Source organism: Acinetobacter sp. Root1280, assembly GCF_001425285.1.
Lineage (GTDB): Bacteria > Pseudomonadota > Gammaproteobacteria > Pseudomonadales > Moraxellaceae > Acinetobacter > Acinetobacter guillouiae.
On sequence record NZ_LMED01000013.1, the window covers coordinates 1 to 57,671 of the forward strand.

Genomic DNA, 57,671 nt, shown 5'->3' on the forward strand with positions numbered 1-57,671 from the left:
AAGACTTTCAAAATCCTTGCAGAGCGTTATCGAAATAGAGGGAAAAGACTTGGCTTAAGGTTCAATTTGATTGCAGGTATTTATAATTTAGAACTGAGTAAAAAGTGAGTTATGAAAGAAGTCTATTAATGTTAATCGAAAATATGCTGTTACATGAATATTTATATTTGTGGTACTTTAAATAGTTTTAAGCAATCACAAATATTTCAAAAACACATAAAAAAGATTATTTCGATCATCTTGATATACGCTCAAATATCGTCGCTACTTACTAAAAAATAAACGTTAATTTTAATGATGAAGTTAAAATATTTTGGATTGCAGAAGAATTTTTGGAAACTGATATAAGTAAACTAATAGAGGGATATATAGACAATAAGTTAAATAGATAGCTTTACAATGGGATTTTTTATAATTAAAAATATTAAATTTTATGTATAATAAGTGGTTTTATGTGATACTCATCAGGTTTTTAGAGGTGTTTTATGTGGGATTTCATCATAAGATTTAATTGTATAAATGTTTGGCTTATTATCTCGTTGATAGTGCTAGGACTTGTAATTGCTATTTATCTTTCTTAAAGGGAAATTTAGCTTTCGCTCTGATGCTGTTGAAAATTGTGCAAAAGTAGCCATGATTGAAAAATCTTTAATTTAGCAATAAAAATTGGTTGACAGATGTTGGGATTAGAAAAATTAATTTTAACCCAACATGGTCTTTGTGTTGTACATTAAATAAAAAACTATTAAATAAGGTAGTAATTCTATGCACTACTCTTTGAATATCCTGTTTTTCTTCATTGTATTTTTGGTGTTTACATTATTAATGTATCTATTTGGTGATATAAATTCAGACGTACTTTTTTTTAGATAGTATTGATAAATTAAATTCCACTTTTCAGTGGAATTTTTTAATGAATATTATTTTGTTGGAGGTTTTTTGGGTTCTATAGGTTTCGAATCAGATGAATCTGATTTATTTTCCCATGCTGATGGATGACTTTTTTTCTGTTTGTACTCAGTTTCTAGAAAATAATCTTTTATCTTTTGAATTAAACTTTTCATGATTTTGCCTAATTTATAATAAGTAAGTGTTTATATTATTCTTATTAATCACTTACATTAGGGGAGTTATGAGAGAGTTCTGTATGGTTACCTATTTTTTAGATATTGTCTAAAATTATTATTTTTATTAAGTTTGCATAAATGCTCTACTTTTTTTAATTTTGATGATTTAGATTGTAACTGCTAAGTAGAGTGGGCACACAAGATGATACAATTATCTATCTTTTAAGTATTGTATTGTATGTCTGAAATCTATAAATACCGTTACACACAAATTAGTACATTTGGGTCATTACCAACATATAAAGTTTTTACCAGAAGTGGAGATGCTAAGGCAAAATGGGTTTTTGCTGATAATACGTTTATATATGGAAATGTTTCAGATTGGGCTTTGAATCATTCAGGTCTTAATTCAGGACAAACAACATGGTCGAAAGAGCCAAAATTATTTTTAGAAATGGAAAAAAGAAAGTTGATTTTGTATAAAACTGCTCATCCGGATCTTATAACTGATTTATTTGTTGAAGAGAGTTTATTTTAAAATTACCAAAAAATGGATCTATTTCACATAAATTTTTAGCTTAATTTTTTATGGTTATTGGGCCATAATTTTTGAAATACTAGTGAAAATAAGAAAGTACATGAAAATTTGTTTTTGGGTATAAGTTTCTTATTCAATTATTTTGCAAGTATTTTATCCACTTTTACTATCGTGGGTATTTTTAACAGGAAACGAAATATTCAGATCTATTTGAGGATTTTAAATTTTACTGTATAATAAAAGAACAAAAAATAAAATAAGGGTGACAATACTATGTATGACTCAATAAACGTTGCACTTTTCTTCTTTATATTTGTTGTTCTTACATTGCTGATTTATCTCATAGGGAGTACTCCATCTGAGGTTTGGATTTATAAGTAATATGGAAATGTTTAAAAAAGCTCACTTTTTAGTGAGCTTTTTATATAAGCAAATCTGTAAGGGATAGATGTCAAAATCCTATAGAAGAATAGGAAAATATATGTATCGTTTTAGATCCTAATGGAAATGGACGATTTTACCATCCTAGTCAAGCTAATAAAAACAAATGCTAGAATGCTTTTAAAAAAGATGCTTTAAGGCGTCTTGGATGAGGTTGAAATTTAAAAGCTCGATAAGTGCGTACTAGTTCTTCTGTACATATAAAATGTAATTCTTATTGTTAAGTTGAAGTTAAAATGATACTAATAAGTTTAGTGTCACTAATAAAGAAAGGCATAAAAAATGCAATATAAAAATAAACTCTTTTTAGTTGATAAAGATGGCAATGAACACGAATTACTTAATTGTAATGTTGATAAGGAAGGAGAAATTTTAACCAATGATATAGATGTAATTATTGAGAAAGAACTTAAAATAATTTCGAAATAGAGAGGTGTTTACTTCCGAATATTCTTAGTTGAATATGTAAAAAAAATTTAAATAAATCAATTTTAATTAAAGTTCAAGAGTTCTAGTTGCATACATCATTAGGGGTAAGTGCATATCATAAATTTTAAGTTAGTTTAGTCAGAGTGTTGTTGAAAATTAAAAATTAAAGGTCATGAAACTTCTCTATCTAAGGATGATAAAAACATCATCAGCATACGTTGTCTATGGATGATAAGAGTAATTAAATCGAGAGAAAGCAGACAAAGCTAATTTTTAATGTAAAGATCTAAAGAAAGTTTTCGGTTTAAAATTTGATTTTTAATAACCTTGTTGGTCTTTTAATGAAATTTTCTAGTAATTGAACTCTATTTCAAAGCAAGTCTGTAGAGATATACTTTATCAAACAATTTTTATGAAAAAGTATGTTGGATTTAAAGTGAATATTATTAAGAATATCTAAACTATTATTTGAGGAAATACTTTCATCCTTTTTTGTATTTTTTTATTGATTCTAGTAAGCCTCTCTATTAGAGGTGGTTACTTCAGTTTGAACCTAATTGTTTAAAAAAGTAATACTAAAATTAATTTTTAGTTGTGGTATTTAAAATTAGAGCATATATTTTTTAAGCACAATATTGGTGTAGTTTATCTAATACATTAGTTTGATTTCCAAGCCTATATTTCTAATCATTTGTTTTTTATAGTTATAACTGCTGTTTTGAACTTGGGTTTTAAGGAATTTAAAAATATGTGATTATTTAGGCGTAATATCTTGATATTGTTGCTTGAGTCACATATAATTAGTGTAAAGAAGATAATTTAAAAAGTTTATATACCCACGTTTCCCCAAAGCGTGGGTATTTTTTGTGGATTTGATGAAACATTTTATTAAAAATAGATTGTATTTAATGAAAATTTTGTTAAGAATATCTAAATAGATATTTAATGAAATACTTAATCCGTGTTTAGTATTTTTTGATGGACCTAGATAAGCCCCTCTATCGAGAGGGTGATTTTTGACCTAAGACTTGTGACACATTCTAAAGATATGTTTACGTACTATAAAAATATCAAAGCGTTCTTACTATTAGTGTCTTTATTTGTTTGCGGGGCCTCAATTGCAAGTTCAAATCAAGACTTTTTAGAAAGAATACTGTGAATAATTTGAAGCACTTGATACAGCAATTTAGTATTTATTTTATTTTTAGGATAAAATTTTTATAATCGAGCATAAAAGTATTTTTGTCGAAACTGAAGATGGATCATAGTCTGGTGGCCACAGTGGTAAGTTAGCTAATAAACTTGGAGCATGGATCGAAATGATCATGCAAACGAGATGCGTTATAGCGTAATAAGAATAGAATCAGCCAATAGATATAAGATTGATGAATTTGATCCATTCCAAATTGGAACTACTCTTGATTCTCAGTGGCTTAAGAATCTAAAGAGACACACATTCAATTGCGGAAAAGATAATATTTAAAAGATATATATCAATTATGACTGTTTACAAAATTATAGAATGTTACGTATTTAATTAAGAGAGAAATTATTGAGCATTGCATATTTAGATATTTAATGGATAATTATGTTTTCTTCCATGGTTTTTATATGCCAATCATTAATGTTAAAAAGCTTGATAATATTCTTAGTAAATTGTTTGAAACTAAAAGAATTCCCAAAATAATTTTAATTGGTTATAAATCATATAGCGAGCTTATGAAAGACCGTGAATTTTTTGAAGATGTAGTCGGTTCATCAATGAAACCCAGCAAAAGAACTTATAAAAATATCAAAATAAAAGTCACCCAAGATGATAATCAACTTGAAGTTAGATGTTTTTCTTGAATTTTAAAACACTATTAACATGAAAATTAAAATTGGTTTGCTTCTTTTTCAAATTGAGAGCAATAATAGATTAAAATATTTTATTAGTGTTATACTCTAATGAATAAGAATAAATTGTTAGTAGTTCTGATTGCTGTATTAATCGTTAGTATCTTTTTACTAGGTTTTACTGTTTTTAAGATTTCTCAAGAAAAATAAAAATAACCTTTTAAAACTTGTTAGTGATGCTAAAAATTCTTTAGTCGATATTGTTAATTAGAATTACTATTTTTATATATATCAAAATAATGGAAAAACCATAAAAATGGTTTTTTTAAAATTATTAAGCTATTTAGTGATTAAATCTTTTTTTTCTTGATTTGTTTTTTGATCCTGTGGCTCTTTATTAGGAGCTTTTTCATCATCTTTAGCTGGATTTTGAGGCTGATCACTTAAGTTTGAATTAATTTTGCTTCCATTAGCAAAGGTAGAGTTGGACTGCGCCAGACTACACGACGATTTGTATACGACAAAAACATATTAATATTGCCATTTGCTATCAAAAAACCAGTGATGGACTTCACCTATTAGTTGACTCTACAGGTTTGAAATTTTTAGGTGAAGGAGAATGGAAACGTAAGAAACATTAGCCTGAATATCGACGACAATGGCGTAAATTACATATTGCAATAGACGCTAAAACCCTACAAATACGTGCAGTTCAGCTAACAACAAATAACGTAGGTGATTCACAAGTGCTTGGCGATTTATTGAATCAGATCCCACAAGATGAACACCTCGATTCAGTGTATACCGGTGGAACATATGACACGAAACGGTGTCGCCAGTTGGTAGCAGATCGAAATGCACATGCGATTATCCACCAAGGAAGAATGGCAAACCATGGAAAGATACTCGAATAAGTTCGATCGAACGTAATGCGCCACTCGATACAGTAAAGCGTTTAGGCTGGACGATATGGAAAAAATGGTCGGGCTACTACTGAAGAAGTTTAGTGGAAACTAAGATGCACTGCATCAAATTACTTGGCGACAAACTGAGTGCAAGAAACTTTGAAAGTCAGGTCAATGAAATTCATGCGCGAGTAGCGGTATTGAATAAATTTACCGAATTAGGCAGACCTCATACTCAAGTTATGCCTTAAATTTGATTTGAGTGACTTGAGTAAGTATTAACTTTTCAATCTTTGTGCAACAAAGCCAATTCAGAATATACAATACTACATGCTTGCCTATTTTTTAAATAGGCTAAATTTTCGACCTGTGTTTAATGGGAGTAAAGTTTAAACTTAAGCTATTCAATAGCACTTTTCGATGAACTTGAAAATAATGTTTATATGAATAATATTTTATTGTTATGGAATAATAGTTTAATAAATTTTTCATTTTTAAAATAATTAAAATTAATATTTTAGAGTTTATTGATATTTTTGTATAAGGGCTTTTTTATTTGGCTAAAGATTTAAATATTGCAAGGTTGTTGGTATATTTTTCTTGTAGCTACTTATATTAATATAATTGATTGTTAAAATATTAATTTCATATAAAACAATATTGTTGGAGTTTTTTAAAATTTAAATATATGCCGATACATATAAGTTGTATCTATTATTTAAATAAGGGTACATGCTGATCTTGTCATTAATGTTAATGACAAAAAAAGGATAATTATTATGTCTAATTCTACAAATCAACCAGGTTCAGATCAAAATAACCAAACATCTAAGCAACCTGATAGCGATAAAGGTAATCAATCTCAAAAACAGCAACAAGGTAATCAAGATCAGCAAAATGCTGGTGTTAAACCTAAACAAGATAATAATGCAAAAGAGCATCAACAAGCTCCCAACTCAAAATGATATTTTTAAAAGCATGATCTTGTAATCAAAGGGTTTTATACCCCTTTGATTCATAAGGAGTTATAAAATGAGCATGAAAAAAGTTACAGTACATAAAATGTTTGAAGAGTTTCATCAATATCCTATCGTCCAATACATAGGGGAATATGATGAGCGATCTAACTTGATTAATGTATATAATTCATTCAATCAAAAGTTGAGCCGAATCTTTGGTACTTATCAATGGGCTCAAATTGGAACAGATGACATTTTCTTCATTGAAGAAGATCCAATGTATAGAAGTTTTTTGGACTGAAGCTAAATTTTTTAAAGGAGATAATTATGAGAATTAGTGTATTCCCAAGATTAAGAAATCAATCGTTCAATGACTTTTTGTTGGCTGACATTAAACAAAATAAGAATGATTATTTACACCGAATTAGATATGAAAAGTTTGATTATCAATTTATGAATACTGATGAAATTAGAAAAGAGTATTGTAGAAATTATATAACCTTAAAGAATTAAGGATTACATATTTCAAAAATTGTTTTTAAGACTTGAATTGATAACACATGTAAGATTTTTATAATTATAAAACAGTTTATTACCGTTAATAAAGTATCAGAAAAATCATTATGAATTACATTGGTTGTCAGAATTGATATAAATAAGACCAAAATTAAAACATAGAAATTTCTATTAATATATTGATTTGTCATAAAGAACTCATTTTATAAATGTTATATTATAACATTCTTCTGCGTAAATTTATATCTAGGAATGTTATTAAATGAAATGAATTATTTTCCGAAAAAGAAAATAGATGTAAGATCAAGTTTATTAATGATTTTTTAGATTAATTTTTCTTGTAAATTAGAATTTAAAAGTGATTTTTATAAATAAAATAAATATATATATAAGAAAACTTGATTAATTTAATTTTAGGTATACAATGAACATAACTAGAAAAAATCATGTTTGGTAAATCTTCTCTAAGTCCCGCAGTATTAGTCATAATCCTTCGTTTTTTTAAGATTTTAAGCTCCATTCTTATTATTTCGATGTTACAGATAGTCAATAAACTGACTAAAATTTTTATAAAATAGGATTTATTATGTCTAATTCAAATATCATGAAAGGTACTGTTAAGTGGTTTAATGAAGCTAAAGGTTTCGGTTTTATTCAACCAGAATCAGGTCCAGATGTTTTTGCTCATTTTAGTGAAATCGCTAGCTCAGGTTTCAAAACGCTTGCTGAAGGGCAACCTGTTGAATTCAGTATTGCACAAGGTCAAAAGGGCCCAAATGCTATAAATATTGTTGCTGTATAAGTAATTATAGATAGTAATAAATAAGAGCACTAAATAGTGCTTTTTATTTTCTCTTAAAATTAATTTTAAGATTGTCGATAAGTTTAAAATTAGGATGTAAATTGTTAAAAATAAGTGATTTAATTGCAAAATCTAAAAATGGTACAGAAATTATTGTGTCTTTAATTCCTCTAAATAAAATACAAAGTACACGTGAAGGTTTCAAAACAGTTGAAGTTGGTAAAAGAGTTCTGCTTTCTTCTGGAATTGAAGTTGATTTAAATTTAGATGGACGTACTTTCTATGCATCGATAAATCAACTATTAAAATTAAATGATAGAGTTATTTAAATACGACTCAATTAGCTAATGGATACTTAGGTAGATCCATTATTTCTACCATAATTTTATTAGGATATCGTAATGCTTAAACAAAATATCAGTGTTAAAGACCAGTTTGGAATAAAATATCTCATCCAAGCAACAGTAGATAACTATTTCGCCAATACCCAATGTTTTTCAAATTTAAAATACATTACAGTTGAAGGCGAAGATATACGACCAAGCTTCGAAATGTTTTTTCAAAGTACATTGAGTGGTAAAATTTTTAAGATTGATAAAATCTCTTATTTATAGTGCTTTGAATGATGAGTTAAATAAAACCCTCAGTTAGAGGGCTTTAATTATAAAAAAATAGAATTAAAGATTTAAAGATTTATATACTTAAGACTTAATTATGATTAAATGATTAATTAAAAAATTTAGGACATTACGTGAATACCAGCAAATAGTTGATGCTTGGGACACTCTATTAGGTCCATATTTCAAAAATAACTTAGATACAAAATAGAATTATTTCTAGGTTAATCTCAAAGAACTACTGATTTGTACATTAGTCCTTTAATTAATGAGGGCTATTAAAATTTACTAATTTATAATTTCAAAATTATCAACCATAAAAATGACAAGATTTCTCGGCTGGGAATTACATATTTTGAGCACATTTATGGTCTCATTAATTGTTAAAATATGATTACTTGCAGATATCATCAAATAAAATACTCAAACAGATAAAAATTAATTTACGCCATTTATTGCACCAAGATTTATTTTAATTTTATTAAGTTTTTGATTTTAATTTTAAATTAATTTTAATTAAACCATTGCAGCATAATTACCAAGGAAGATGCAGAGGCCCAGCTGAATGATAAATAAGATAATGAATGAAGCCTTGATTGCTCACGACTTCAAAAAAGAGCATGAGAACAATCTAACGTATTTTTAGATCCGTGAGTCTTTTTTAGGAATAAGATTATCACAGGTGTAAGTAAGTCTATTTGCTTTGGTTTAAATATTTATAAATGCAATAAAATCAACAATGCATCTGCCTTTTAAGGTAGAAGCATTGGTTTATGTCACTTATTTTTACAAAATTTAGCCCAATCAGCCATTAATGCTTTACGTTTTTCGAGATAAGCTCCACGAAGGTAAGCAGCCTCTACCTCATCTGGTAGTTTATGAGCTAATACATGCTCACAGACCTCACGTGGGGAGTCAGTTTTGTCTGCTGACCAGTCACGGAACGTGGAGCGAAAGCCATGCGTGGTAATTACTCGGTTTTGTTTAGGATCAAGATAGCATAATCTATTTTCTTTAAGTTTTTGTTCATGCATACACTTAATTAATGCTGTTAGTGACATATCAGAAAGCATGCCACCACCACGCGGAGCTGGGAAGATAAAATTCTGAGGTTGGGTATACAGTTTAATGGATTCAAGCAATGTGATAGCTTCTTTGGATAATGGAACACGATGTTCCTTATCCGCTTTCATACGCTCTTTAGGGATGATCTAAACTTTAGATTCAAAATCAATTTCTTGCCATCTTGCACCAAAGATTTCACCAGAGCGACATGCTGTTAAAATAGCAAATTCAAGTGCTTTTGTAGAAATACCATCTTTCTCGCGAAGGTGTTGAACGAATGTAGTAACCTGATCATAAGGTAAAGAAGGGTGAGGGCGTGATACCTGTTTTAAATTACCTAGAATAGGTTTTAAGTTACCTTTTCATTATGCAGGATTATCCCCCCTTCAAAATATTCCATAGCCTTGGCATAATCAAAAATAGTTTCAATACGGCCACGAAGCCGTTTCATTTTTCTCAGCCCAGATAGGTTCTAAAACCTTAGCAATATCGACTTTATTAATAGAGCCAATCACACGGTCACCTAAAATAGGATAGATATAAGTTTCTAATGTAGTTGACCATTGAGTAATATGCTTCTGATTTTTTAACTCACGTGATTTATTAGCAATCACAATTTGAGCACATTCACGAAAAGTACGATCACGAAGTTTTTTGAATACGTAAAGCTTGAAGTTGATCTTGCTTTTTTTTGATTGGATCAATCCCATTTCGGATTTGAGCTTTCATTTCTTGCGCTTTTGTTCTTGCCTCTGCAAGTGACACCTCAGGGTATGAGCCTAAACCAATATCACGGCGATGGACTTGCTGTTTACCATTTTCATCAAAGCGCTGTCCTACAACAACACGTAAAATCCAAGCACGCGAATCATTCACAATACGTAGGTGCAAGCCATCTACACCACCTACGGCGTGCCTACCATTTTTTTGATTTTTGCTACACTGAGTGCAGATAGTTCTTTTGCTTTCTTAGGCATAAGGTTGTTCTTGTCCCACATAATAACCCCCATAGAATATTGGAAATAGTCGGATTAGGCAAGACGTGGTTGGAATGTTATTTTGTTAAGCTATTGAAAAATAAATTTATGTTGGATGGGGTTGGACTGTATAAAACAAGTGCTATACGGACACCGCTTCTATCGAACTGAAAATTTAAATACACAAATTGTGAATTTTTCTTAAGTGTACCTTTATGTATACCTTTTTGAATAAATTTTTAAAAAATTATTTAATATCAAATATAAAACACTGCTGCATCATAGGGGTGTGGGAGGATAAGTCAGCCATTGTTTCCATGCTATTCATGTATGTTAAATCTCTAAATTTAAATAATAAATAAGTTTATTTTGAAAGTTTGGCTATCTAACCAATTCTAACAACTTCTGTGCAAATCTGACCTAAGCAAAGGAAAAAGCATCGCTTTAGTGTACTTTTATTAGTGCCAAAATTGAGTCAACAATGTGTGAGGAAACAAATTGGTTTCTCTCGGTCGCCATCTTAACAAATTGAGGCTGATTCACAAAAAGGAATCCGAAGATGAGTGCGGAAATTAGCAACAAAAAGAAAATGGCATGATCTGCTCGTGCTATTGATAAGATGAAGATAGGGGATGTCGTAAAAGAGGTGGGTTATCTCTATTTAACTAAAGTGATTATTGTTTTACGCTCTGAAGTTAAGAAAAATATACAAGGTGTGCGAAATTTAAAAGGACAACTTGAAGCAAGACGAACTATATGCTTATGTAATTACAGATAAAATAACATCTGATAGCATCGTCTATACTGATTAATGGCGTAGTTACAATTCTCTAGATATAGCGGGTTCTGCCATCATAAAATTTATCATTCTACGCACTTTGCAAATGGTCAAAATCATTTTTATGGAATCGAAAATTATTGGAATTAAAATCAAAGGTTAGTATGAAAATAATAATATACCGAAAAAGATTATTTCCCTTATTTTTGAAGGAAAGGGGGGCAAGATTTACTACGGAAGTCCAAAACCACTATTGAGAATTTTGAGATCATGGACTGGAATTTAAAGCTCATCTAGTAGGACTCCGTTTTTATTATTAGATGATCAATATTTTTTAAAAACAATTAATTACGCTAAATTAAAGCATCTATATTTATTTATGTTTGGAAGTTAAACAATTGATTACTTAATTTGAAATGGTAGTATGATTAATGGTTTTAATGTAAGGTATTTATATTTATAGAATTTTTCTGATTATTTAGCATTTTTGTTTTATATGATAAACAAAATGTTTAAGATGTAAAGAAAATAATAATCAATAATTTTAAACTTTAACGTCCAGTTTTTTTAAGTAATTATTGTTTTGTCAAAATCAAGCACAAAGGTTAAACGAAAATATAATCGAACTTATCTAAGGAAAGGTGATCATGCATTTATTCTCATTTCTATCTTCTTAACGAGAGTTAAATATCAAGGTTGGAATGATGAACAAATTAAAAAAGTATTGAAAGAAGCGACAAGTAAAGATTATGAATATTTATATTTTACTTTAAAAATGAGTTTAGATAAGGAAAATATTTAAGGTATATTGGAAATTCAGTTCAAAGGAACTGAATTTCCCTTTTTAATTATTGAGATTTTAATGTTTTTATTTCATTTTCTAAGGCTTCAATTTTACGTTCTTTCTTTTTAATCTTATTTAAATTTCCAGATTTTTGCTCTAGTTGTATTTCTGATTTAAGTTTTTGTATTTTAATTTCTTTTTCTTTAATTTTAGTGTCTGTTTTTTGCTTTAATGTCACATTATTGCAATGTATCTGATTTTCTTTTAGTGCTTTTTTAAGACCATTTATTTCGTATGTATTATTATGTTGTATCGCAATTTTTAATTTACTTTCGATTTCTTGTTGTTTTGATTCGCATGATTGAAAATTTTGAGCATTTGAAGTGTTAATTGATACGAAGATTATTGAGGCTGTAGCAATACATTTATAAAAATTCATTCAGGTAATTTCCTTTTTAGCGTTTGATTGTTTTTATTTTAGTTTGAAAAATATTTTTTTTTCAAGTTATTTGATAAATAAATTTGAATAATAAACTTGATAAATATGATTGATTTCATTTTATTTCTTTAAGTCATTATTAAAATTCAATAATTTGTCTTGTATTGGGTATTTTATTATTTTTGTTAAACTTATCACTCTTTTTCTTGTGAGTTATGAGTAAATTTATCTAATTGAATTCAATAAATAATTTTTTAAAATAATAAATTTATATTTAAATTTTTAAGAAAATTTGTTTTAAATGTATAAGTAATTTGTGTGAAATGTAAAGAATTTTTTATCGCTTAAAGATTATTATCCTCATAGTTTCATTTGGTTTTATTTATCATTTAAAGGTGTATTTATGAAATTAGTAAATCGTTTTCTAGCAATAGCAACTATGAGCATTATGGTTACAGGCGTTGCAAATGCTGCGCCTACAGTAACATTTCAAGGGGAAGTTACAGATCAAACTTGCCAAGCTTCAATCAATGGTGGAACCAATGGCGTGGTTTTACTACCTACGGTATCAGCAAATACGCTAACTTCTTCTGGTGCCACAGCAGGTTTGACACCTTTTACGATTAATGTCACTGGATGTACTGCACCTAGCTCAGATCTTGATATTAAAACAAAATTTTTAGGTCACTCAGTAACTACGAGTGGCAATTTAGGCAATGTAGCAACAGTTAATCCTGCTACTAATGTTGCGATTCAGTTGACTAAAGAAGCTGCTGGAACAACTTCAGTTGTTCTAAATGGGCCAACAGCTGTTGAAGGTCTGAAATTACTCAATGGTGCAACAAGTGCCAGCCATGATTTTGGTGCGCGTTATATTTCTGAAGCTGGTGGTGCAACACAAGGTGCTGTGACCTCAGTTGTTGAATACACCTTAAGCTATCAATAAGGTTTTATCTGATCTGCTACTTAAGTAGCAGATCAATCAATTTTTTGGTTGGAGTGGTAAAAATGAGTAGGTGGATCGTCAATATTATAAAAAGTCATATTTTGATTGGTGGCTTAACCATAATGTCCGCTGCCTTCTCAGGTGTAGTTCTTACAGGAACACGTGTAATTTTTCCTGATGGCCAAAATGAAAAAACGATTTACTTACAAAATAAAGATCAATATCCAAACCTTGTACAAATTTGGCTAGATGAAGGGGATGAAGATTCTACTCTTGAAAAAAGCAAAGCTCCCTTTGTTGTTAGTCCACAGATTTTTCGGATAAATCCAAATACTGGACAAACTGTACGCTTAATATTTACGGGTGAGGAAAACGTCTCAAAGGATGTTGAGTCACTGTTTTATTTGAATTTTTCTGAGTTTCCTGCACTAAAAAAACAAGACAGCGATAGTAGCCGTTTAATGATTGTATTTAAGAATCGTGTCAAGGTTTTTTACCGTCCTAAAAATTTGAAAGGTTCTACAGCAGATGCTTATAAAAAAGTTCAATTTGCCTTGGAAAATGATGGAACAAAAAAGCAATTAAACATTCAAAATTCGTCTGAATATTATGTGAATATTAAAGAATTAAGTTTAGTTGCTGGAAATAGCGAAATCGTGGTGAAAAAAAATGACTTAATTGCTCCAAAAGCTAAAGTTAATTGGGTAATAAATAATAATACGCATAGTTTAAAAGATTCAAAAATTAAACTTACCCTTGTTAATGATTATGGTGCTTTAGTCGTCCACGAGATTCCTCTGAATAAATAATAAGCGAGTATAATATTATGTTTGCTGAATATTTTGGCCGTAGAAGCTTATTGTCTATATTTTTAGTAGGTTACTTGATTGGTGGTTATAATTCTGCCGATGCAAATGATCATGTTAATAACGATGGTGAATATATATTTGATCAAGCATTATTCCGTGGGCAATCTGATCATCAAATTAAGCTATTAGAACGTTTAAGTGAAAAAGAAGATATATTGCCAGGCTTTTACAAAGTGGATGTTTTTGTTAACAAGCAAATTATTGAACGTATGGATTTAAAGTTTGTAGAAGACCAACAAAAAAATATTTCACCATGTTTTGATTTAGTTGCTATAGAAAAATTAGGAATTTCAGAGCAAATTTTGATAAATATTAAAAAACAGCAAGATCAATGTGTTCTCTTATCAAATTATATTCAATCCAGCTCAATAGATTTTAATTTTGAAAAGCTTCGACTTGATATTAGTATCCCTCAAAATGATATGCATAATATTCCACGGGGTTATGTTAATGCATCCCAATGGGATGCGGGTGAAAGTATTGGTTTTATCAATTATCTGGGTAATTATTATCATACTTCATATCAATTACAGGACCATTCGCAGACTCAATCTGCTGCATATGTATCTTTAAATGGTGGTGTAAACATTGGAAAATGGCAATATCGTCAACAGTCTAATATTAATTATAGTCCAGAAATAGGGACAAAATGGACCAATATTCGTAGTTATATTTCTCGCCCTATAGAACCTATTCAAGGTGTACTGACTTTAGGGCAGACCTATAGTTCTGGAAAGTTTTTCTCAGGGTTAAGTTTTAATGGATTGAGCCTTAGTTCCGATGAAAGGATGTTACCTGATTCATTACGAGGCTATGCACCAACGATTCAAGGTATAGCTAAAACCAATGCAAATGTTTCTATATTGCAAAATGGTAAGGAGATTTATCAGACAACAGTAGCGCCAGGCGCGTTTAAAATTTCTGATTTATATCCTACAAATTTTAATGGTGATTTAATCGTTAAAGTTAGAGAAGCTGATGGAACGATTTCTCAGTTTAGTGTTCCATTTTCAGCTGTACCTGAGTCTCTACGTTTAGGTGCTTCACGTTATAACTTAGATGTAGGGAAAACTCGTGATATTGGAGAGGACACTTTTTTCTCTAATCTTACTTATCAACGAGGAATAAGTAATAGCGTCACTTTAAATTCAGGATTACGTTTAGCAGATGGTTATCAAGCTGGCCTCTTAGGCGGAACATATGCATCACATATTGGTGCTTTTGGTGCTAACTTAACTTACTCTAGAGCAAATTTACCTGATGAAAATATAATAACAGGTTGGATGACTAACCTGACCTATAGTAAGACTTTTCAGCCTACCAACACGACAGTATCTTTAGCAGGCTATCGTTATTCAACTGAAGGATATAGAGATCTAGGCGATGTTATTGGGCTGAGGAATTCTTATAAACATGGTTATCGTTGGGAGTCATCGACTTACCAACAACGCTCCCGTTTTGAAATTACGCTGAACCAAAGCCTTGGTGATTACGGGATATTATTTTTATCAGGGTCAGCACAAAACTACCGTGATGGTCGTGATAATGATGTACAGGCACAAATTGGATACGGCAAAGCATTTCAAAATGGTTTGACGCTCAATCTGGCTGTAATGCGACAACGTTATGCTTATGACAATATCATCAACAATAGATTTGATGAAATAGATTCAAAACTACTTGATAATCGTCAAGATACCTCAGTGAATCTTTCCTTGAGCTTTCCTTTAGGACGATACAAAAAAGCAAATTTACCGAATTTAGATTTAGCTTACTCACATGCTGAAAACGCTAAAGAGTTTTATCAAAGTACATTGTCTGGTTCTTTAACTCAGGATCAATCACTGAATTATGCAGTAGGTCTCAGCCATGATCGAAATATGCAAGTGACGACTTGGAATACAAATCTCAATAAACGTCTAGACAATAGTAATTTAGGTCTAAATGCTTCAATGAGTGATAACTACTGGCAAGTTTCAACTAATCTGCAAGGCGCATTAGCGGTGCATTCTGGAGGGATCACATTTGGTCCATACCTTGGTGAAACTTTTGCTTTAGTTGAAGCCAAAGGCGCTGAAGGTGCACGACTCTTCAATGGTCAAGGTACACGAATTAATCATCAAGGCTATGCACTTATTCCTGCAATTACACCTTATCGCTATAACAATATTTCATTAGAACCAAAAGGCATTTCTGATCGTGTTGAGATTGAAACAAATGATCAACGTATTGTTCCCTATGCTGGTGCAGCGGTAAAAGTAAAGTTTAAAACCAGAATGGGTTATCCATTACTCATCCAAGCAAAATTGGATGCTGATGAATTTGTTCCTTTAGGTGCTGATGTAATTGATTCGCAAAATAATGTGATTGGAATGGTGGGGCAAAGTGGTCAAATGTATGTTCGTACTCCAGCAAAGCAAGGGGTTCTAACTGTCAAATGGGGCGAAGAATCAGATCAGAAATGTGATGTTCATTATCAGCTGAATGATGAACTTCTTAAACAAACGATTATTCGTCTGGAAGAAATGTGTAAATCTGGAGAGTTGAAATGATCCGCATACAATTCAAAATATTAATTTTATTGGGATTCTTTTTATCTATCTTTGCCCATGCTAACTGTACAAAAGTGGGAAACTTTCTAGCAACTGATGGTACTACTGCACCTATTGTGTTTGGAAAAGTAAACTTAACAAGTTTATATTTACAACCTGTTGGGAGTTTAATGGGGAGTGCTGTTGTCCCTCCAACAAGTTATACCTATGGTGGAGCGAATGCCTCGACAGTATTTTGGGAGTGTGACCTTACAGATTTACCGAATATCCAATTCTTGGTAGCTACAAATGGTGATGATCGAGTAGGGGGCTATTGGGATTTGGGTGGACTGTATGATGGGCTTCCCAATGTATATGCAACTTACTATAAGTATGTTGGTCTTAAACAAACAATGGATGGGGTGGTTTTAACTCGCTATTGGAAATCCTTGCCAGTCAAAAATTACCAAACTGTCGGAAGTAAAATACGAATTAGACTACAAGATATCCCATCGCTTTATGCAGAACTCTATAGAGTTAGCCGTTTAGCACCTCAATCTGGTTCAGGTAGCGCTTATTGTGGAACTGGTATAGACAATCAAATCACGGTGGGTTCATATACCTGTATACAGCCTAATGCATATATTCAATTAAAAGGACCTGGTTTAACCAGTGATAATGTTGGAGAAGATTCGAATACAAATTATAGATTTTGGGGGGTAAATAATGGGATAGGCTATGGAATGCGCTCTGGAAACTCACTTGCGAATCAGCCAACTTGTGTTGCTCGAAATGCGACTCCTATTGTTTTTTTCAATACGATTAATACTCTAGCGCTTGGTGCAAATCAATCTGTACAAGAGAACTTTAATGTATCTATTGAATGTTCCAATCAAGTTACTTCAGGTACAGCAAGTAATCAGACTGCTATTGGTATACAGACTTCAAATGGTGCATTTGCAGCAGCACAACAATTAGGTTTAGTAAATGCCCAAAATGGTGTGACTGCTTTACTCTCAGATAATTATACTGATGCACAGTCAGCAAAAGGTGTAGGAATTTTCTTAAAAAACACAAATACTGGGACAGATATGAATTTTGTTGGTCAGCCAGGTTTAGCAGGTGGGGGTACTGCTGCTGGTTGGTATCCTGTACTAAGTGGAGCGCAAACAGGGGCATCAACAGAGTCAGGCTATACGCATTATCTACATAATTTTACCGCAATCTTAAAAAAACTACCTGGAACTGAACCAATTAAAGCTGGGAAAGTTAATTCCACAGCATATGTATTAGTTAAGGTACAGTAATGAAAATAACAAAATTTACACTATTATGTATTTGTTTGTTTTATTCATTTCTATGTCAAGCTGGGGTATTGGCTGCTAAAACACGGGTAGTTTTTAAGGACGGTGAGCATGAACAAAGTCTAATGTTAGCAAATACTAATGACTATCCTATTATTCTACAAACATGGGTTGATCAAGGAGAAGGGGATCCTGATATTAATAATATGCCGTTTCTAATATTACCACCTTTTGTAAAACTCGCATCAAATGACATTCACGGGCTTAGAATTTTATATAATGGCAAGGCTCTACCAAACGATAGAGAAACTGTTTTTTGGTTAAATCTATATGAAATACCAATGATTAAGCGCCATAGCGATCAAGCTGCGTATATGAATTTAGCAATGAATACTCAGCTTAAATTATTTTATCGTCCTAAACAGATCGCAAAAATGTTGCCTGAAATGATTGTAGAAAAAATACATTTCAAAATCGTTGAACAAGATAAAAAAAATTATATCGAGTGTGAAAATCCCACGCCTTATCATGCTTCATTGATCAACTTAAAAATTGAAAGTTCTTCTCAAAAAATATATATACAATCAGAAATGGACATGATGTGCTACCCGTATTCAACTAAACGTTATGAAATAGCTGGTGAACTTAATAAAAATGATAATTTATATAAACTTAGCTTTAATTTTCTTGATGATGATGGTAATGCAATTCACTTTCAGAAAAATCTGAACCCATTTAGCTAATGATATAGAACCTTGGTATAGTTCTATATGTTCTAATAAAATCTGATGCTTAGCGATTAATCTTTTTTAGATGTACAGGGGAAATTAAAGATGAAGCGTATTTATAGTTTGAAGTCTGTGACGAGCGGTTTAATTGATTTGTTAGAGCTTTTTGTTTTAAAAAAAAATTTAAATGTCGCTAAAATTTCAAACAATTTGCATGAATACAAACGAATTCCATTTACTGAATGGTTAGCAATGTTGAAAGCAATTGAAGAAAAATATAATAGACCATCTCTAGGATTAGAAATTGCTAGATATGTAAAACCTTCACATTTAGGTATTTTAGGATACATCGGCTTATCATGTGAAAGCTTATATGATGCACTGCCTTTTTTTATTAAATATCAAAGGCTCTGTTATGACTTTATGCAAATGGAAGTTTCTATTGAAGATGAAAGCCTTGTTGTTTCATGGGAGTTTGATGCAAACTTTAAAGCGGGTAAGTTAGCGGATGAGACAATGATTGCTATATTTTTTAATATTGTAAACATCATTGTAGCGCCCAATGTTGTGAAGTTGAACAAAGTGGAGTTTGTATTCGATCGACCCAAAAATCCACGTACTTATGAAAAATATTTTGATTGTAATATTGAGTTTTCAAAAAATAGAACAAGGATGTTTTTTGCGAAAAGTAATTTAGAGTTGCCAATAAATAAGGCTGATCCTGTTTTAAAAAATATTTTAAATAGGCAAGCAGACATTTTGTTGACGGAGCTACCAGAGGTGAATTCATTTGATGAGTTGGTGCAACAAAATATTATCAAAGCTATTCATCAAGGTAATATCAATATTGAATATGTTTCCAAAAAAGTAGGTCTTCCTACGAGAATTTTTCAATACAAATTACAAAAACAAGGTTATACATTTAAGCAACGTCTTAACCAAGTTAGAAAAGGACTGGCATTACAATACCTTGAGGACAGGTCATTGAACATTAATGAGATATCAGCTTTGCTCGCTTATAATGAACAAAGTTCTTTCAACCGAGCATTTAAAACTTGGTTTGGTATGAGTCCAATACAATGGAGAAAAGATTTTAATAAAGATGCTATTTGAAATTGGTAAAGTTAAAGAATTATATTCATTTTGTTAAATTCACTAAGTTTTATTAGAAATGGCCCAGAAATTACTTCTGTTAAATTTACATGTACTCGCTCAAACCTGATCTGACAGTTACCCTTTTTTAGTGTGTCTGTCAGGTTAAATTTGAGCTAGATTCTTTTCAGCCCAAATTCGCTTCCCTTCAAGTAATGTTTCTAGTGGTGTGTGACCACTGCACATTTTTCTCCTGATATGTTCGTTCAGTATTATAGAATTTTGCCAAACGTCTAGAGCAGCTTGTAATTCCGCTAATGTACTATATAGCTTCTTCCTAAATGTAATTTGATAAAACTCTTGCAAGATCGTCTTTATGGAAACGCTCGCATATTCCATTCGTTTGTGGGAATGCTGGTTTTGTTTTTGTGTGATCAATATCATTGATGGCTAAACATAGCTCATAATTATGTTGTTCAACCTTCACCGCAATATCCAATACCCTATCTGCCAGGATACGCAGCATTGGTAGATCCTGTGACTGATAAAATGGTATACAGGATCATTTAAAAAGATCTGCTGCTGTAATCGGTATTTTCGTTGTATAGAGCTGGCAATGAATGACTTTGCTGTAGGTGTCGATGAAAGTTTGTAGATAGATTCGACCAACACCTTTGAGATTGCCAACGTAAAAGATATCTTTTGCTCCAAGATATCCTGGATGGTGTGTTTCTATTATGTTTGCCTTTGCGTTGGTAAATACGACCACGTTTGGGATCAAAGCAGATTAAAAGATTTCATCAATTTATCAAGGCTTGGCAGTAGAAGATGAATGGCTTGTATGATAGGTTTTAGATACGGGTTTGTTGATCTGTGAATGATATTGCTGAACAAGGCCATACGGACTGGTTTTACAACAAAGTTCAATAAGAAAGGTTGATTCGGCTTTGAATGACCAGGGTGTAGGGTACCTAGATTAGGTGTTATTACTGGTTTATCTATTTTTGCCACGCAACTTTAATGAAGCAAAACTGTTTTTAAGTGCTGAGAAATAAAATGATGAAGGTATCAAAACAAAGCTCTGTAAGCATAAGCTCTGAAACAAAAAGCCAGTTTGAATCTATTTTATCAGCACATTTACCTGAATCGAAATTAGTTGACCAGTTTCAAAGACATAAAAGAAAACTAAGAATTTCGTTGACTGATCGATGTAATTTTAAATGCAGTTATTGTATGCCTGATCATCCGACCTGGTTAGCTAAACAGGATATTTTAAGTTTTGAAGAACTTTATAGATTTTGCGAAGTGATGATTAAGCTTGGCATCACTCAAATTCGCTTAACGGGTGGCGAGCCGTTGATGCGAAAAGGACTCGTTAATTTTATTTATACGCTCAATACGTTAAGACCATCAGGTTTACAACGTGTCTCAATGACGACGAATGCTTATTATTTAGAAAAATATGCAGTTGAGCTAAAACAAGCTGGGCTTGATGATCTAAATATAAGTTTAGACAGTGTTGATCCAGACACTTTTTTTAAAATGACTCAAAAACCCTTAACACCCGTATTAAAAGGAATTGAGGCGGCAAAAGCTGCAAATATCCCAATTAAACTCAACTGTGTTTTAGTGTATGGACAGAATCATCAGGAAATATTGTCATTAACTGAGTGGGCTTATCAAAATGACTTTGAACTACGATTTATTGAATATATGCCATTGGATCAACCTGAGCATTGGAAGCGTGAGAAAGTCGTGGTTGAGGATGACATTATCAATATACTTTCGCCACATTTTCGCATCGATAAATTAGAGCGAAATAATGACCCAGCCACAATATATACACTCAATCAACGTTTTAAACTGGGTATTATTTCCACCATCAGCAAGCCTTTTTGTCAAAGTTGTGATCGTTTGCGTTTAACCGCGACGGGTGAGTTATTTACATGTTTGTTTGCCAATACAGGTATTTCTGTTCGACATTTATTGGCTAAAGCTCAGGGAAAACAATTGATAGCAACAATTTTGGATACGGTTTGGCAAAAAAAGGCAGGCTATATTGCTTACCAAGCTGCACCCATTCGTAAGATTAGTATGCATTCTATTGGCGGTTGATTTTATACATAGAGATAGAATTGTATATGCTTTTTTATTTGAAATGAATCGCTTATTGTGAAGTTGTGTATTATTTAAATTGACAGGATTTTTTATGAAAAATGTAGGCATGAAGCCTGAGAGTTATCGTATTGCTACTGCAAGTTCAGAGTTATTCGCGCCTCCGCATTGTTTACAATTATTAGCAGAGGGTAATACTGAAAAAGGCGATGCACTAAAAACAGCACGAATCGCAGGGATTCTTGCAGCCAAACGTACCGATGAGCTTATTCCGCTTTGTCATCCTTTACCTATTTATCGAGCTGATGTCGATTTTGAAATACTAGCAGATCGCGTCAAGATTACGGCAACCGTAGAAACGATTGCGCCAACTGGTGTTGAAATGGAGGCTTTAACTGCCGCAAGTCTGGCTGCGCTCACGATTTATGACATGTTGAAACCGCATTGTGAACCAGATGAACTGATGATTGGTCATTGCAAACTTGAATTGAAAAAGGGCGGGAAATCGCACTATAAACGTCATCTTCGACAAGCTGTATCAGCTGCAGTCATTGTTTTATCAGATAGTGTCGCTTCTGGAAAAAAACCTGATACTGCGGGACGTTCTGTGGTTGAAACCTTAACTGAGGCTGGATTTGATCCAATTCACTATCAAATCATCGCTGATGAGCCTTTGCAACTAAAACAATTGATTTCAGAGTTGGTGCAATCTTATGGATGCATCATTACGGTAGGTGGGACAGGCATAGGCAAGCGCGATATTACTGTTGATACGATAGAACCATTATTGGAACGAGAACTGAATGGCCTGATGGAAGCGGCACGTGCTTTTGGGCAAAGACGGACACCTTATGCGGCAATGTCTCGTGGTGTAGCTGGTTTTATTGACCGTTCATTAGTCATTACGTTACCAGGAAGCCGTGGTGGTGCTTCTGAATCTATGGCAGCGATTTTACCTGCCTTGGTGCATATCTTTGATGTATGTCGAGACTTACCACACCCAGGAGGTTATGAATGAGTTGTTCTGGTCAAGGATTAATAGGTTTAGATCAAGCATTGGCAGCTTATTCTACGGTTGAATCGCGAGCGGTTCAGACTCTGCCACTGGTAGAAGCACATCAACATTATCTGGCACAAGATGTCCTGTCTGAGATTGCATTACCTCTATTTACTCAGAGTGCAGTAGATGGCTATGCCTTAAAAAGCGAAGATATTCTTGCCGGTATTACCGTGTTTGAATTGGTTGGAGAAATACGCGCAGGTATTGAAGAATATGTTCAGATCGAGTCTGGACAATGTGTTCGAATTTTTACAGGCGGTAAATTGCCAGATTCGGCTGATACAGTTGCCAGACAAGAAATAGTATCTAAACTAGATAGCCGAATCAGCTTAAATCAAGCGCTTAACAAAGGGACAGATATTCGTTATCAAGGCGAAGAATTATCCATTGGGACAATATTGGCAAAGCAGGGCCAATATCTAAAAAGTGGCTTAGTTGCATCACTAAGTATGGCTGGGGTAAAAGAGGTCAGTGTTTTTAACCGTCCTCGTATTGCTGTATTGATTACAGGGGATGAAGTCAGCAAAAGTCTTGATAATAGCGCTCAGGTTTTTGATGCGAATTCACCAATGGTTTTGACATGGTTGAAGGAAAGAGGTTTTTACTCGATCCATTTAGAACATGTGATAGATGACGAAACTGTCTTGAAAAAGGCTTTAGCAAATGCCTTAGATCATTACGATTTAGTTATCACAACTGGTGGGGTTTCAGTTGGGGATTATGATTTGATTCGCCCTGTTTCTCTTGCATTAGGGGCAAATGAAATTTTTTGGCAAGTTGCTCAGAAACCAGGCAAACCGATTTATTTTGCTGAATATAAAAAACCAAACCAGTCTTCCTATTTATTAGGGTTGCCGGGTAATCCAGCAGCAGTATTTGTTTGTTTAGAAATCCATGTGTTCACTTTGCTTAAAGCAATGCAAGGTTTAAAAGAAGCCAAACCAGAATGGGAGAAGGCAAGCTTAAGCGAAGCTGTAAAGGGTGATAGTCGAGAACAACTGTTGCGTATGAAACTGAATGTTGATGAGCAAGGGCAACTTAGTGTTTCAAAACTCAAAAAACAGCAATCGCATATGCTAAGTAATTTAAGTGAAGCGAATGTCATTGGTCGAATTCCAGTGTTTAACAATGCTGAAAATTGCCCCAAATTCATTGAGTTCATTCGTCTTTAGTATTTTGAGTCTGATACGCTTGGGTAACAATAAAATGTCTCAATATCCAAATACTGACTTAGTCATTTTAGCTGGTGGTCAAGCTAGACGGATGCAAGGTAAAAACAAACTTTTGCAGCAGTTTGATCATGAAATGCAACTGCTTAAAATCTACCATCAATTTTGTGATGAGGTTGCGAAAATTTGGGTGAATAGTCATCAGGACTGTATTGTTTATCAGGAGATCATCGCTGAAATAGCCTGTTTTTCAGATGATCAGGCGGGATTTTTAGGGCCATTAATGGGAATGAAAAGCGCATGGGCACATGTAACTACAGATTATATTCTGTTCATTCCCTGCGATATTACTTTTATCCCTAAAGATGTCTTATCAAAAATGCATCAAGCTTTATTGGAGGCAGAAAATTCTCAAGCTGTATTTATCTCTATAAACGAACAAAACCTTTACCCCTTTTGTTTGTTGAAAAGAGACAGTTTAGCTACGCTCGAAAAGCATTTGGCTAATGAACAATTAAGTATTCGAAAATGCTTTGATGATTTGAATCCAAAGGTCGTTAAATATGAAAACCCTATAAGTTTTCATAGCATTAATTCAGAACAGGAGTTAAGACTATACCGTGAAGAATTACACATATTCAGTGGTTCAAATTCAATTTAGTTCACCCTAAATACTCATTGTGGCGCTATGCTTAAGTAAAGGTGTTAAATGGCAGAGATTCAAATTAAGATTGAAACTTATGGTGCAATTGAAAGACTGTTACCTAAAGATTTAAATTTTTCTTGTGTTGAAAATAGTATGGTCTCAGAAATTTTGCAGCAAATTTCTGATCAATATCCTGATTGCGCTAGTCTTTTAGAGAAGTGTGCATGTGCGATTGGTGAAGAAATTATTCCCCGTCGACATCGATTAACAAACCATTGTACATTGGTTTTATTATCCCCTGTAGCAGGAGGCTAACATGACAGATAGATCTCGGATTAAGGAAACGGATCTGAGTTTAGATGATTTTAAAACCATTGATCATTTTCCTGAATGTGGTGGTATTGGAATTTTTATTGGAACGGTTCGAAATCACCATGAAGGTCGCAGTGTTAAGGCATTAAAATATACTGCTTATACGCCCATTGCTGAAAAAATGATTCGTGCAATTGAGCAAGAAATACAAAACAAATATGCAGTATCATATATTCAGGTTATTCATAGAATTGGCGCTCTAGATATCGGAGGCAAAGCAATCATCGCAGTGGCTTATGCGCCGCATCGAAGAGAAGCTTTTATGGCGTGTGAAGAGGCTGTAGAACGTGTAAAACATGAAGTTCCAGTCTGGAAAGAAGAGTTTTACTCAGATGGTTCCAGTGAATATGTTGCTGGCTGTTGTATCCGAAAAGATGACGATGTTTCGCATAAACATCTTCATTTGAATTCAAATTCTCATTAAGTCGTTGTAAATTAAGCAGCTTAAGTTATAAGAATGATGAATGATTATTATGAAAAGTTACCATGTAAAGTAAATGAATTTTTTCTTGAGCTGATTTTTTAATCAGATAAGCCATTAAAGAGGGCACTCAAATGAACGATTTAGAAAAAAATAAAGCTGAAACAGAAGGCCAAGAACGCCATATTCAGGAGAATACTAATTTCGCGCGTATCGAACCCTATACGCACCCAGCTGGAGGTTGGGGCGCTTTGTTGAGTGTTGCTAGAAATTTAAAAAGGCAAGAAGTCTTTGCCAAAGGCTCAATTACATTAATGAATATTAACCAGCCGACAGGTTTTGACTGTCCTGGTTGTGCATGGCCTGAAAAAAAAGATACGCACGCATTTAACTTTTGTGAAAATGGTGCAAAAGCTGTTGCATTCGAAGCAACCAGTAAACGAGTTACTCCCGAATTTTTTGCGCATCACACGGTGAGTTGGTTAGCTGAGCAAAATGATTTTTACCTCGAAGATTTGGGGCGACTCACAGATCCAATACGTTATGACGCGGCTACAGATAAGTATGTCCCAATTTCTTGGGATGATGCATTTAAGCTTATCGCTCAACATCTTCAAGCTTTGGATCATCCAGATCAGGCAGCATTTTATACATCTGGTCGGGCAAGCAATGAAGCAGCTTTCTTGTACCAGTTATTTGTCAGAAGTTATGGAACAAATAACTTCCCTGATTGTTCAAATATGTGTCATGAAACCACTAGTATTGGTTTGAAGGATTCAATTGGGCTTGGCAAGGGTACCGTTACTTTAGATGATTTTGATCAAGCGGATACCGTATTTAGCTTTGGGCATAATCCTGGTACCAACCACCCTCGAATGTTAGGAACTTTACGTGAAGTATCGCGTAGAGGTGGAAATATTATTGCGATTAATCCAATCAAAGAACGTGGATTAGAGCGTTTTCAGGATCCTCAAGCAGCAATTGAGATGATGACGAATGGCAGTACGCCTATTAGTCGCTTTTATTTTCAGCCGAAAATTGGCGGAGATTATGCGCTTCTGTTAGGTATGATGAAGCATCTTCATGAATGGGATAAACAGGCAATACTCGCAGGTAAAACGGGGGTATTTGATCGGCAGTATATTGCTGAGAATACTGTTGGCTTTGATGAAATGTTAAAAGAAGTTGACCGAACAGAATGGCGTGATATTTATCAGTATTCAGGTCTCTCTCCAGAAAACTTAGAATCAATTGCTAAAATGTTTTGTGAGTCTGAGCGTTCAATTTTTTGTTGGGGAATGGGCATAACACAACATAGACATGGCACTGCAAATGTTCATATGTTGGCTAATTTACTTTTGGCGAAAGGACAGATTGGTCGTCCTGGAGCAGGCCTATGTCCAGTTCGTGGGCACAGTAATGTGCAGGGTGATCGGACCATGGGGATCAATGAATTACCAAGTGAAAAAATGCTGGATGATATTGATCGTGTTTTTAACATTAAATCGCCACGCAAACATGGCTATGGTGTGGTAGAAACGATTAAAGCGATGTATGAAGGCGATGTTAAAGTTTTTATTGCTTTAGGCGGGAATTTTGCAGTTGCCACACCTGACACCCCATATACTCAAGAAGCGCTTAAACGCTGTTCACTGGTGGTAAATATTGCAACAAAACTCAATCGTAGCCATCTCGTATGTGGTAAAGACGCCTTGGTTCTTCCATGTCTAGGTCGTACCGAGCTGGATAAACAATTGAAAGGGAATCAGGCGATCTCAGTTGAAGATTCAATGAGTAATGTTCATTTATCCGCTGGGCGCAATGAACCTGCATCAAAGAACTTACTTTCTGAACCTGATATTGTTGCACGAATGGCTGAAGCGACGTTACCTGACTCTAAAATTAAATGGCGTTGGTATGTTGAGGACTATGATCGTATTCGTGATTCTATTGAAGAGGTTTTTGAGGAATTTAAAGATTTCAATGGGCGAGCCTATCAACCGGGTGGTTTCCATCTTATTCATCCTGCCAATGTTAAAGTTTGGAATACCCCCGCGGGTAAAGCACAATTCCTCATTACGCCATTAACCCAAGTTTATAACGATCAAGAAAATCAATTTTCTGCCCAGTATACGAAGAGCAAAGTCTACACCTTAATGACGATTCGTTCGCATGATCAGTACAATACGACCTTATACGGCCTAGATGACCGCTATAGAGGTGTGTTTGGCCAGCGCCGTGTATTATTTATAAATCAACAAGATATTGATGAAGCCGGTTTTGTTGCTGATCAATGGGTTGATATTGAAAGTGTATTCTCTGATGGGGTAAAAAGAGTCGTGAAAAGTTTCCGAATCGTTCCCTATAATATTCCACCAGGAAGTCTGGCCGCTTATTATCCTGAAACCAATCCACTGGTTGCGCTTTCAAGTCATGATCAATACGCCAAGATTCCAGCTTCAAAAAGTGTTCCTGTTATTTTACATGCTGGCGATGCACCTGAGCACTTCAATTTATTTACTGAGGTCGATCCTGAGAATGCAGAAAAAAAGGTTGAGATTTAATTATTTACTGGTTTATTGCAGGATACGTGAAATTGGATAGTAACCTATGATTGCTATCCTAAATTGTAAGGAAAGCTCAAGTTGGAATCACTATTTTCAGGTTATGCGTCAGTTCAAATTACACGATTTGATCAAGATAAAACAGATGTTCAGTTTGATCAGGTTGTTCAAGAATATCCTATTGCATTGGTTTATAATGGTATATCTCATGCTGTGATGATGGCTACACCAACTGATATCGCTGAATTCGCAAAAGGATTTAGCCTTTCTGAAGGAATAATTGCAAGTTTAAAAGAACTTTACTCGCTTGATATTATTCACAACAATTTTGGTATACAGGTTGAGATGAAAATTTCATCAAAAGCTTTTATGGCATTAAAACAACATCGCAGAATGCTGATTGGTAGAACAGGATGTGGTTTATGTGGTATAGAAAGTCTTCAACAACTTCAATTTTCATTGCCAAAAATTAGTTCTACAATTCAATCAGAATGGTTAAGAGAAATTCCTAACGTAATCAAACAATTAAAAAACCAGCAAAAGATTACCGCTGTGACTGGTGGAGCGCATGCTGCTGCTTGGGTTGTGGAGGGGATCATTCATGCTATTTTTGAAGATGTTGGACGACATAATGCGCTAGATAAATTACTGGGTCATATCTCAGCAGAGAACTTTGATTTGTCAAAAGGATTTGTGGTGATGACCAGTCGAGCAAGTTATGAACTGATTAGAAAGTGTGTTGTATTAAATATCGCATTACTTGCAACAATTTCTGCGCCTACCAGTATGGCAATAGAGATGGCACAAGCTTCAGGTCTCACATTGGCAAGCTTTTGTCGGGGTGATGGTTTTGTCCTTTATAGTCAGTAATGCTTAGAGATCAATTTTTTGTTAATCAAAGGAAGATGTCGATGAAAAAAATTTTATTTAGTTTGAGTTTGCTTGCAATGGGTCATGCTTATGCAGAAGATATAATCACAGTCTACGCTGCAGCCAGTTTAACCAATGTTCTAGCAGAACTAGATCAAAAATATGAAAAGAAAAATAATATAAAAATTAAAACATCTTATGCAGGTTCATCGACACTGGCAAAACAGATTGAAGCAGGGGCGCCAGCCAATTTATTTATCTCTGCCGATGAGCAGTGGATGAATTATTTACAAGATAAAAAATTGATTAATCCTAAAAATAGAAAGAATTTACTTGGTAATCGTTTGGTATTGATTAGCCCGAAAAATCAAAACATACAATTCAAAATGACCCCGTCATTTGACCCAACTACTGCATTTAAAGGCAAGCTTTGTACAGGCGATACCAAAAGTGTTCCTGTTGGAAAGTATGCAAAGCAAGCTTTGACCTCATTGCAGTGGTGGGAAAAAATTCAGCCGCGTTTAGTTCAAGCAGAAGATGTTCGCGTTGCACTGAATTTTGTGGCACGTGGGGAATGTAATGTGGGGATTGTTTATTTAACTGATGCTGCAATTAGTCCAGACGTTAAAGTTATTGCTGAGTTTCCGTTAAACACGCATACACCGATTGTTTACCCAATGGGGATGGTAAAACCGACCCCTGAAACTGTTAAGTTTTATCAATATTTACAAAGCAATGAAGCTAAAACCATATTTAAGAAATATGGTTTTAGCGTTCTCAATTAGAAATCGGTTATGTTTGATGTACTGTCACCAGCAGAAATTGAAGTTTTAAAACTCTCTTGTAAAGTTGCTGGTTTTTGTCTGATTTTTAGCTTGATTCCAGCCATTATCGTTGGCTGGATTTTGGCACGTAAAGATTTTTTCGGAAAATCATTATTTGAAACATTGATTTTTTTACCTTTGGTGTTACCGCCAGTTGTGCCAGGTTTTTTACTTTTACAAGTTTTTGGTAATCGAGGCTTCTTAGGGAAATATTTAACGGAGTTCGGCCTAGATTTTGCATTTAATTGGAAAGGTGCAGTCTTGGCTTCAGCAGTGATGGGATTTCCATTATTGGTCCAATCGATTCGTCTGGCGATTGAACTTGTTGATCAAAAGCTAGAAATGGCTGCAAAAACTTTGGGCGCATCTGGATTTTCAACTTTTATGCACGTGACCTTACCTTTAGCGAGTAGTGGTATTTTAATTGGTGCAATCTTATGTTTCTGTCGTAGTTTAGGAGAGTTTGGCGCAACAATTACATTTGTGGGGAATGTTGAGGGTGAAACCAGAACTCTGCCGCTTGCGATGTATAGTTTGATGCAACAGCCTGATATGAATCATGCCTTGCAACGTCTGATTATGATTTCATTGACTGTGGCATTTTTGGCATTATGGTTTGCACAGTGGTTTCACCGCTATCAAAAGAAAAAACAGAGTTAACGTAATGCATTTCGATTTTAAAATAACCCTGAAATTTAATAAATTTAATTTAAATCAGCAATTTAAGTCTGATGAAAGTGTTGTGGGATTATTTGGACATTCTGGTTCAGGTAAAACCAGCATTTTAAATGCGATAGCTGGCTTACATACGCCACAACAAGGCTGGATCAAAGTGAACCGAGATACTTGGTTTGATCATGAAACAAAAATAAATATCCCCACTCAAAAACGCCGTGTGGGGTTAGTCTTTCAAGATGCCCAATTATTCCCACATAAAAATGTTATGGGAAATTTAAAGTTTGGATATAACCGAATTGATGTTGAGCGACGTCAATTTGAGTTGGACTATATCATTGAATTATTAAAGCTGAGCCATCTGCTTGGTCGAATGCCAATACATCTGTCTGGTGGCGAAAAACAGCGAGTGGCATTGGGTCGTGCGATTTTATATTCGCCGAATATTCTGCTATTAGATGAACCTTTATCAGCCTTAGATGCAGAGCATAAAGCTGAAATTATTCCATTCTTTCAACAAATAAAGAATGAGATTAAAATTCCTATGTTATATGTGACTCATGATATCGAGGAAGTCAAACTGTTAACAGATACCATTTGGCACTTATCATGATTGTCGATTGGGTTTAATTTGAAAAATTCATTTTATATTTTTTTAGAATAAATTGGGGATATTTTAGAAATTTAGAACCATAAAATAAATATGGCAACTCAATTCTAGATTTGTATAACAACCTATGTTAGAAAAATAATAGGGTTACTAGAAAATGACTGCAAGAGAAATTAAAAGCTCTTTTAAAGCACATCAAGGTAGCAGCGTTTAATCAAAAACTAATAGAGCAAATATTAAAGTAAGTACTAAGGTAGACAAAATTTGTAATTCAAACTTATGATTTTTAATTTTATCTAGTGATATGATTTAAAACAATAAAATGAAATGAGATTACTCCAATACATCATTTGTATTCGATTTTTAACAAATAGATGAATTAAAAAATAGCTGTTTTGGTAATGATAAGACGTGGTTAAAAATATGCATTATTTGCATACAAGATTTAATTTTTGCATTGTCGTTTTATAAAAAAAAAAGCAACACTTGCGACAGCGGATTGTTGAGCCAATTTTTTTAACGAAAAAGTAAAGCCATCGCTATGTAACCAAAATGGATAATCATCAAAGTCTGTATGTAAGATCAAAATTTTGATGTAAATAATATTAAAGAAGGAATTTGTTTTATGAATCAAAAAAAATTACTCAAATATATTTTGATTGCAATGATATCAGGAGTATTGGTGGGTTGGGTATGCCATAGTAATTTAAATACCATACAAGCAACTGAAATTTCTTCATACTTCAAGATTGTCACTGATGTCTTTTTAAGATTAATTAAAATGATTATTGCGCCTTTAGTATTTGCAACAATTGTTTCTGGCTTGGTATCAATGGGAAAGTCATCTTCTTTAGGATCAATTACCTTAAAAGCTATGAGTTGGTTTATTGGGGCATCTTTACTTTCACTTTTACTCGGTATGAGTCTAGCAAATTTTTTCCAACCTGGTGCTGGAATGAACCTGACTATTCCGAAGCAAGCTATCGATGTTGGTGTTAGTGCATCAGGTTTAAGTCTACAAACTTTTATTACTCATATTTTTCCACGCAGTTTTGCTGAAGCAATGGCGAATAATGAGATTTTGCAAATTCTAGTTTTTTCAATTTTCTTTGGTTCCGCATTAGCCTATGTTCAGCACGAAAATGAAGCTACTGTAATTGGCCGGATTATTGATGAGCTTTGTCGAGTCATGTTCCGCATTACAGATTATGTTATGGCTTTTGCACCTGTTGCGGTTTTTGCGGCAATTGCTTCTGCCATTACAGTTCAAGGACCTAGGTTAATTCTTGATTATAGTATTTTTATTGGAGAATTCTATATCGGATTACTGATTCTTTGGATGATCCTCATTTCATTCGGCTACATCTTCTTGAAAAAAGATGTATTTAGATTGATGCGAGTGGTTCGCGAGCCTACCATATTGGCATTTGCTACAGCCAGTAGTGAGTCAGCATACCCAAAAACGATGGAGGCTTTAGACAAATTTGGGATCCCTAAACGAATCACCAGCTTTGTGCTTCCATTAGGTTATTCATTTAATCTTGATGGGTCTATGATGTATATGGCATTTGCTGTTTTGTTTATTGCTCAAGCTTATAATATTGATTTGAGCTGGACTCAGCAGGCTTTAATTCTAGTTACGTTAATGATAACCAGTAAGGGAATTGCTGGTGTTTCTCGTGCATCTATTGTCGTTATCGCTTCAACTCTAGCCATGTTCAAATTGCCTGAAGCTGGTATTTTATTAATTTTAGCAATCGATCAATTTCTAGATATGGGACGTACTGCAACTAATGTCATTGGCAATAGCATTGCAACTGCTGTAATTGCTCGTACAGAAGGCGATAAATATGAGCATGCTGAACAAGAGAATGAAGTGATTGACTCAAATGCTACCCCAGTAAATCGATTAGCAGATAATTGCTAATCTGTTTTATGTAGCATATAAATAACCTACTAAAAAAGAGTATCAACAGTGATTTTAAATAGCAAGCTTGATGTTGTATTTATCACTTAATTTAATGATCACTATGTTGATGCGGGTTTTTAAGATCATAATTAAAATACCATATGCTAATTTTTTATTTTTTTGGTGCAGTTATTGATCTCCATATCTGATTAATACTATTTGAAATAATAATTTTGTGTCTGATAATGTAGACATCTTGAGATGTATTATAGTTTTTGTTATCTATTATTTTTAATTTGTTTTCGGAGATCTCTTTTTCAATTAATAATTTTGGTAGCCATGCTATACCCAAACCTTGTATAACTAATTCTTTTAAATCACTGGCATTATCTGTTTCATATAGAGTTCGATAATTTAGATTTTTTTCAATCACCTCATCAACGCAGTTTCTTAAATATGCTTGTTTACTATATGCCAATAGGGGGAAAGGCTGATCAATTGAATATTTAGGAATACCATTATCAAGTGCAGTAACAGGGAGTATTTCCATTTTCACAATTTTATGAAAGACAAAAAGAGAAAGATCAAGTTGCTGTAATGTTTTTTGATCGCAATAGCAAATTAATAAATCACAAGAGCCATCTTTGAGTAAACCCAGCCCTTGTTTGAAGTTGGATGCAATAATTTCTAATTTTAAATCTTCTAAATTTATTAATGAATCATTGATAAATCGTGGGAAAAATTGGGTTGTTAAGGAGTGTGATACAGCAAACCTTATATTTAATTCATTATTTTTAATATTTTTTTCAAGATAGTTGATTGTTGCATTAAGTTGGTTTTGGATGTTTTTTGAGGAAGCTAATAAAATTTGTCCCGCTTCGGTAAAATCAATATTTTTACTATATCTTTTTAGAATTTGGAATCCAAATGCATTTTCAATGTTCTGAATTCTCCGTGTAAATGCAGATTGTGTGACATGTCGTACCTCTGCTGCTTGAGAAATTGATTTTTCTTGCTCTAGAGCAAGTAAGTCTTCAATCCATCGAATTTCTAATGTCATAACTAATACTTAATGCAGACTTTTATAAATTATAATATATTATGTGGAAAATTAATGTATTAATATTTTTAAAAAATATAAGAAATAATTTTAATATCAGTTTTCTATTGCTAGGGATTTTTTTTGATAATTATTAACCAATTTTTAGAGTATACGCTATTATAAATATTGCTTAATTTAAAATGAATGGTTTTTAAAGTATATTTTTTAGAATCTTAGCTATAAATAATCAGGTTCTAGTCAAAAAAAAGCATTTTTGCTGAGCTTGTTAATTTTCTTTACGATCTAATAAAATCTGATAATTTTGATAAAGAAAGATTAGCAGAAATAATATTAACTATTGGAAAATTAAATATAGGAAATTATAGATATTTAAGCCATTTAGTGACAATCTTAAGTGAAGAGTTTTCTATATTCATGTTTGATTAAATCATGAGATGATAACTTTGTAGAACCAGTCTTGGCAGTAGCTCAAAATAAATGAGTTATGTCATATTTTTGTGGACTTTTCATTGCTAAAGTATAAATTTAGTTATAAATGGGTAGTAAGTTTTTATGATACAAAACATAGAGTTAAGGTGGTTGTATGATCTTATTGTTTTAGAAAAGTATCGAAACTTTACAGTTGCCGCAGATATAAGAAATATTTCGCAATCCTCTTTAAGTAGAAGTATTCAGACTTTAGAGAACTCTTTGGGATTTGAAGTTTTTGACAGGGATACATCTCCTCTAAAATTGACAGAAAAGGGCAAGCTATTTCTTTTACATGTAAGAAGTTTATTAGATGATTTTGAATACAACATCGATAAAATTAAAGGTACTAATGATATAAGAAGTAGAGTAACTATAGCTTCAGCACATTCATTAGCAGGATATATTTTTCCTAAAATTTTGGGGAATTTAAAAAATTATCAAGAAAAAATCTTTTATGTTGAGTCAATCAATGTAAATGAGACAGTTGATCATCTAAGAAATGGGAAATGTGATTTTATCGCTTCTTTTTATGATGATGAGCTTATGAACACTCAATTTTTATGCCATAAACTTTTCTCAGCAAAATTATATTTAGTTACGGCCCCAAATCATTTAGGGTGTCCTAAGTTTTCCCTTGAAGATGGTTCGCTTCCTTTAATGAATTATACCGATGATAGTTATATGGGAAAGAAAGTAAATAAATTTCTTCAAGAACATCAATCTCATTCTTTTAGTACTACGTTTGTATCATCAATGAGTATCTTACTTAAAGATATGATTAAAGGGGGATATGGTGTGGGCTGGTTGCCAGATTACAGTATCCAAGATGAACTTAAAAATAATGAACTCATGGTTATTCCTCTAAAAAACTCTGTGTTATCTGTTGATATATATTTATATAGAAGTAGTTCTAGATTGAATGCCGCATCAGAAGGATTATGGAGTTTTGTTAAAGCTATAGATTGGGAAATTACATAGATGGAAATAAATCCGTAGCACTTTAGTTTTTTAAATAATTGTACTTTTAAGTTTGTAGCTCTGATCTAATAATAATGTTTATATCAGTCTATTGCACACACCAATAACTCAAAAAAGTGAAGATATTAATACAGTCAAAATTATTAAAATAAAAATAAAATCATATAGATTTATAATCATTTAATATGTTTATACAAAAATATCATTATTGTTTAGCCTATTTTTTAGTTAATCATAATAATTAAACTAAAAGGTATTTTAAATATCAACATCATTCCCCAAAGAGTGCATTAAAATGATGCAAAACTTATGCATTTTTTAATATAGCTATGCAAATTATGCATCATTATATAATGCCTAGATTTAATTAATGTAATTAAATCAATAATTTGATATAAAAATTTAAAAAATACAAATAGAATGCTTATGCATTTTTTGGATTTTACATCTATTTTTTGCAAACTGATAAATTTTTTTCTTGCAATGCTAAGTTCATATAGTAATTGCTCGGAAATGGATATGAATAAACCAATTGGAATTTTAGGTGGAATGGGGCCACAGGCGACAGTTGATGCCATGAATAAAATTATTAAAAATACTAAAGCAAACTGTGATCAAGACCATATTCCGGTCATAACTGTATGTATTCCAGACATACCTGATAGAACAAAATCCATTTTGAATAAAAATGATAAACCATTAGAAAAGATGGTTGAATATTTACGAATTTTAGAAAATGCCAATGTCGGATGTATAATCATTCCATGTAATACTGCCCACTTTTGGTTTGATCGGTTGCAAGAATCTACTCATACAAAAATGATTAGTATTGTTGAATCAGCTATTCAATATATTAAAAATAGTAATATTCAGGAAGTCTGTATTTTAGCGACTACGGCTACAATTAGTACTCAACTTTATCAAAAGGAATTTGTTAATAATAAAATTAACTTCACTATTCCTTCTTCTTTTTTTCAGAATCTAATAATGGAAAGCATTTATAAGTATAAAGCTGGAGAATATGCAAAAGCTAAAGAAATAATGAACAGCATTATTAAAAATTATACATTAAAAGATGATAAAAAGTTCCTTCTTGCATGTACAGAAATTCCTCTAATTTTAGAAGATTGGATTAAAATACATCCGGATTTATTCATAGATGCAACTGATTTATTAATTAAAAATGCAATTAATTGGTACCAGTATAAGCATTGCTAAAATATTTGAAATAATTGCATAGAGGAATTTTTAACTAAAATAAAATCTGTATTGGATTTTGAATTTTTAGTTTTTAAATTGAAAGAAAAGATATCGATGAAATTTTTTGATGATCAAGAGGGGTGTTTATTATTTTTATTGAAATGATTTTTTTAAATGTGAGAATTTAATAATCTATTTTTTATTTGAATTTTATCTTTGATTAATATTCAAATACTTTTAATTAAAAAGGAAATCTATATATGAAAGATGATGTTTTAAAATACTCCAAAATTTTAAGATTATTTTCTGTTACATTCATAACGCTGTTAGGCCTGACGGCTTGTAATGATAGTTCAGACAGTAAATCTACAAATACTCAACAACAGGCATCAAGTAAGGGACCTACTTTACAAGGAAAATTTATCCCAATTTATGAACCTGCTCTAAATGCAGACAATAGAATTGAGGAAGGTCTTTGGCGTAGTCGGAAGTTATTAGAAGGCTATACTGAAGAAATGAATGATTTTGTTAATATTCCCTCTGATATCAAAGTTATTGCAAAAGAGTGTAATGAAGCGAATGCATTTTATGACAGTGATAAGAAAACAATTGAACTATGTTACGAATTGGGTGCAGAAGAAAGGAAAATGTTCACTGAAGCTGGCGATTCAGGTGTCATATTAGAAAACGAGTTATATCAAAGTGCTGTGGGAACTTTATTCCATGAAACTGGACACGCCCTTATTGCAGAGCTCGATTTAAAAATTACGGGTAGAGAAGAAGATGTAGCAGATCAGTTGGCAGCATATATTTTAACTTATGACGATCAAGATAAAGAGTACCTTCTTACAGTTTCAGATACCTATGGTCTTGCTGCAAGAAGAGCGACTTCATTGGATGATTTACTTTTTTATGATTCACATTCTTTAGATGCACAACGTGCTGTAAATTTTCTTTGTTACGTTTATGGTTCTGATCCGAAGAGCTTCCAGAGTCTTATAGATGATGAGTTGCTTCATAAGGAACGTGCTGAAGACTGTGAATATGAATATCAACAAATAGTTGATGCTTGGGATTCTTTACTTGCTCCTTATTTTAAAAAGAAAAAGAATGCTTAGTTATCTTCGAGTTAGTCGTGGTACCAGATTTTTCTTTTTAGGAAGACATATTAACAGGAAAGTTATTGAATTTATGATCGTTTAAAAAGGATTGTAATATTTTTAGCTTTAAGAAGCTTGTTGTGCAATCTTATATTTAACTGATTTTCAAGATTGGGTTGTTTCATGTTGCTATATTATTAATATATTTTAAATATATTAATTTTAATCTAGATATAACTCTTAAATTATATGATGTTTAAAATTAGGTGGATGATATGGGAATAAAACGTATTTTAAAAATTTTATTTAAGATTAATATATTATTTTTCTTATTTACTAATATGGTTTTTGCGGCTATGCCACCAAGTGGGCAACTGAATAATAACTTTTCTGAAGCTGCTGGAGGAAATAGAAGTTATTTCGTTACTTTACCTAAAAATTATACCCCATTGAAAAAATATAAGTTGGTATTGGTTTTTGCGGGAACAGATACTACAGGTAAAGAAATGAAGGATTGGTTTGGGCAGGGATGGAGTTCTTCGGCTCATGGATTAGAAAAAAATATGTCTGATACTATTTTTATTTATCCTGATCAAAAATGGCGCTGGGGAGTTGATAAAGGTTGGGCCTTAGGGCCAAACGGTGGGGATTTTTCTGGAAATCATGATATCAAATTTACTGAGGAATTACTTTCTTTAGTTAAGCGTAATTATTCAATTGATTCAACAAGAATATTTGTTACAGGGCATTCTTGGGGAGGCGATATGGCTGCTGTAGTTGGATGTTCGCTAGGAGATCAGTTTAAAGCAATTGCACCAGTTGCAGCCAATAGTCCATATTGGTTTTATGATGATGATAATAATGCTGTTAAATGCAAAGGTAATCCTGCAGTTTGGACTGTATTTGGTTTGGCAGATGATTTTTTTGGCAGTAAGAGTCCAAATGGATTGTTTGGAAAAGAGCAGAATACATTTTGGTTAGATAATCATAAATGTAAAACCTCTTTGACTAAAAAACTATCAAACGAAACAATTGAATACACCCAATGTCAGGTTGCACCTGTAAGGTTGACTCTTTATCAACTTGGTCAGTATTCTGGAGGTGGGAGTTTAAAAGGACATTACCCACCAGATTATTTCTTAAAAGATGTTTCGAGATGGTTTGCTAGTTTTTAAAAATAAGAGTAATTTCTTTAATTTAGGAAAAATAATTTTTTTAATACGCTTTTATATGGGAAATTTAATTAGGTTTCCTTAATGAAGCCTAATTGATTTTCTACATTGTTTATGGATAAACAGAGCTTAATATTTTAAGTAAAGGAATTGGCACGTAATTTGCCCCTTAACAAGTATTGAGCGTTAGCTAGGTGAAAAGAATATGTTATCACTAAGCCAAGAGATGGATCTAAATCACTATTCCCGTCAGGCAGAATTTGCACACAGTTTAATGTCCTCAATATGTGGGGAGCATCACTTAGATACATGCGGTCGAAATGTCTTAGATTTTCATTATGAAGGGATTCGATTACCCCACAAGCGTATGGCGATCGGTAAGATCAGCTATGGTGCAAATGTACTCATTAACACGTCTAATTTAAGGGCATATAGTATTAGCTTGCCGATTCAAGGTAAGCAGACTTTAGCAATCAATGGCACCAATTATATTTCCAGTGCGGATAAAGGCCTAATTTTATCTAATGCAGATTTACAAGATTTAGCGATTGATAAAGATTGTAAAAAATATCAAGTGGTTATTCCTGAAAAAAGTATGCAGAAGGTGTTAGGCGAATTACTACGTCAGTCTGTTGAAGAACCCGTGGTTTTCAATCCTGAAATGAGTTTGAAAATTGATCAGGGTATCGGGATGTGGTGGCAAAATATTGATCATTTTTTGTTGCTTCGATCTCAATACAAAAGTATGCAGGGCTTACAACTCTGGTCAGAGGATTATGAAAATTTTCTGATTAAAGCTTTATTACTCTCGCAAGAAAATAATTACTCAAGCTTGTTAAGGTCCTTATCTGATCAACAAGCGCCAGAATACTTACGTAAGGTATGCGACTATATTCAGAAGTATGCCCATGAAGAGATTCGTGCAGAAGATTTGCTAAGATTAGCTGGCGTATCAAAGTCTAAATTATATGCTGAATTTCAACAGTATTATGGAACAAGTCCTTTGACTTTTTTACGTAGATATCGTTTACAACAAGTTTATAAGACCTTAAGTACCTCTATGAATAAAAATATTTCCATTTCAAAATTAGCTTTTGATTGGGGGTTTAATCACTTGGGTCGTTTCTCACATGAATATCGTGAAGAATTTGGAGAGAATCCAAGTGAAACCAAGAGTCGAGTAAAAATATGATGCATAATCCATCGACAATTAAATTTACTCGTGCTGTTTGAGCTAGAGAGATGTGGAAATAAAATGAGAGTTTACACTTTATCTGAAGATATTTATTTACATTATAATGACTTAAATACTTGGGAAATTAATATTAAAAATGAAAACTTTGAAATCAATATTTTAAATCATGGCGTTATACTTTCATTGCTACCTTTTTTAGAGGTCGGCAGAGAAAAAATTATAGAAAAGATTGGAGACTCACAAAAATGGTTAGTATTTCCTGAAATTAAGTTAATTGAAGCTGGTTTCTTAATTGGGTCAGAATATTGGGTGGATCTTTCATTAACTTGGCTTAAAGAAAGCAATCCAATAAATTTTGATTTTTTTCTGAATATTTGAATCAAGTATTTTCAAATAAAGTTAGATATAGTCAAAAAGTAAGACATAAAGCGAAAAAAATATTAAAAATGATTAACCATAAGAATTTCTAAATTTTTATCAAATTTCCCTCTATATTGATTAAATCATGATCTAACAAATTAACAACAACCTATACTCGCCATCCTTTTCAACGGGCGCTCGATGAACGCAAGGTAAAACCTGTTGTGTTGGATGATCTACCGCTAAGCGCCAAAGATGTCCTGAGCCTAAATTTACAGGTTCTGAGTTGGGTTTCGGCTGGTAATGCAGATCAAAAAAATACTCTTGCAGAAAGGTTTCAAATTCTGCTTCAGGACCGTCATGTAATGCTTTAAGCTTTTCCCTGATTTCTGGGATCAAAATCTTTTGTTCCACTTGATCATTGGAGATGATGTCACTGGCAGCGCCATGATAGGTACATAAAAAAGTATCTGTTTCAATGGGCGAACGATCAACATGATACGAATATACATCTGTAGAAATGAAATCCAGATCTTGGTCCCGTTCATAATGTTTAAGTAAATTCAGTGAAGGCGAAGCGCCGAAATCAGTTAATAGTTGTATATCGCTTAAGATGATGTCCCTTGCCAGAATACCTTTTTCTGAAAGTTGTAGTGCTAAAAGATCTTCAGTGGAAACTTCGGTAATATTTTCTTTTAACTCAAGTTTAGACACAATTTCTTTAAAATCACCCAGCAAATCTCTGTTCCAACAAATAGCATTTATCTCGCCTTGAAATGTCGTATTTACAAGTTCAGAAAAAGTCGTTACTACACGAACTTGATTGTTGTCAGAAAATGCAAGGTGCATATTAGAATTTAATAAATCAGAAACCATGTCTAATATATTCACTCAGCTTGATAGAATCAGCTTTATAGAAGTTGGGACGAATCGCACAGAAGCGTGCATTACAGGTAGCGTTGAACATAGCTTACTGAACAACAGGGTATTGTTGCAATGTATTGCTGAGAGAGATGGACTTTAACAATGGCTTTTATTGAGAACTTTTGCAAAATTGCAGATTTACTTATTTAACTATGGCTTATTGATGTGGTGAGCAAAATCTTGTTTAAGATAATGTTGTTCAGAATAGTAGATGACAAGATATTTATAAAAAGTGGCAATCAGCTTCTATCATAAGTCCTTATTAAAACCATAATTCAACATAAAAGCCCTCTCATCCTCGCCTCAGCCCAAAGGTAATTTCAATATCAAAACGATTCGCTCAATATGCTCATTTTTGATTTATGAAAAAGATCTAATGATTTCTAAAAAAAATTTTATGCATTGAATTTTCATCTTTCACAGTATTCCGCACTGATTGGATAATCCTCGCAGATTTTGGACAGACGTTAAATACCTTTCACAGACATGATAACGCTAACGGTTAGGTCTGGAGTGGATGAAATGTCAGGTCAATATATTGAAGTAAAAACCCAAACAGGGAAGTCATTTGCTGGGTATTTGGCAATTGCAGAGGGCGGAAAAGGGCCTGGAATTGTACTGTGTCAGGAAATTTTTGGTGTGAATGCAGCAATGCGTATCAAGGCTGATTTTTTGGCTGAGGAAGGCTATACCGTATTGGTTCCAGATTTATTCTGGCGTACTGCACCCCGCATTGAACTGGGTTATACCGAGCAAGATTTTCAAAAAGCCTTCGAGCTTTATCAACACTATGATGAAGATCAAGGTGTCGAAGATATTCAAGATAGCTTGAATTTTCTCAAAACTTTGGAGAGTTGCGATGCCACTGCAGGCTTAGGTGTCGTGGGATATTGTCTGGGTGGAAAACTGGCGTATCTGGCAGGTTGTCGTATTCCTGAAGTGGCCTGTGCAGTGGGGTATTACGGGGTAGGAATCGAGAAGACACTCGATGAACTTGAAAATGCCCAAGGGCGAGTAGTTTTACATATTGCTGAATTAGACAAGTTTACACCGCCAGAGGCACGCCAAAAGATTCTGGATGCTGCCGCCCAATATAGCAATGTTCAGGCTTATGTCTATGAGGGTGTAGATCATGCCTTTGCCCGACCAAACAGCGAACATTATCACAAACCCTCCGCACGTTTTGCTCATGAACGCAGTATTACCGCACTGCATCAAAGTATCGGACCAGTTTATGATTTGGTTGCACTTTGGGAAGCGCATATCCGTTATGAATTTGATACACGCGATGTACCTGCCACTATGGCAACCATGGTGGCGCAACCCTATGTCAATCATATTCCAACATTGACAGGTGGTGTGGGATATAGCCAACTTGCCCGCTTCTATCAATATCACTTCGTTCATCAAAATCCAAAAGATATGAAGATCACGTCGATCTCACGCACTGTCGGTTCAACACAGGTGGTGGATGAATTCATTATGAGTTTTACCCATGACAGTGAAATTGACTGGTTACTGCCGGGAGTCGCGCCAACAGGGAAGTATGTTGAGATTCCTATGCTGGGTGTGATTCAGTTCCGTGGCCCAAAACTCTGCCATGAACATATCTACTGGGATCAGGCATCCGTTCTGGTTCAAATTGGATTACTCAATCCTAAAGGGCTACCCGTTGCTGGTGTAGAAACTGCTCAAAAACTACTGGATGAAGATTTGCCATCCAATACCCTCATGCCGTCTTGGTCAAGCAGCGAAGGCAAATCGTTTTAACTATCAGGAGTGGAATATGGATATTCAATTGAATCAGAAAATCGCTGTGGTCAGTGGCGGCGCAACCCTGATTGGTCAGGCCGTAGTTCAAGCATTGGTCGATGCAGGTGCAAAAGTCATTATTCTGGATATTGACCAACAAGGACAGCAAGTGGCGGATGCCATGCACGGGCAGGCGCAATTTATTCAAACTGATTTAAGCAGTGATGTGGCGATTGTAAACGCAGTGAAAACAATTCACGACAGCTTTGGCAAAGTTGATTATTTGGTCAATCTGGCCTGTACCTATCTGGATGATGGCTTTAAATCCTCACGTGAAGACTGGTTACAAGCATTGAATATTAATCTGCTTTCAGCCGTCGAACTGACCCGTGCGTTTTATGAGGATTTAAAAACCAAGCATGGTGCGATTGTCAATTTCACCTCGATCTCCGCCAAATTTGCACAAGCAGGACGCTGGCTTTATCCCGTTTCAAAAGCAGCGATGCGACAACTCACCCAGTCTATGGCGATGGATTTTGCAGCAGATGGGGTACGAGTTAATTCGGTATCACCTGGTTGGACATGGTCACGGGTGATTGCCGACGTCAGTGGCAATAACCGAAGCAAAGCTGATGCCGTAGCAGCTGACTATCACTTGCTGGGACGTCTAGGTCATCCCGAAGAGGTAGCCAATGTGGTGCTGTTTTTACTCTCGCCAGCCGCAAGTTTTGTGACAGGCGCAGATTATGCCGTCGATGGTGGTTACTCCGTCATGGGGCCTGAAGGGAATCAACCAGCTATTCCACGTTTAGCCGATGAAGCGTGATAGCAAATCAAACATTTAAAACACTCAATGAATTAAAAAATATGGGAGAACCATGATGCGTCGTATAGCTATAGTAGGAGCGGGTCAATCTGGATTGCAGCTCGGTTTAGGATTATTAGACACAGGTTATGAGGTGACGATTGTCACCAACCGTACTGGTGATGAAATTCGTCAGGGCAAGGTCATGTCGAGTCAGTGTATGTTTCACACGGCCTTGCAAACAGAGCGTGATGTTGGACTTAATTTTTGGGAAGAGCAATGTCCAGCGGTTGAAGGGATTGGATTTACACTGGTCAACCCAGAAACAAAACAGCCTGCCTTTGCATGGAGTGCGCGATTGGAGCGTTATGCACAATCGGTAGATCAGCGCGTCAAGATGCCGTACTGGATGGAAATGTTTGAGCGTCGTGGTGGTCAGTTGATTATTCAAGATGTTGGAATAGATGAACTGGAACAGCTCACTGCTGAATATGAGCTGGTCTTACTGGCCGCAGGTAAGGGGGAAGTGGTTAAACAGTTCGAGCGTGATGAAGCGCGTAGTTGTTTTGATAAGCCACAACGCGCGCTTGCTTTGACCTATGTAACAGGTATGAAGCAAATGTCGCCGTATTCTCGTGTGACTTTTAACGTAATTCCAGAAGTGGGTGAATATTTCTGTTTTCCTGCGCTTACAGTTACAGGTGCTTGTGAAATTATGGTGTTTGAAGGCATTCCCGGTGGGCCGATGGATTGCTGGCAAGATGCGAAAACACCAGAACAGCATTTGCAAATGAGTAAAGATATTTTAAACAAATATGTGCCTTGGGAAGCAGCACGTTGTGAAAATATTGAATTAACCGACGCTGGTGGCTATCTGTCTGGACGTTTTCCACCGGGAGTGCGTAAACCGATATTAACCCTGCCATCTGGTCGCAAAGTTTTTGGTATGGCCGATGCATTAGTGGTGAACGACCCAATCACGGGGCAAGGTTCAAACAATGCCGCCAAGTGTAGCAAAATTTATTTCGATGCCATTTTAGCGCATGACAATCAAACATTTACAGATGAATGGATGCAACAGACATTTGAACGTTATTGGGCATATGCCGAAAAAGTCGTGGCTTGGACCAACAGTTTATTGTTGCCACCACAACCGCACATGATTGAGCTTTTGGCGGCGGCTGAGCAGAACCATGCCATTGCTTCGAGTATTGCCAATAATTTTGATAATCCACGCAATTTTGCTCCATGGTGGTTTGATCCAGAACAGGCGCAACGTTTTATCGAATCGAAAAGCTGTCAAAAAGTGGCTTAATAGGGAAGCAAAGTCAAAGGTGAATGGTATGAATATCAACACATCGCAGGAACTGGATTTAAAACCAATTGATACGGAAAATCCAAGAGAAATCCGCAACCTGTTAGGGCAGTTTGCTACAGGGGTTACGGTGATTACAACCCGTGGACGAGATGGAAGAAAAATTGGGATGACAGCCAACTCGTTTTCTTCACTATCACTCGATCCGCCGCTGATTTTATGGAGTTTGTCAAAGACTGCACCAAGCTTATTGGATTTTACTGAGACCGAATATTTTGCGATTCATATGCTGGCACAAGAACATCACTCACTTTCAGGGCATTTTGCCCGTGGTTCAGAGGATAAGTTTGCCAACATTGCACATCGTGAGTGTGAGCGCGGTTTACCGTTACTAGAAGATGTATTGGCAACATTGGTATGTAAAAACGTAAATCAATATGAAGGGGGGGATCATCTGATTTTTATTGGTCAGATTGAACATTATCAACATCGTATTGGTGAGCCTTTGGTGTTTCATGCGGGCAAGTATCGTATTGCTGCAGCGCATCCAGAACTGAGTATTTAACAGCAACAATCACGATCAATTTTGATCGTGATTTTTTTCGGGGATCGAAAATGAAAAATAATGTGATCAAAAGAGGTTTTCTTGCTGGAACAGTGGTCTTAACAGCGGTTGCAGCACAAGCATATGATTTGCCGACGGTGAATTTGGGCATGACCAGTTTTCTGGATGGTGGGCTGCCTGCTGGGCCAGGGTGGTATTCTCAAACGTATCTGCAAAATTATGATTCGAACAAGTTAAAAGACAATCAAGCTCATCGGTTAGCTTTACCCAAGACCGATTTAAATTATCAAGTCATTGTTGAACAAGTCAGTTATCTGTCCAATGTGCGTGTAGGTGAACATGCATCGTTAGGATTGAATGTGCTGATTCCATTTGTCAGTAAAATGGATATGGATGATGGTTTAAATAATGCCGCGATTAAAGCCCAAGGGGGTTTTGGTGATCTGATGATTGGGCCATTTATCCAGTTTGACCCAGTCATGGGCAAAGATGGGCCCAAATTCGTACAACGTTTTGAATTTCAGGTCAATTTACCGACAGGGAAATATGATCAGAATAAAAATATTAATCCGGGCAATAATGCCGTTTCATTTGATCCATACTGGGCAGCAACTTATTGGTTTAATCCAAAGTGGACGGTTTCTACACGTCTGCACTATTTGTACAATTTTAAAAATGATGATCCAAATTATAGCTTCGGTCTTGCAGATGATATTCAGGCAGGGCAAGCGATCCATGCCAATTTTGCAACAGACTATGCGCTTACACCACAATTACGCTTAGGGATCAATGGTTACTGGCTCAAGCAAATGACTGACACGGAAGTAGAGGGTGAAAAATTAACAGGCACACGTGAACAAGTGTGGGCGATTGGACCGGGGGCGATGTATAGCTTTTCTAAACATGATCATATCGTGACAAATGCCTATTTTGAACAAGATGCAAAAAATCGTCCTGAAGGAACTCGTTTGCAATTACGTTATATTCATCACTTCTGATTTGAAACGCTATGGCAACATCCTGACAGATATACTTGACCTATTTAGATACGTCTAAATAGGTTTTTTAATTTTTTATAATGAATAAAATCTCTTTAACTAAATCTCATCGGTTGCTTAAGAATATGGCTTAAACCTAAGATCTTGCTGTTCAAGGGTGCTACGGCGTGTACAAGAGGGTAATTCACCATAACGACGTTTATATTCCTGAGAAAAACGCCCAAGATGACTAAAGCCCCATTTAAACGCGACATCTGTGACTGAGACATGCTCATTTTGTAGGAGTTCCATATGCGCTTGTTCAAAACGCAACTCTTTTAAGTATGACATTGGAGTGGTGTTTAAAAAGCTTTTAAATCCTGCAAATAATGTACGTACGCTTACGCCTGCCTGTTCAGCCAATTGTTCAATGGTTAAATTTGCGTGTAGATTTTCACGTATATAGGCTTCAGTACGTTTGACAAAATAAGGTGAAATGACTTTTTCTCTGTACTGATCGATTTGATGCAATAAGCTGTTGGCTTGGCCGTAAATCAGGGCATTAAATAGACTGGATTCAAACTGCTTAAATGCCATTGGGTGATGCAAAGGATGCTGTTCACAAGCAAGCGCATCCATCAATGTACGCATCAATTGGAAAAAATAAGCACCGCCTTGGGTAGAAAGATCAAGCTTGGGTTCAAAAATAGGAGGGTGCTGCTGTGCGTCTGGAAGATGCTGGCGGCAGTGCTGTAAAAGGTCATCTTTATCAATTTTGAGAATCAGCTGCGAGGAGTTGGCATGCCAGCGCATTTTTAGCGATTGTTCGGGTGAAATTAGAGAGGCAACTTGCGGATAAGAAATAAATTTTTGTTGATTCATTTCAATTTCTGCATATCCCTGTGTTGGGATTTGAATCAGATAAAATTTTTCTAAATGGTCAGGTTCAATATAGACATCGGCACTGTATTCAAGACGACTGATGGATAATCGTCCTGCTTTAAGATGGTGCATGGATGAGTGAAAATCGTTTTGTTGTTGTACGATTTTTAATAGATGCGGTTTGAAGATTTGCCCAACACTTTTGCAGGTTTCGCCCAAGTCTTGATGCTGAAAGACTAAGTTTTGCGATGAAAAAATGGGGCATTGTTGTAAATGACGTCCATTGAATTCCATAGTAGGATCGACCTGACTCATAAATATTCCTTTTGGCTGGCTTGTTTATTACAGCTAATCTTTATGTCACATGATGACCTGATTAAAACTGCATTAAACAATACTTAAAACTTTAAGTGGCTGGCAGTGATATAAAGAGTTAAGCAAAAAATAGACCAAGTAAAATACCTCGATACAACATATTTTTAGTCTAGTTTGGCGTGATCAAATCAAAAAAAAACGTCATGGTATTTTTTAAAAAATAAAGGATAGCGTTGATCATGCTTTGTACTCTTTATATGATCCTATTCCTTAAGATCTATCTCTATGTATAGCAAATCTGACTAAAATGATCAATTTATTTTTGGTTGTTTTTATTGATTTAACTTATTGAATAATATAATTATATTAAAAATTCTTGTATTATTTTAAATATCAGGATATCACAAACTGAAATAATCAGGCCACGTAGAAAAAATATCCAAATTCAATCAATAAATCATCATATGATTTCGCTATTTAATAAGTTTTGTTGCTCAATTAAGATTTGAATCATCTTGAGCTTAATCCTGCTGTGAGTTGGTGTCATATCTTAAGATATGACACGCATTTTGTTGTTAAAACTAAGTTCTTACCGTATTGCTCTGTAAGAATTTCTCACTGTAAATAGAACAATCTTCGATAGACTGCTCATCTAGCCAAGATTTGACGGCTTCGATCATCGGTGGCGGGCCACATAAGTACATATCGAAGCGTTGTTGTTGAAGTTGTTGTTTATCCAGATGTTGATGGATATAGCCTGATTTTCCTTGCCATAGTTCTGAGGCGCTTGAAATGATCGGATAATAACTAAAGTCTTTGATCTTTTCTGCATAGGCGATCAAACGCTTTTGTTCACATAGATCGGCTTCTGTATTGACACCATAATAGAGTTGCACTGAGGGTTGATTTGGTTGATCGGCAATATTATCGAGCATACCTAAAAAAGCCGATAAACCTGTACCACCTGCAATAAAGATCAGAGGGCGTTCAGCTTCACGTAGATAAAAACTACCTAAAGGCGCTTCCATCATCAGGCTTTGTCCAATCTGACAACGTTCTCTGAGATAATTACTCATTACACCATCTGGCAGCAGACGAATTAAAAACTGAAGTTGATTGTTGGCATTGGGACGATTGGCAAATGAATAAGAACGCCAATCGTCAGTCTCTGGAATTTGTAAACGTGCATATTGACCTGGTAAAAAATTCAGTTCCTTGTCAAAACTACTGGCATCCAGATGCAAGATCGCGGTGGTTTCTGAAACCAATTCAACAGCAGTAACCATCGTGGTGATTTTTAAAGCCTCACCCGCATTACAGATTTCGGAACTATGATCGAAATAAAAAGCGGCATTAGACTTAACCCGTGTCTGGCAAGCCAGCATTTTACGTTCAGCCAAATCACGTTCGCTTAATGCATCCTCATCAACATATTCTTGTTCATAAATACCCGTTTCACATTTCCCCTGACAGGTTCCACAAACACCTTCACGGCAATCGAGCGGGAGGTGGATTCCTTGACGAACCGCTGCGTCCAACAGCAATTCGTCTTCCTGTACTGCGATAAAAAATGTTCTACCATTGGCAAAGTTGAGTGCAACAGAATGACTCATTGTATTTCTCCTTAGACGTGATAGAAATCGAGAACCGAATCTATCTTGTCATTAAGCAATACGCTGTGTTGACGACGAATACGGAAACTATCTTCAGTTGGACGGAGCAAATAAGTGGCATGACCATAAAAGCATCCTTCAAGGCCCTGACGATTATAAAGCGTGCGCCAACTTACCTTTGCCTCAACCAAACCATCTTCTTGAGTCTTTACTTGTACATTGTGAATATTATGTTGAGTGCGCGGTAAAGGCGTTGCAGAAGCTGCTTTTCCAGTACGGATACGGAACACACGATCTTCAAGTCCTGAACGATCGGGGTAATAAATATAGGACAAGCCTTGATTGGGATCTTGAACGTAGTGATGGTCATCAATCCATTGCGGGATATGATATTCACTATCTTCATCATAGAGTTCGAGGTAAGCATCCCAATCATAGCGATCACACAGTTCCGCCTTTTTATAAAGGAATTGAGACACTGCAAAATGAAGTTCTAGAGACATGGTTACACCTCATCCGTAACAGATTGATTTAAAAAAGTGACTTCTTGCATCTTAAGTGCTTTTTTATTGAGTCCATTGAGGAGCAGGCGTTGCCAGTGACCATGCTGGTTGACATATAGCCCTTCATGAGTAAATTCACGCCCTGTGATCACGGGTTCAATACCAAGATCTTGTGAATTTTGTGATGGGCCATAATTCCATTGATGATAACCGCGTGAGATATCACTCCAGCGTTCTAAACGGCCCTGAAAGCCTTTTTGTTGTTCGCGGAATTCCACCAGATCATCTGGTGTACCCAATCCTGATACATTGAAAAAGTCTTCAAACTGACGAATACGGTTACGACGTGCCTCCGCTGATTCACCTTTGACACCAATACATTGGCTGATGACTTCGGTTTTATTCCATGCCACAGGCCGGACAATACGCAGTTGTGAACTGATCTGATCCATAAAGAACAGGCTTGGATAAAGGTTGAGGTTACGTAAACGGTGCATGGCCCATTTAGCACGCTTTTCCCCAAACCTTTCCAGCAGATAAGGCATCACCACATCATAACCAGGACGTACCGCTGGATTTGGCATATCACTAAACAGCACACTATGTCCATTTTTAAAGCTAAACCAACCATCATCCGTTTCGGCATCACCCGCACCTAATTTACTATAATCAAGTGTGTCAAGTTCACTGCCATTGGCTGCGTTAACTTGCTGGCGATGTTGAACGGTGGAAACATAGTTATAATGCACGGTACTAACGTGATAGCCATCCAGACCATTTTCATTTTGTAGTTTCCAGTTGCCTGCAAAAGTATAAGCAGATTTACCTTGTAATACTTCAAGCTCACCCGTTGGTGATTGATCAACCATCAAGTCAAGAAACACTTTAGTATCACCTAAAAAGTCTTCCAGTGAATCTGTAGCCTGAGTATCCAGACTGACAAAAACAAATCCACGATAGCTGGCAATACGGCCTTGTTTTAAACCACGGCTAGATTTATCAAAATCTTCACAATATTCATTTGGCGCTTTGACCTTAACCAAACGCCCATCCGACTTATAACACCAAGCATGAAACGGGCAGGTGAATACAGACTGATTGCCTTTGGCCACACGGGTCAAGGTTGCACCACGATGCTCACAGGCATTGACCATGGCATGTAGTTCGCCTTTACCATCACGGCTGATAATGATCGGTTGTCGGCCAATCTGTACTGTAATGAAATCATTGTTATTGGCAATTTCACTTTCATGGCAAGCGTAAATCCAGACCTTTTCAAAAATGAGTTCCATTTCGAGATCAAATAGTTCTGGTTCGGTAAACATATCGCGAGCAATTCGATAAACACCATCATTTGGTCGAAAATCGATACAGCTGTGTACAAAATTTTGCCATTCGGCGAGGTTACGTGCAGTCATGGGCTCTTCCTCTATCCAATCAGTCCTTTGTTTGATTGAACCGCGATTTAAAGAAAGGCTCTATCCAGATTTTCCATGTGTTTATCCACTTTATGCAGATTAAATGCTTGGATACATTTTTGTGGAGGAGATTGCGATAGGATTTTTCAATCTGTTTTATACATAACAAGATGCATACTTTTGAAATAAATAATATTTTTGAATTGAACTTCGCCGTAATTTTGTTTTTTAAGTAAAATTTTAATGTTGGGGATGAAAATGGACAAAGTGTTTGCCAAAACGGGGGGAGGCTAAGCTTTAAGTCGCAATTCAATCATTTATATTCTAAATTGATATCTTATTGAACTTAAAGCGTTGCATTGAAAAATGAAGTTATTAAGACTAACCGCTATTTAAGGTAAAAAAGTCTCCTGTAAGTAACTCCACTGCATTTTTCCTTGAATTTCTTCAATCAGCGCACAAGAACGTCGAACTAGAACTCCTGATTCCTTGGTGTGTTTTTCAGTATAGGTGAGAACAATGCTTTGTTCACTTTGCATCAAAATTTGTTCATCATAAATTTCGATCTTTAGATCTGGCATCTTGCCCTGATTATTGCTAAACAGCCCTTTGACATCGGCCAAGGAAAAACGCTTTCCAGCTGCACCGACCATCTCAAAATGATCGGAAAAATATTCAATAAGTAGGGGAAGATCTTGTTCTGTATGTTTCCCGTTAAAAATACGTTCAATCAGTACGTGCATGCTATGTATACTTTCAATTGCATCTTGTTTTGACAGCGGCATATCCATTTCCTATGAGAGGTGTATTTTTTTATATTATGTAAAAATAAATGTAAAATTCAATATTATTTTAAAATTAAATTTTTAACGTATGTTTCAAGAACGCTCCCAAAAATAATTTACAATTTAAAAATATAGTATCTTATTGATATCTATTATTTTAAATAAAATAAATTGGTTCGAGTTGAGCATTGTGAAGTAAAAGGTATAACTATATACTTAAAATAACATGGAAAATTCCATGTAAAAATAACTATAGTGGGCTAAGCTTTTCTTTATGAAGGTGGATAGGAAATGGATATTTCCTCGAATAAGCGACATCTTCTTAAAGATACCAATCATAAAAATGCATGGACAAGGAAGAAAAATGGATACTCACTCACCAGAGTCAACAGGCTCTCATTCAAATACATATGCATGGTATGTTGTTTCACTTTGCATGTTGGCTTATATCTTTTCATTTATAGATCGGCAAATACTGGCACTGATGATTGAACCAATTAAGGCTGATCTAGGTTTGTCAGATACCCAATTTAGTCTATTACATGGTCTTGCCTTTTCATTGTTTTACGCCTTTATGGGGTTGCCACTGGCCTATTTGGCAGACCGATTTTCTCGACCAAAAATTATTGCAGTCGGGGTGGTATTTTGGAGCATTGCAACTGCATTCTGTGGCTTAAGTAAAAACTTTATTCAACTGTTTTTAAGCCGTATGGGTGTTGGGGTGGGCGAAGCCGCTTTATCTCCTGCAGCTTATTCAATGTTTAGTGATATGTTTAGCAAGGACAAATTAGGCCGTGCTGTTGCAGTATATTCAATTGGTTCATTTGTCGGTGGAGGGATTGCTTTTCTGGTCGGCGGTTATGTGATTGGCTTGCTTAAAAATATGGACACCATTCAGGTTCCTTTATTTGGTGCATTAAGAGCATGGCAGGCGGCATTTATTATCGTAGGCTTACCTGGAGTGTTTATTGGCTTACTGGTGTTACTTACGGTGAGAGAACCGCAACGAAAAGGTCAGCGTTTAAATGCACAAGGTCAAGTTGAAAAGACCAATATGAAAGATGCGTTTAAGTTTATCAAAAAACATAGTCGTACTTTTACTTGCCATTATTTAGGTTTTACTTTCTATGCAATGGCGCTGTATTGCCTGATTAGTTGGTCACCAGCATTTTACATGCGTAAGTTTGGCCTTACACCGACAGAAGCAGGCTATATGCTAGGCACGGTGTTATTGGTGGCAAATATTCTTGGCGTATTCTGTGCAGGCTGGCTCAATGACTGGTTTATTCAAAAAGGACGTAAGGACGCGCCAATGATTACCGGTGTGATTGGAATCGTGGGATTAATTTTACCAATTATGTTCTTTACCCAAGTCAATGAGCTGTGGCTTTCTGTGGTATTTCTGGTCCCTGCCATGTTTTTTGCCTCTTTCCCAATGCCAATTTCAACCACAGCAATGCAAATGCTGGCACCGAATCAGTTGCGTGCACAAATCTCAGCCGTGTTTTTGCTGATCAGTAATTTGGTTGCGGTTGGGATCGGTACCACGTTGGTGGCATTGATTACAGATAAAATCTTTGAAAATCCACTGATGGTGGGGATGTCTTTGTCTATCGTGGGTACGATTTCATGTGTGTTGGCATTTATCTTATTGAAAAAGGGCTGTAAGGCATTTAGCGCCAGTATGCAGCAGGAACATGCCTCTTAATCCAATGGTGTTCTCAATCAGTCACAGCGCCCATTCTTTGTAATGGGCTTTGTGACTTGTTTGGTCAATCCATAATCAGGGAGTGAAAGAATGGAACAGTTTTTCAAATTGGATTATCTGGATGAACTGCTATTGTTTAAATCGGATGATTATCAAACCATTAAAGATCAGGTCAGTTATTATTTAAGCCCTCATCGTTTTGAGGTGGAAGTGCGTGAACCGTTAAATACCCGTTTAAATGGTTTTCGCTTTGGAAATTGTGCCTTGTACGATCTTAAATATAGCGCACCTGTGATGATTACCATTGATGAGGTTTCTGATTTTTATTTATTTCGATTGACACTGGAAGGTCAATGTAAAGTCGGTATAGAAGACCAACAGGTGCTACAGTCAGTCGGGATTATGTCAATTACGCATCCACATACTCAACAGCAAATCCAGACCAATCAGCATTGCCGAAATATTATTTTAAAACTTGCTCAACATGATGTAGAAACCCAATTGTTTAAAATGTTGGGGCATACCAGTCATGAACCAGTTGTCTTTGATATGAGCCTGTCCTGTACCGAGGAAGGCATAGACTCGATTATTGAAACCCTCAATTATTTGTGCCATGCCTATTATCATATTCAAAATTGGAGCTTTATCTCTGCGAGTTTTACCCAGTATTTAATTGAACTGATTTTATTGAAGATTCCAAATAACTATAGTGACCAGCTTAATTTGCAAAGACAGCATATTTTGCCCGGCTATCTAAAAAAAGCACAAAAATATATTCAGAATCATTTAGAACAACCGATTTCATTAGCGGATTTAAGCCAGTGTTGTGAGGTGTCGATCCGCACATTGCAAAAAGGCTTTAGCCTGTATTTACAACAAACCCCAGTCGAGTATATCCGTGATCAGCGACTTGAACGGGTACATCTGGCTTTACAGCAAGCTCAAACCAATGAAACAGTGACGGATATTGTGTTGCATCACGGTTTCCAAAGTTTAGGGCATTTTTCTACGCTGTATAAAAAACGCTATGGGTGTTTACCTTCTAAAACTTTAAAAATGAGTCCTGTTCAAATGAGTACAATGCTTTCGTAAACTGAACACGTGTTGCGTGTTTGGATAAGCCAGCAGGTTATTGTGCTTCTATGATGAATTGAAATAAATCAGGAAGAGCAATGATGAAAATTACAGTTTTAGGTGGCGGTCATGGATGTTATGCAGCTGCGGCAGAAATGGCTGAAAAAGGACATGAGGTGCTGTTATGGCGCCGTGATTCAGATGCTTTACAACAACTTGCTGCCACTGGGCAATTAAAGATTAAGGATTATCAGGGCGATCGTACTGTGACGGTGGGTTTTGAAAAGAGTCAGATTAATTTGTCTGATGATTTGCAACGCGCCATTAAACATGCTGAGTTGATTATTATTCCATTACCTGCGACCACACATGATGATTTAGCCCGTCAAGCAGCGCCATTTTTTAAAGCTGGGCAAGTGGTGTACTTACCACCAGCGACATTTGGTAGTTTTATCTTTGCCAAGGCGATGCAACAAGCAGGTAACACTGCGCAAGTGGCATTTGCAGAAACGGGAACTTTGCCTTATTTGGTGCGTAAACATGGGGTGAATCAAATTGTGATTAGTGGTTATGCGACCCGTTTACCCACAGGCGTATTTCCAAGCGTATTGTCACAACAGGCATTTCAAGTGCTTAAGCAGGCATATCCTAGTGTTGAACCCGTTGAAGACAGCTTAAGTGGTGCATTGATGAATGCTGGACCAATTATTCATCCACCTTTAATTTTGATGAATGCGGGTCCACTTGAACATTTTGAAGCGTGGGATATTCATAACGAAGGTACTCAACCCTCAATTCGTCGTGTCACCAATCAACTTGATGCGGAACGAATGCAAGTACGTGAAGCATTGGGATATGCCGCACCACATTTTCCTTTGGCGGATCATTATAATCATGAAGGTGAGGGTGATGAATGGATGTATGGACGTGGGGCACATGGAAAATTAACTGACAGTGGTGACTGGCGTGAGGATATCGACTTAGATTCACATCGCTATATGTTAGAAGACACTCGTTTAGGATTATCTTTTTTAGTTTCTGTGGGACGTTGGGTAGGTGTCGCAACCCCTGTTGCTGAGGGCTTGTTGAATATCGCGTCAGCGGTCACGGGTAAGGATTTATATCAACAAGGACGTACTTTTGAGCGTTTAGGTCTGGCGGATAAAAGCCCAGCAGAACTGCAAGCGATTTTGCAACAAGGAGTCTAAAATGCAGATGATCGAAAAAATTGCGGTGCTTGGCGCTGGACGTATGGGCAAAGCCATTGCGATTGCATTTGCCTATGCAGGACTAAACGTTGATTTGATTGATGCAAAACAACGTAGTGAAGCTGAATTTGAACAATATCAAACTCAAATTCGTGCTGATTTACAGCAAGAGTTACAGTTGCTTGAGAAAATTCAGTTTATTCAAGCAGACCAGCAAGTTTTTGTTTTGGATAAGATTGCGATTTTATCTAAACAGGCTGCTACAGGCATATTGCCAAGCTGTGCGTTGATCCTTGAGGCTGTACCAGAAGTAAAACAAGCTAAACAAGAAATTTTTGCTTGGCTGGACCAATATCTTTCACAGCAGTGTATTGTGGCTTCGACCACCTCCACATTTTTAGTGACGGATATTGCGCAAATGATTTCGCATCCTGAGCGAGTAGTCAATGCACATTGGCTAAATCCTGCTTATCTCATGCCTTTGGTGGAGTTAAGCCGTTCTGACCAGACCTCAAATGAGGTGTTGACTCAGCTTAAGCAATTTCTACAGGCGATTGGTAAGGTACCTGTGGTTTGTAATGCCAAGGCGGGCTATATCGTGCCAAGGATTCAGGCCTTGGCAATGAATGAAGCGGCGCGTATGGTTGAAGATGGAGTCGCTTCGGCAGAAGATATTGATATTGCTATTCGTACTGGTTTTGGTTTGCGTTTTTCTGTTTTAGGCTTATTGGAGTTTATTGATTGGGGCGGTGGCGATATTTTGTATTATGCCTCGCAATATTTGCAAAAAGAGCTGGGGGAGCGTTTTCGTACACCTGAAATTATTGCGGAAAATATGCGTCAGCAGCGTAATGGCCTTCGTGAAAAGCAGGGTTTTTATAATTATGCAGATGTGGATATTCATCAATATAAACAAGATGTTTTACGGACCTTTTCAGATCGAATTGAAAAAAGTAAGTTAAAACCATCGTTTAATATTTTACAGTCCGCAACGTGATGAACCGAACAATTCGCCCATTGCATTCAGCTAATGGGCGTTTATTTACAGCTTTTAGCTTGATGGCATCAAATTGAATAGCTTTTTCAACTGTGCATTTAACTGATGCAATTCTTCATCTTCAAAGGCATTTAAAATCCCAGATAAAGTCACTTGGCTGATTTGATTAATCTGCTCCACCAGTTCTTTGCCTTTGTCAGTGAGCTTGACCATCGAAATACGTTCATCAGACTCTGAAGAAAAAACCTGCACAATATCATCTTCAACTAGGCGATAAATGGCTTTGGTTGCTGTGGTCAATTTAAGGGTAGAGAGGTTGGCAATTTCGGTAATACTGGCTTGTTGCAAAGCATTGGTACTTAAAATGATTTTACGACGTGTATTGTCGATACCTAGTTTTTTTATTGATTTTTCAATAAGTTGTGTGTATTTA

Annotated in this window: 51 protein-coding genes and 4 pseudogenes (1 of these 55 running past the window's edge); 43 read left to right on the top strand and 12 right to left on the bottom strand. The window is 35.1% G+C overall.

The genetic code is table 11. The features are described from left to right. Positions 1 to 108, top strand: a pseudogene (locus tag ASC84_RS12890) (IS5/IS1182 family transposase); the annotation flags it as partial. Between the two features lie 812 nt (positions 109 to 920). Here the strand turns inward: ASC84_RS12890 and ASC84_RS22935 are convergent. Then, a complete protein-coding gene (locus ASC84_RS22935) occupies positions 921 to 1,064 on the bottom strand; it encodes a hypothetical protein (RefSeq protein ID WP_171252544.1) in 144 nt (47 codons plus the stop codon). A 241-nt stretch (positions 1,065 to 1,305) separates the two neighbouring features. Here ASC84_RS22935 and ASC84_RS12895 point away from each other — a divergent pair, with 241 nt between their 5' ends. The 9 genes and pseudogenes from ASC84_RS12895 to ASC84_RS12940 all read left to right on the top strand — a co-directional run bounded on the left by ASC84_RS12895 (position 1,306) and on the right by ASC84_RS12940 (position 8,107). Next, positions 1,306 to 1,605 (top strand): hypothetical protein, encoded by a 300-nt coding sequence (locus ASC84_RS12895; protein ID WP_056515314.1) that lies wholly within the window; start codon positions 1,306 to 1,308, stop codon positions 1,603 to 1,605. Between the two features lie 723 nt (positions 1,606 to 2,328). Then, a complete protein-coding gene (locus ASC84_RS23290) occupies positions 2,329 to 2,475 on the top strand; it encodes a hypothetical protein (RefSeq protein ID WP_227515145.1) in 147 nt (48 codons plus the stop codon). A gap of 1,611 nt (positions 2,476 to 4,086) precedes the next feature. Continuing rightward, entirely contained in the window at positions 4,087 to 4,323 is a 237-nt protein-coding gene (locus tag ASC84_RS12905) for a hypothetical protein (protein WP_056515433.1), read from the top strand. A gap of 470 nt (positions 4,324 to 4,793) precedes the next feature. After that, positions 4,794 to 5,467 (top strand): annotated as a pseudogene (locus tag ASC84_RS12910) (IS5 family transposase); the annotation flags it as partial. 528 nt (positions 5,468 to 5,995) lie between these two features. Then, positions 5,996 to 6,181, top strand: a complete 186-nt coding sequence (locus ASC84_RS12915) for a hypothetical protein (protein WP_004720137.1) — start codon at positions 5,996 to 5,998, stop codon at positions 6,179 to 6,181. 67 nt (positions 6,182 to 6,248) lie between these two features. Further along, positions 6,249 to 6,476, top strand: a complete 228-nt coding sequence (locus ASC84_RS12920; RefSeq protein ID WP_004720139.1) for a hypothetical protein — start codon at positions 6,249 to 6,251, stop codon at positions 6,474 to 6,476. A gap of 801 nt (positions 6,477 to 7,277) precedes the next feature. Next, complete coding sequence (locus ASC84_RS12930; protein ID WP_056515317.1) at positions 7,278 to 7,493, top strand: cold-shock protein; 216 nt, start codon at positions 7,278 to 7,280, stop codon at positions 7,491 to 7,493. Between the two features lie 101 nt (positions 7,494 to 7,594). Further along, the gene (locus ASC84_RS12935) at positions 7,595 to 7,822 is read left to right on the top strand and encodes a hypothetical protein (RefSeq protein WP_056515319.1); all 228 of its coding nucleotides are present in this window, start codon (positions 7,595 to 7,597) and stop codon (positions 7,820 to 7,822) included. A 72-nt stretch (positions 7,823 to 7,894) separates the two neighbouring features. After that, positions 7,895 to 8,107 (top strand): hypothetical protein, encoded by a 213-nt coding sequence (locus ASC84_RS12940; RefSeq protein ID WP_056515323.1) that lies wholly within the window; start codon positions 7,895 to 7,897, stop codon positions 8,105 to 8,107. A 779-nt stretch (positions 8,108 to 8,886) separates the two neighbouring features. Here ASC84_RS12940 and ASC84_RS12945 read toward each other — a convergent pair. Next, positions 8,887 to 10,152: pseudogene (locus ASC84_RS12945) on the bottom strand (tyrosine-type recombinase/integrase). 1,626 nt (positions 10,153 to 11,778) lie between these two features. After that, entirely contained in the window at positions 11,779 to 12,153 is a 375-nt protein-coding gene (locus ASC84_RS12950; protein WP_004721683.1) for a DUF1090 family protein, read from the bottom strand. Positions 12,154 to 12,556: 403 nt separating this feature from the next. Between ASC84_RS12950 and ASC84_RS12955 the strand changes: the two genes are divergently transcribed. From ASC84_RS12955 to ASC84_RS12980, 6 genes are all read left to right on the top strand, one after another. Continuing rightward, complete coding sequence (locus ASC84_RS12955; protein WP_056515326.1) at positions 12,557 to 13,099, top strand: fimbrial protein; 543 nt, start codon at positions 12,557 to 12,559, stop codon at positions 13,097 to 13,099. A gap of 62 nt (positions 13,100 to 13,161) precedes the next feature. Then, entirely contained in the window at positions 13,162 to 13,908 is a 747-nt protein-coding gene (locus ASC84_RS12960) for a molecular chaperone (RefSeq protein WP_056515329.1), read from the top strand. Positions 13,909 to 13,925: 17 nt separating this feature from the next. Next, complete coding sequence (locus ASC84_RS12965) at positions 13,926 to 16,520, top strand: fimbria/pilus outer membrane usher protein (RefSeq protein WP_056515332.1); 2,595 nt, start codon at positions 13,926 to 13,928, stop codon at positions 16,518 to 16,520. Further along, positions 16,517 to 17,806, top strand: a complete 1,290-nt coding sequence (locus ASC84_RS12970; protein ID WP_004721678.1) for a fimbrial protein — start codon at positions 16,517 to 16,519, stop codon at positions 17,804 to 17,806. The genes ASC84_RS12965 and ASC84_RS12970 overlap by 4 nt, the downstream gene beginning before the upstream one ends. Further along, the gene (locus ASC84_RS12975) at positions 17,806 to 18,546 is read left to right on the top strand and encodes a molecular chaperone (protein ID WP_056515333.1); all 741 of its coding nucleotides are present in this window, start codon (positions 17,806 to 17,808) and stop codon (positions 18,544 to 18,546) included. The genes ASC84_RS12970 and ASC84_RS12975 overlap by 1 nt, the downstream gene beginning before the upstream one ends. Before the next feature lie 90 nt (positions 18,547 to 18,636). After that, positions 18,637 to 19,644 carry an AraC family transcriptional regulator gene (locus ASC84_RS12980; protein WP_056515336.1) on the top strand — a complete coding sequence of 336 codons (1,008 nt, stop codon included), beginning with the start codon at positions 18,637 to 18,639 and terminating at the stop codon, positions 19,642 to 19,644. A 144-nt stretch (positions 19,645 to 19,788) separates the two neighbouring features. Here ASC84_RS12980 and ASC84_RS12985 read toward each other — a convergent pair. After that, a pseudogene (locus ASC84_RS12985) lies at positions 19,789 to 20,359 on the bottom strand (integrase core domain-containing protein); the annotation flags it as partial. A 320-nt stretch (positions 20,360 to 20,679) separates the two neighbouring features. On the opposite strand from ASC84_RS12985, the gene moaA reads away from it, so the two are divergent. The 12 genes from moaA to ASC84_RS13045 all read left to right on the top strand — a co-directional run bounded on the left by moaA (position 20,680) and on the right by ASC84_RS13045 (position 32,876). Then, positions 20,680 to 21,738, top strand: coding sequence for a GTP 3',8-cyclase MoaA (gene moaA, locus ASC84_RS12990; RefSeq protein ID WP_056515338.1), 1,059 nt, complete (start codon positions 20,680 to 20,682; stop codon positions 21,736 to 21,738). A 94-nt stretch (positions 21,739 to 21,832) separates the two neighbouring features. Continuing rightward, complete coding sequence (gene moaCB / locus ASC84_RS12995; RefSeq protein WP_034614123.1) at positions 21,833 to 22,756, top strand: bifunctional molybdenum cofactor biosynthesis protein MoaC/MoaB; 924 nt, start codon at positions 21,833 to 21,835, stop codon at positions 22,754 to 22,756. Beyond that, positions 22,753 to 23,970, top strand: coding sequence for a molybdopterin molybdotransferase MoeA (locus tag ASC84_RS13000; RefSeq protein WP_056515341.1), 1,218 nt, complete (start codon positions 22,753 to 22,755; stop codon positions 23,968 to 23,970). Before moaCB ends, ASC84_RS13000 begins: the two co-directional genes overlap by 4 nt. A gap of 34 nt (positions 23,971 to 24,004) precedes the next feature. Then, a complete protein-coding gene (locus ASC84_RS13005) occupies positions 24,005 to 24,628 on the top strand; it encodes a molybdenum cofactor guanylyltransferase (RefSeq protein WP_056515344.1) in 624 nt (207 codons plus the stop codon). 48 nt (positions 24,629 to 24,676) lie between these two features. After that, complete coding sequence (locus ASC84_RS13010) at positions 24,677 to 24,928, top strand: MoaD/ThiS family protein (RefSeq protein ID WP_004820361.1); 252 nt, start codon at positions 24,677 to 24,679, stop codon at positions 24,926 to 24,928. 1 nt (position 24,929) lies between these two features. Beyond that, positions 24,930 to 25,409, top strand: a complete 480-nt coding sequence (locus ASC84_RS13015; RefSeq protein ID WP_056515347.1) for a molybdenum cofactor biosynthesis protein MoaE — start codon at positions 24,930 to 24,932, stop codon at positions 25,407 to 25,409. A 131-nt stretch (positions 25,410 to 25,540) separates the two neighbouring features. Further along, a complete protein-coding gene (locus ASC84_RS13020) occupies positions 25,541 to 27,970 on the top strand; it encodes an FdhF/YdeP family oxidoreductase (RefSeq protein ID WP_056515350.1) in 2,430 nt (809 codons plus the stop codon). 81 nt (positions 27,971 to 28,051) lie between these two features. Further along, positions 28,052 to 28,840: a formate dehydrogenase accessory sulfurtransferase FdhD gene (fdhD, locus tag ASC84_RS13025; protein WP_056515353.1), complete on the top strand. Its 789-nt coding sequence runs from the start codon at positions 28,052 to 28,054 to the stop codon at positions 28,838 to 28,840. 41 nt (positions 28,841 to 28,881) lie between these two features. Beyond that, positions 28,882 to 29,625 (top strand): molybdate ABC transporter substrate-binding protein, encoded by a 744-nt coding sequence (modA, locus tag ASC84_RS13030; RefSeq protein ID WP_056515356.1) that lies wholly within the window; start codon positions 28,882 to 28,884, stop codon positions 29,623 to 29,625. Between the two features lie 9 nt (positions 29,626 to 29,634). Beyond that, complete coding sequence (gene modB, locus ASC84_RS13035; RefSeq protein WP_056515359.1) at positions 29,635 to 30,324, top strand: molybdate ABC transporter permease subunit; 690 nt, start codon at positions 29,635 to 29,637, stop codon at positions 30,322 to 30,324. A gap of 4 nt (positions 30,325 to 30,328) precedes the next feature. Further along, positions 30,329 to 30,952 (top strand): molybdenum ABC transporter ATP-binding protein, encoded by a 624-nt coding sequence (locus tag ASC84_RS13040; RefSeq protein ID WP_056515362.1) that lies wholly within the window; start codon positions 30,329 to 30,331, stop codon positions 30,950 to 30,952. A 622-nt stretch (positions 30,953 to 31,574) separates the two neighbouring features. Next, complete coding sequence (locus ASC84_RS13045; protein ID WP_056515364.1) at positions 31,575 to 32,876, top strand: dicarboxylate/amino acid:cation symporter; 1,302 nt, start codon at positions 31,575 to 31,577, stop codon at positions 32,874 to 32,876. Between the two features lie 154 nt (positions 32,877 to 33,030). On the opposite strand, the gene ASC84_RS13050 is transcribed toward ASC84_RS13045, so the two are convergent. After that, positions 33,031 to 33,918 carry a LysR substrate-binding domain-containing protein gene (locus ASC84_RS13050; RefSeq protein ID WP_056515367.1) on the bottom strand — a complete coding sequence of 296 codons (888 nt, stop codon included), beginning with the start codon at positions 33,916 to 33,918 and terminating at the stop codon, positions 33,031 to 33,033. A 555-nt stretch (positions 33,919 to 34,473) separates the two neighbouring features. On the opposite strand from ASC84_RS13050, the gene ASC84_RS13055 reads away from it, so the two are divergent. The 6 genes from ASC84_RS13055 to ASC84_RS13080 all read left to right on the top strand — a co-directional run bounded on the left by ASC84_RS13055 (position 34,474) and on the right by ASC84_RS13080 (position 40,415). Further along, positions 34,474 to 35,370, top strand: a complete 897-nt coding sequence (locus tag ASC84_RS13055) for a LysR substrate-binding domain-containing protein (RefSeq protein WP_056515370.1) — start codon at positions 34,474 to 34,476, stop codon at positions 35,368 to 35,370. Positions 35,371 to 35,889: 519 nt separating this feature from the next. Next, positions 35,890 to 36,588 carry an aspartate/glutamate racemase family protein gene (locus tag ASC84_RS13060; RefSeq protein ID WP_056515436.1) on the top strand — a complete coding sequence of 233 codons (699 nt, stop codon included), beginning with the start codon at positions 35,890 to 35,892 and terminating at the stop codon, positions 36,586 to 36,588. A 242-nt stretch (positions 36,589 to 36,830) separates the two neighbouring features. Continuing rightward, entirely contained in the window at positions 36,831 to 37,688 is an 858-nt protein-coding gene (locus tag ASC84_RS13065; protein ID WP_056515373.1) for a DUF4344 domain-containing metallopeptidase, read from the top strand. Positions 37,689 to 37,945: 257 nt separating this feature from the next. Continuing rightward, positions 37,946 to 38,845 (top strand): PHB depolymerase family esterase, encoded by a 900-nt coding sequence (locus tag ASC84_RS13070; RefSeq protein ID WP_056515376.1) that lies wholly within the window; start codon positions 37,946 to 37,948, stop codon positions 38,843 to 38,845. A 202-nt stretch (positions 38,846 to 39,047) separates the two neighbouring features. After that, positions 39,048 to 40,034 (top strand): AraC family transcriptional regulator, encoded by a 987-nt coding sequence (locus tag ASC84_RS13075; RefSeq protein WP_056515378.1) that lies wholly within the window; start codon positions 39,048 to 39,050, stop codon positions 40,032 to 40,034. Between the two features lie 63 nt (positions 40,035 to 40,097). Next, positions 40,098 to 40,415: a hypothetical protein gene (locus ASC84_RS13080; RefSeq protein ID WP_227515146.1), complete on the top strand. Its 318-nt coding sequence runs from the start codon at positions 40,098 to 40,100 to the stop codon at positions 40,413 to 40,415. A 132-nt stretch (positions 40,416 to 40,547) separates the two neighbouring features. Here the strand turns inward: ASC84_RS13080 and ASC84_RS13085 are convergent, their stop codons facing one another. Continuing rightward, positions 40,548 to 41,246, bottom strand: a complete 699-nt coding sequence (locus ASC84_RS13085) for a DUF1826 domain-containing protein (protein WP_056515439.1) — start codon at positions 41,244 to 41,246, stop codon at positions 40,548 to 40,550. Positions 41,247 to 41,843: 597 nt separating this feature from the next. Here ASC84_RS13085 and ASC84_RS13090 point away from each other — a divergent pair. The 5 genes from ASC84_RS13090 to ASC84_RS13110 are packed head-to-tail and all read left to right on the top strand — an operon-like array spanning position 41,844 to position 46,756. Continuing rightward, positions 41,844 to 43,091 (top strand): dienelactone hydrolase family protein, encoded by a 1,248-nt coding sequence (locus ASC84_RS13090; RefSeq protein ID WP_004721631.1) that lies wholly within the window; start codon positions 41,844 to 41,846, stop codon positions 43,089 to 43,091. 16 nt (positions 43,092 to 43,107) lie between these two features. Beyond that, on the top strand, positions 43,108 to 43,899 hold the full coding sequence (locus tag ASC84_RS13095) for an SDR family oxidoreductase (RefSeq protein ID WP_056515382.1): 792 nt from the start codon (positions 43,108 to 43,110) through the stop codon (positions 43,897 to 43,899). A 55-nt stretch (positions 43,900 to 43,954) separates the two neighbouring features. Further along, the gene (locus tag ASC84_RS13100; protein ID WP_056515442.1) at positions 43,955 to 45,193 is read left to right on the top strand and encodes a styrene monooxygenase/indole monooxygenase family protein; all 1,239 of its coding nucleotides are present in this window, start codon (positions 43,955 to 43,957) and stop codon (positions 45,191 to 45,193) included. A 34-nt stretch (positions 45,194 to 45,227) separates the two neighbouring features. Then, complete coding sequence (locus tag ASC84_RS13105; RefSeq protein WP_056515444.1) at positions 45,228 to 45,758, top strand: flavin reductase family protein; 531 nt, start codon at positions 45,228 to 45,230, stop codon at positions 45,756 to 45,758. Between the two features lie 50 nt (positions 45,759 to 45,808). After that, positions 45,809 to 46,756: a transporter gene (locus ASC84_RS13110; RefSeq protein WP_056515384.1), complete on the top strand. Its 948-nt coding sequence runs from the start codon at positions 45,809 to 45,811 to the stop codon at positions 46,754 to 46,756. A gap of 117 nt (positions 46,757 to 46,873) precedes the next feature. On the opposite strand, the gene ASC84_RS13115 is transcribed toward ASC84_RS13110, so the two are convergent. From ASC84_RS13115 to ASC84_RS13135, 5 genes are all read right to left on the bottom strand, one after another. Further along, positions 46,874 to 47,932, bottom strand: a complete 1,059-nt coding sequence (locus ASC84_RS13115) for an AraC family transcriptional regulator (protein ID WP_056515386.1) — start codon at positions 47,930 to 47,932, stop codon at positions 46,874 to 46,876. 581 nt (positions 47,933 to 48,513) lie between these two features. Then, entirely contained in the window at positions 48,514 to 49,545 is a 1,032-nt protein-coding gene (gene antC / locus ASC84_RS13120; RefSeq protein ID WP_056515389.1) for an anthranilate 1,2-dioxygenase electron transfer component AntC, read from the bottom strand. Between the two features lie 11 nt (positions 49,546 to 49,556). Continuing rightward, positions 49,557 to 50,048, bottom strand: a complete 492-nt coding sequence (antB, locus tag ASC84_RS13125) for an anthranilate 1,2-dioxygenase small subunit (protein ID WP_056515392.1) — start codon at positions 50,046 to 50,048, stop codon at positions 49,557 to 49,559. Positions 50,049 to 50,050: 2 nt separating this feature from the next. After that, positions 50,051 to 51,466 carry an anthranilate 1,2-dioxygenase large subunit gene (gene antA, locus ASC84_RS13130; RefSeq protein ID WP_056515395.1) on the bottom strand — a complete coding sequence of 472 codons (1,416 nt, stop codon included), beginning with the start codon at positions 51,464 to 51,466 and terminating at the stop codon, positions 50,051 to 50,053. A 392-nt stretch (positions 51,467 to 51,858) separates the two neighbouring features. Then, on the bottom strand, positions 51,859 to 52,251 hold the full coding sequence (locus ASC84_RS13135; RefSeq protein WP_004721615.1) for a hypothetical protein: 393 nt from the start codon (positions 52,249 to 52,251) through the stop codon (positions 51,859 to 51,861). A gap of 364 nt (positions 52,252 to 52,615) precedes the next feature. On the opposite strand from ASC84_RS13135, the gene ASC84_RS13140 reads away from it, so the two are divergent. The 4 genes from ASC84_RS13140 to ASC84_RS13155 all read left to right on the top strand — a co-directional run bounded on the left by ASC84_RS13140 (position 52,616) and on the right by ASC84_RS13155 (position 57,238). Then, positions 52,616 to 53,959 carry an MFS transporter gene (locus tag ASC84_RS13140; RefSeq protein ID WP_056515398.1) on the top strand — a complete coding sequence of 448 codons (1,344 nt, stop codon included), beginning with the start codon at positions 52,616 to 52,618 and terminating at the stop codon, positions 53,957 to 53,959. Between the two features lie 90 nt (positions 53,960 to 54,049). After that, positions 54,050 to 55,051 (top strand): AraC family transcriptional regulator, encoded by a 1,002-nt coding sequence (locus ASC84_RS13145; RefSeq protein WP_056515401.1) that lies wholly within the window; start codon positions 54,050 to 54,052, stop codon positions 55,049 to 55,051. A gap of 83 nt (positions 55,052 to 55,134) precedes the next feature. Further along, positions 55,135 to 56,241 carry an NAD/NADP-dependent octopine/nopaline dehydrogenase family protein gene (locus tag ASC84_RS13150; RefSeq protein ID WP_056515404.1) on the top strand — a complete coding sequence of 369 codons (1,107 nt, stop codon included), beginning with the start codon at positions 55,135 to 55,137 and terminating at the stop codon, positions 56,239 to 56,241. 1 nt (position 56,242) lies between these two features. After that, positions 56,243 to 57,238 (top strand): 3-hydroxybutyryl-CoA dehydrogenase, encoded by a 996-nt coding sequence (locus ASC84_RS13155; protein WP_056515407.1) that lies wholly within the window; start codon positions 56,243 to 56,245, stop codon positions 57,236 to 57,238. Positions 57,239 to 57,292: 54 nt separating this feature from the next. Here ASC84_RS13155 and ASC84_RS13160 read toward each other — a convergent pair whose 3' ends face one another. Then, positions 57,293 to 57,671: the 3' portion of a MarR family winged helix-turn-helix transcriptional regulator gene (locus ASC84_RS13160; RefSeq protein WP_004721604.1), read on the bottom strand. Its footprint extends 89 nt past the window's final position; only the last 379 of its 468 coding nucleotides appear in the window; the start codon falls outside the window, past its right edge — the gene reads right to left on this strand; the stop codon is at positions 57,293 to 57,295.

Coding starts and splice junctions, on each gene's coding strand:
- ASC84_RS22935 (WP_171252544.1), bottom strand. CDS start 1,064: ATGAAAAGTTTAATTCAAAAGATAAAAGATTATTTTCTAGAAACTGAG.
- ASC84_RS12895 (WP_056515314.1), top strand. CDS start 1,306: ATGTCTGAAATCTATAAATACCGTTACACACAAATTAGTACATTTGGG.
- ASC84_RS23290 (WP_227515145.1), top strand. CDS start 2,329: ATGCAATATAAAAATAAACTCTTTTTAGTTGATAAAGATGGCAATGAA.
- ASC84_RS12905 (WP_056515433.1), top strand. CDS start 4,087: ATGCCAATCATTAATGTTAAAAAGCTTGATAATATTCTTAGTAAATTG.
- ASC84_RS12915 (WP_004720137.1), top strand. CDS start 5,996: ATGTCTAATTCTACAAATCAACCAGGTTCAGATCAAAATAACCAAACA.
- ASC84_RS12920 (WP_004720139.1), top strand. CDS start 6,249: ATGAGCATGAAAAAAGTTACAGTACATAAAATGTTTGAAGAGTTTCAT.
- ASC84_RS12930 (WP_056515317.1), top strand. CDS start 7,278: ATGTCTAATTCAAATATCATGAAAGGTACTGTTAAGTGGTTTAATGAA.
- ASC84_RS12940 (WP_056515323.1), top strand. CDS start 7,895: ATGCTTAAACAAAATATCAGTGTTAAAGACCAGTTTGGAATAAAATAT.
- ASC84_RS12950 (WP_004721683.1), bottom strand. CDS start 12,153: ATGAATTTTTATAAATGTATTGCTACAGCCTCAATAATCTTCGTATCA.
- ASC84_RS12955 (WP_056515326.1), top strand. CDS start 12,557: ATGAAATTAGTAAATCGTTTTCTAGCAATAGCAACTATGAGCATTATG.
- ASC84_RS12960 (WP_056515329.1), top strand. CDS start 13,162: ATGAGTAGGTGGATCGTCAATATTATAAAAAGTCATATTTTGATTGGT.
- ASC84_RS12965 (WP_056515332.1), top strand. CDS start 13,926: ATGTTTGCTGAATATTTTGGCCGTAGAAGCTTATTGTCTATATTTTTA.
- ASC84_RS12970 (WP_004721678.1), top strand. CDS start 16,517: ATGATCCGCATACAATTCAAAATATTAATTTTATTGGGATTCTTTTTA.
- ASC84_RS12975 (WP_056515333.1), top strand. CDS start 17,806: ATGAAAATAACAAAATTTACACTATTATGTATTTGTTTGTTTTATTCA.
- ASC84_RS12980 (WP_056515336.1), top strand. CDS start 18,637: ATGAAGCGTATTTATAGTTTGAAGTCTGTGACGAGCGGTTTAATTGAT.
- moaA (WP_056515338.1), top strand. CDS start 20,680: ATGATGAAGGTATCAAAACAAAGCTCTGTAAGCATAAGCTCTGAAACA.
- moaCB (WP_034614123.1), top strand. CDS start 21,833: ATGAAAAATGTAGGCATGAAGCCTGAGAGTTATCGTATTGCTACTGCA.
- ASC84_RS13000 (WP_056515341.1), top strand. CDS start 22,753: ATGAGTTGTTCTGGTCAAGGATTAATAGGTTTAGATCAAGCATTGGCA.
- ASC84_RS13005 (WP_056515344.1), top strand. CDS start 24,005: ATGTCTCAATATCCAAATACTGACTTAGTCATTTTAGCTGGTGGTCAA.
- ASC84_RS13010 (WP_004820361.1), top strand. CDS start 24,677: ATGGCAGAGATTCAAATTAAGATTGAAACTTATGGTGCAATTGAAAGA.
- ASC84_RS13015 (WP_056515347.1), top strand. CDS start 24,930: ATGACAGATAGATCTCGGATTAAGGAAACGGATCTGAGTTTAGATGAT.
- ASC84_RS13020 (WP_056515350.1), top strand. CDS start 25,541: ATGAACGATTTAGAAAAAAATAAAGCTGAAACAGAAGGCCAAGAACGC.
- modA (WP_056515356.1), top strand. CDS start 28,882: ATGAAAAAAATTTTATTTAGTTTGAGTTTGCTTGCAATGGGTCATGCT.
- modB (WP_056515359.1), top strand. CDS start 29,635: ATGTTTGATGTACTGTCACCAGCAGAAATTGAAGTTTTAAAACTCTCT.
- ASC84_RS13040 (WP_056515362.1), top strand. CDS start 30,329: ATGCATTTCGATTTTAAAATAACCCTGAAATTTAATAAATTTAATTTA.
- ASC84_RS13045 (WP_056515364.1), top strand. CDS start 31,575: ATGAATCAAAAAAAATTACTCAAATATATTTTGATTGCAATGATATCA.
- ASC84_RS13050 (WP_056515367.1), bottom strand. CDS start 33,918: ATGACATTAGAAATTCGATGGATTGAAGACTTACTTGCTCTAGAGCAA.
- ASC84_RS13055 (WP_056515370.1), top strand. CDS start 34,474: ATGATACAAAACATAGAGTTAAGGTGGTTGTATGATCTTATTGTTTTA.
- ASC84_RS13060 (WP_056515436.1), top strand. CDS start 35,890: ATGAATAAACCAATTGGAATTTTAGGTGGAATGGGGCCACAGGCGACA.
- ASC84_RS13065 (WP_056515373.1), top strand. CDS start 36,831: ATGAAAGATGATGTTTTAAAATACTCCAAAATTTTAAGATTATTTTCT.
- ASC84_RS13070 (WP_056515376.1), top strand. CDS start 37,946: ATGGGAATAAAACGTATTTTAAAAATTTTATTTAAGATTAATATATTA.
- ASC84_RS13075 (WP_056515378.1), top strand. CDS start 39,048: ATGTTATCACTAAGCCAAGAGATGGATCTAAATCACTATTCCCGTCAG.
- ASC84_RS13080 (WP_227515146.1), top strand. CDS start 40,098: ATGAGAGTTTACACTTTATCTGAAGATATTTATTTACATTATAATGAC.
- ASC84_RS13085 (WP_056515439.1), bottom strand. CDS start 41,246: ATGCACCTTGCATTTTCTGACAACAATCAAGTTCGTGTAGTAACGACT.
- ASC84_RS13090 (WP_004721631.1), top strand. CDS start 41,844: ATGTCAGGTCAATATATTGAAGTAAAAACCCAAACAGGGAAGTCATTT.
- ASC84_RS13095 (WP_056515382.1), top strand. CDS start 43,108: ATGGATATTCAATTGAATCAGAAAATCGCTGTGGTCAGTGGCGGCGCA.
- ASC84_RS13100 (WP_056515442.1), top strand. CDS start 43,955: ATGCGTCGTATAGCTATAGTAGGAGCGGGTCAATCTGGATTGCAGCTC.
- ASC84_RS13110 (WP_056515384.1), top strand. CDS start 45,809: ATGAAAAATAATGTGATCAAAAGAGGTTTTCTTGCTGGAACAGTGGTC.
- ASC84_RS13115 (WP_056515386.1), bottom strand. CDS start 47,932: ATGAGTCAGGTCGATCCTACTATGGAATTCAATGGACGTCATTTACAA.
- antC (WP_056515389.1), bottom strand. CDS start 49,545: ATGAGTCATTCTGTTGCACTCAACTTTGCCAATGGTAGAACATTTTTT.
- antB (WP_056515392.1), bottom strand. CDS start 50,048: ATGTCTCTAGAACTTCATTTTGCAGTGTCTCAATTCCTTTATAAAAAG.
- antA (WP_056515395.1), bottom strand. CDS start 51,466: ATGACTGCACGTAACCTCGCCGAATGGCAAAATTTTGTACACAGCTGT.
- ASC84_RS13135 (WP_004721615.1), bottom strand. CDS start 52,251: ATGCCGCTGTCAAAACAAGATGCAATTGAAAGTATACATAGCATGCAC.
- ASC84_RS13140 (WP_056515398.1), top strand. CDS start 52,616: ATGGATACTCACTCACCAGAGTCAACAGGCTCTCATTCAAATACATAT.
- ASC84_RS13145 (WP_056515401.1), top strand. CDS start 54,050: ATGGAACAGTTTTTCAAATTGGATTATCTGGATGAACTGCTATTGTTT.
- ASC84_RS13150 (WP_056515404.1), top strand. CDS start 55,135: ATGAAAATTACAGTTTTAGGTGGCGGTCATGGATGTTATGCAGCTGCG.
- ASC84_RS13155 (WP_056515407.1), top strand. CDS start 56,243: ATGCAGATGATCGAAAAAATTGCGGTGCTTGGCGCTGGACGTATGGGC.